Annotated in this window: 53 protein-coding genes and 1 pseudogene (2 of these 54 only partly in view); 27 read left to right on the forward strand and 27 right to left on the reverse strand. The window is 73.7% G+C overall.

Features of this window, described 5'->3' with window-relative positions; translation table 11 throughout:
* Positions 1–527 carry the 5' end (the start) of a bifunctional 3'-5' exonuclease/DNA polymerase gene (locus EAO77_RS08785; protein WP_147987468.1) on the reverse strand. Its footprint begins 1,150 nt before the window's first position, so 527 of the gene's 1,677 nt are visible here — the first part of the coding sequence; it begins with the start codon at positions 525–527; its stop codon lies beyond the left edge, outside the window.
* A 242-nt stretch (positions 528–769) separates the two neighbouring features.
* Positions 770–1,330, reverse strand: a complete 561-nt coding sequence (locus EAO77_RS08790) for a sugar O-acetyltransferase (RefSeq protein WP_147987469.1) — start codon at positions 1,328–1,330, stop codon at positions 770–772.
* 95 nt (positions 1,331–1,425) lie between these two features.
* Here EAO77_RS08790 and EAO77_RS08795 point away from each other — a divergent pair, with 95 nt between their 5' ends.
* The 3 genes from EAO77_RS08795 (at position 1,426) to EAO77_RS08805 (ending at position 5,169) form a co-directional block, all read left to right on the forward strand.
* Positions 1,426–2,109, forward strand: coding sequence for a lipoprotein (locus EAO77_RS08795; protein ID WP_147987470.1), 684 nt, complete (start codon positions 1,426–1,428; stop codon positions 2,107–2,109).
* 436 nt (positions 2,110–2,545) lie between these two features.
* The gene (locus EAO77_RS08800; protein ID WP_410088345.1) at positions 2,546–4,288 is read left to right on the forward strand and encodes a SpoIIE family protein phosphatase; all 1,743 of its coding nucleotides are present in this window, start codon (positions 2,546–2,548) and stop codon (positions 4,286–4,288) included.
* A 62-nt stretch (positions 4,289–4,350) separates the two neighbouring features.
* Entirely contained in the window at positions 4,351–5,169 is an 819-nt protein-coding gene (locus EAO77_RS08805) for a DUF1963 domain-containing protein (protein WP_147987472.1), read from the forward strand.
* A gap of 53 nt (positions 5,170–5,222) precedes the next feature.
* Here EAO77_RS08805 and EAO77_RS08810 read toward each other — a convergent pair whose 3' ends face one another.
* Entirely contained in the window at positions 5,223–7,352 is a 2,130-nt protein-coding gene (locus EAO77_RS08810) for an ABC transporter permease (RefSeq protein ID WP_187283163.1), read from the reverse strand.
* Positions 7,346–8,071: an ABC transporter ATP-binding protein gene (locus EAO77_RS08815; RefSeq protein WP_147987473.1), complete on the reverse strand. Its 726-nt coding sequence runs from the start codon at positions 8,069–8,071 to the stop codon at positions 7,346–7,348. The genes EAO77_RS08810 and EAO77_RS08815 overlap by 7 nt, the downstream gene beginning before the upstream one ends.
* 115 nt (positions 8,072–8,186) lie before the next feature.
* On the opposite strand from EAO77_RS08815, the gene EAO77_RS08820 reads away from it, so the two are divergent.
* Positions 8,187–9,320, forward strand: coding sequence for a DUF2786 domain-containing protein (locus tag EAO77_RS08820; RefSeq protein ID WP_410088346.1), 1,134 nt, complete (start codon positions 8,187–8,189; stop codon positions 9,318–9,320).
* A 25-nt stretch (positions 9,321–9,345) separates the two neighbouring features.
* On the opposite strand, the gene EAO77_RS08825 is transcribed toward EAO77_RS08820, so the two are convergent.
* From EAO77_RS08825 to EAO77_RS08845, 5 genes are all read right to left on the reverse strand, one after another.
* Complete coding sequence (locus tag EAO77_RS08825) at positions 9,346–9,987, reverse strand: lactate utilization protein C (protein WP_147987475.1); 642 nt, start codon at positions 9,985–9,987, stop codon at positions 9,346–9,348.
* Complete coding sequence (locus EAO77_RS08830; RefSeq protein ID WP_147987476.1) at positions 9,984–11,570, reverse strand: lactate utilization protein B; 1,587 nt, start codon at positions 11,568–11,570, stop codon at positions 9,984–9,986. Before EAO77_RS08830 ends, EAO77_RS08825 begins: the two co-directional genes overlap by 4 nt.
* Positions 11,567–12,334 carry a (Fe-S)-binding protein gene (locus tag EAO77_RS08835; protein WP_147987477.1) on the reverse strand — a complete coding sequence of 256 codons (768 nt, stop codon included), beginning with the start codon at positions 12,332–12,334 and terminating at the stop codon, positions 11,567–11,569. Before EAO77_RS08835 ends, EAO77_RS08830 begins: the two co-directional genes overlap by 4 nt.
* 154 nt (positions 12,335–12,488) lie before the next feature.
* Positions 12,489–13,223 (reverse strand): FadR/GntR family transcriptional regulator, encoded by a 735-nt coding sequence (locus EAO77_RS08840; RefSeq protein WP_147987478.1) that lies wholly within the window; start codon positions 13,221–13,223, stop codon positions 12,489–12,491.
* A gap of 245 nt (positions 13,224–13,468) precedes the next feature.
* Positions 13,469–13,933, reverse strand: coding sequence for a hypothetical protein (locus tag EAO77_RS08845; RefSeq protein WP_147987479.1), 465 nt, complete (start codon positions 13,931–13,933; stop codon positions 13,469–13,471).
* 365 nt (positions 13,934–14,298) lie between these two features.
* On the opposite strand from EAO77_RS08845, the gene EAO77_RS08855 reads away from it, so the two are divergent.
* Positions 14,299–14,535 (forward strand): DUF397 domain-containing protein, encoded by a 237-nt coding sequence (locus EAO77_RS08855; RefSeq protein WP_018850445.1) that lies wholly within the window; start codon positions 14,299–14,301, stop codon positions 14,533–14,535.
* A gap of 70 nt (positions 14,536–14,605) precedes the next feature.
* Here EAO77_RS08855 and EAO77_RS08860 read toward each other — a convergent pair whose 3' ends face one another.
* Positions 14,606–15,106, reverse strand: a complete 501-nt coding sequence (locus EAO77_RS08860) for an ATP-binding protein (RefSeq protein WP_147987481.1) — start codon at positions 15,104–15,106, stop codon at positions 14,606–14,608.
* Between the two features lie 317 nt (positions 15,107–15,423).
* On the opposite strand from EAO77_RS08860, the gene EAO77_RS08865 reads away from it, so the two are divergent.
* The 3 genes from EAO77_RS08865 (at position 15,424) to EAO77_RS08875 (ending at position 18,616) form a co-directional block, all read left to right on the forward strand.
* Positions 15,424–16,353 (forward strand): helix-turn-helix domain-containing protein, encoded by a 930-nt coding sequence (locus EAO77_RS08865; protein ID WP_147987482.1) that lies wholly within the window; start codon positions 15,424–15,426, stop codon positions 16,351–16,353.
* Between the two features lie 109 nt (positions 16,354–16,462).
* Complete coding sequence (locus EAO77_RS08870; RefSeq protein WP_147987483.1) at positions 16,463–17,920, forward strand: aldehyde dehydrogenase family protein; 1,458 nt, start codon at positions 16,463–16,465, stop codon at positions 17,918–17,920.
* A 150-nt stretch (positions 17,921–18,070) separates the two neighbouring features.
* Positions 18,071–18,616, forward strand: coding sequence for a DinB family protein (locus EAO77_RS08875; RefSeq protein ID WP_147987484.1), 546 nt, complete (start codon positions 18,071–18,073; stop codon positions 18,614–18,616).
* A 45-nt stretch (positions 18,617–18,661) separates the two neighbouring features.
* Here the strand turns inward: EAO77_RS08875 and EAO77_RS08880 are convergent, their stop codons facing one another.
* Positions 18,662–19,363, reverse strand: a complete 702-nt coding sequence (locus EAO77_RS08880; RefSeq protein ID WP_147987485.1) for a bleomycin resistance protein — start codon at positions 19,361–19,363, stop codon at positions 18,662–18,664.
* A gap of 39 nt (positions 19,364–19,402) precedes the next feature.
* On the opposite strand from EAO77_RS08880, the gene EAO77_RS08885 reads away from it, so the two are divergent.
* A complete protein-coding gene (locus EAO77_RS08885; RefSeq protein WP_147987486.1) occupies positions 19,403–20,044 on the forward strand; it encodes a PadR family transcriptional regulator in 642 nt (213 codons plus the stop codon).
* Positions 20,045–20,061: 17 nt separating this feature from the next.
* On the opposite strand, the gene EAO77_RS08890 is transcribed toward EAO77_RS08885, so the two are convergent.
* Both EAO77_RS08890 and EAO77_RS08895 read right to left on the reverse strand, forming a co-directional pair.
* Entirely contained in the window at positions 20,062–21,486 is a 1,425-nt protein-coding gene (locus tag EAO77_RS08890) for a glutamate decarboxylase (protein WP_147987487.1), read from the reverse strand.
* A gap of 151 nt (positions 21,487–21,637) precedes the next feature.
* Positions 21,638–22,003 carry a YbjQ family protein gene (locus EAO77_RS08895; protein WP_147987488.1) on the reverse strand — a complete coding sequence of 122 codons (366 nt, stop codon included), beginning with the start codon at positions 22,001–22,003 and terminating at the stop codon, positions 21,638–21,640.
* Between the two features lie 137 nt (positions 22,004–22,140).
* Here EAO77_RS08895 and EAO77_RS08900 point away from each other — a divergent pair, with 137 nt between their 5' ends.
* The gene (locus tag EAO77_RS08900; RefSeq protein ID WP_147987489.1) at positions 22,141–22,833 is read left to right on the forward strand and encodes a DedA family protein; all 693 of its coding nucleotides are present in this window, start codon (positions 22,141–22,143) and stop codon (positions 22,831–22,833) included.
* A gap of 94 nt (positions 22,834–22,927) precedes the next feature.
* Here the strand turns inward: EAO77_RS08900 and EAO77_RS08905 are convergent, their stop codons facing one another.
* Positions 22,928–24,598, reverse strand: coding sequence for a threonine/serine exporter ThrE family protein (locus EAO77_RS08905; RefSeq protein ID WP_147987490.1), 1,671 nt, complete (start codon positions 24,596–24,598; stop codon positions 22,928–22,930).
* 136 nt (positions 24,599–24,734) lie between these two features.
* Positions 24,735–25,229 carry an inorganic diphosphatase gene (locus EAO77_RS08910; protein WP_108151010.1) on the reverse strand — a complete coding sequence of 165 codons (495 nt, stop codon included), beginning with the start codon at positions 25,227–25,229 and terminating at the stop codon, positions 24,735–24,737.
* A gap of 97 nt (positions 25,230–25,326) precedes the next feature.
* Between EAO77_RS08910 and dacB the strand changes: the two genes are divergently transcribed.
* From dacB to folE, 6 genes are all read left to right on the forward strand, one after another.
* Complete coding sequence (gene dacB, locus EAO77_RS08915) at positions 25,327–26,730, forward strand: D-alanyl-D-alanine carboxypeptidase/D-alanyl-D-alanine-endopeptidase (protein WP_147987491.1); 1,404 nt, start codon at positions 25,327–25,329, stop codon at positions 26,728–26,730.
* 85 nt (positions 26,731–26,815) lie between these two features.
* A complete protein-coding gene (locus tag EAO77_RS08920; RefSeq protein ID WP_147987492.1) occupies positions 26,816–27,961 on the forward strand; it encodes a zinc-dependent metalloprotease in 1,146 nt (381 codons plus the stop codon).
* A 232-nt stretch (positions 27,962–28,193) separates the two neighbouring features.
* Positions 28,194–29,258 carry a tRNA lysidine(34) synthetase TilS gene (gene tilS, locus EAO77_RS08925; RefSeq protein WP_147987493.1) on the forward strand — a complete coding sequence of 355 codons (1,065 nt, stop codon included), beginning with the start codon at positions 28,194–28,196 and terminating at the stop codon, positions 29,256–29,258.
* A gap of 40 nt (positions 29,259–29,298) precedes the next feature.
* The gene (gene hpt / locus EAO77_RS08930) at positions 29,299–29,838 is read left to right on the forward strand and encodes a hypoxanthine phosphoribosyltransferase (protein WP_147989038.1); all 540 of its coding nucleotides are present in this window, start codon (positions 29,299–29,301) and stop codon (positions 29,836–29,838) included.
* Between the two features lie 187 nt (positions 29,839–30,025).
* Positions 30,026–32,050, forward strand: coding sequence for an ATP-dependent zinc metalloprotease FtsH (gene ftsH / locus EAO77_RS08935; RefSeq protein ID WP_147987494.1), 2,025 nt, complete (start codon positions 30,026–30,028; stop codon positions 32,048–32,050).
* A gap of 111 nt (positions 32,051–32,161) precedes the next feature.
* A complete protein-coding gene (gene folE / locus EAO77_RS08940; protein ID WP_147987495.1) occupies positions 32,162–32,767 on the forward strand; it encodes a GTP cyclohydrolase I FolE in 606 nt (201 codons plus the stop codon).
* Positions 32,768–32,899: 132 nt separating this feature from the next.
* On the opposite strand, the gene EAO77_RS08945 is transcribed toward folE, so the two are convergent.
* The 7 genes and pseudogenes from EAO77_RS08945 to EAO77_RS08975 all read right to left on the reverse strand — a co-directional run bounded on the left by EAO77_RS08945 (position 32,900) and on the right by EAO77_RS08975 (position 38,401).
* Positions 32,900–33,388 carry a DUF3180 domain-containing protein gene (locus tag EAO77_RS08945; protein WP_147987496.1) on the reverse strand — a complete coding sequence of 163 codons (489 nt, stop codon included), beginning with the start codon at positions 33,386–33,388 and terminating at the stop codon, positions 32,900–32,902.
* Positions 33,389–33,455: 67 nt separating this feature from the next.
* Positions 33,456–34,055 carry a 2-amino-4-hydroxy-6-hydroxymethyldihydropteridine diphosphokinase gene (folK, locus tag EAO77_RS08950; protein ID WP_147987497.1) on the reverse strand — a complete coding sequence of 200 codons (600 nt, stop codon included), beginning with the start codon at positions 34,053–34,055 and terminating at the stop codon, positions 33,456–33,458.
* Complete coding sequence (gene folB, locus EAO77_RS08955) at positions 34,052–34,411, reverse strand: dihydroneopterin aldolase (RefSeq protein WP_018850464.1); 360 nt, start codon at positions 34,409–34,411, stop codon at positions 34,052–34,054. Before folB ends, folK begins: the two co-directional genes overlap by 4 nt.
* Before the next feature lie 193 nt (positions 34,412–34,604).
* Positions 34,605–35,051, reverse strand: coding sequence for a nuclear transport factor 2 family protein (locus EAO77_RS08960; protein WP_147987498.1), 447 nt, complete (start codon positions 35,049–35,051; stop codon positions 34,605–34,607).
* Positions 35,048–35,905: a dihydropteroate synthase gene (gene folP / locus EAO77_RS08965; protein ID WP_147987499.1), complete on the reverse strand. Its 858-nt coding sequence runs from the start codon at positions 35,903–35,905 to the stop codon at positions 35,048–35,050. Before folP ends, EAO77_RS08960 begins: the two co-directional genes overlap by 4 nt.
* Positions 35,905–37,056, reverse strand: a pseudogene (locus tag EAO77_RS08970) (phosphatidylglycerol lysyltransferase domain-containing protein); the annotation flags it as partial. The pseudogene EAO77_RS08970 and the gene folP, both read right to left, overlap by 1 nt.
* A 172-nt stretch (positions 37,057–37,228) precedes the next feature.
* Positions 37,229–38,401 carry an ABC transporter ATP-binding protein gene (locus EAO77_RS08975; RefSeq protein WP_147987501.1) on the reverse strand — a complete coding sequence of 391 codons (1,173 nt, stop codon included), beginning with the start codon at positions 38,399–38,401 and terminating at the stop codon, positions 37,229–37,231.
* A 139-nt stretch (positions 38,402–38,540) separates the two neighbouring features.
* On the opposite strand from EAO77_RS08975, the gene EAO77_RS08980 reads away from it, so the two are divergent.
* From EAO77_RS08980 to EAO77_RS08995, 4 genes are all read left to right on the forward strand, one after another.
* Entirely contained in the window at positions 38,541–39,239 is a 699-nt protein-coding gene (locus tag EAO77_RS08980; protein WP_147987502.1) for an ABC transporter permease, read from the forward strand.
* Positions 39,239–39,931, forward strand: coding sequence for an ABC transporter permease (locus EAO77_RS08985; RefSeq protein WP_147987503.1), 693 nt, complete (start codon positions 39,239–39,241; stop codon positions 39,929–39,931). Before EAO77_RS08980 ends, EAO77_RS08985 begins: the two co-directional genes overlap by 1 nt.
* Positions 39,932–40,073: 142 nt before the next feature.
* Positions 40,074–41,051 (forward strand): ABC transporter substrate-binding protein, encoded by a 978-nt coding sequence (locus tag EAO77_RS08990; protein WP_147987504.1) that lies wholly within the window; start codon positions 40,074–40,076, stop codon positions 41,049–41,051.
* A gap of 169 nt (positions 41,052–41,220) precedes the next feature.
* A complete protein-coding gene (locus tag EAO77_RS08995) occupies positions 41,221–42,255 on the forward strand; it encodes a hypothetical protein (protein ID WP_187283165.1) in 1,035 nt (344 codons plus the stop codon).
* Positions 42,256–42,438: 183 nt separating this feature from the next.
* Here the strand turns inward: EAO77_RS08995 and EAO77_RS09000 are convergent, their stop codons facing one another.
* Both EAO77_RS09000 and EAO77_RS09005 read right to left on the reverse strand, forming a co-directional pair.
* Positions 42,439–43,581: an NADH-quinone oxidoreductase subunit D gene (locus EAO77_RS09000; RefSeq protein ID WP_147987505.1), complete on the reverse strand. Its 1,143-nt coding sequence runs from the start codon at positions 43,579–43,581 to the stop codon at positions 42,439–42,441.
* 100 nt (positions 43,582–43,681) lie between these two features.
* Positions 43,682–44,680 carry an SAM-dependent methyltransferase gene (locus EAO77_RS09005; protein ID WP_187283166.1) on the reverse strand — a complete coding sequence of 333 codons (999 nt, stop codon included), beginning with the start codon at positions 44,678–44,680 and terminating at the stop codon, positions 43,682–43,684.
* A 95-nt stretch (positions 44,681–44,775) separates the two neighbouring features.
* Between EAO77_RS09005 and EAO77_RS09010 the strand changes: the two genes are divergently transcribed.
* The 3 genes from EAO77_RS09010 to EAO77_RS09020 all read left to right on the forward strand — a co-directional run bounded on the left by EAO77_RS09010 (position 44,776) and on the right by EAO77_RS09020 (position 47,423).
* Complete coding sequence (locus EAO77_RS09010; RefSeq protein WP_147987507.1) at positions 44,776–45,975, forward strand: sensor histidine kinase; 1,200 nt, start codon at positions 44,776–44,778, stop codon at positions 45,973–45,975.
* Positions 45,976–46,129: 154 nt separating this feature from the next.
* A complete protein-coding gene (locus EAO77_RS09015) occupies positions 46,130–46,804 on the forward strand; it encodes a response regulator transcription factor (RefSeq protein ID WP_147987508.1) in 675 nt (224 codons plus the stop codon).
* A 13-nt stretch (positions 46,805–46,817) separates the two neighbouring features.
* Positions 46,818–47,423 (forward strand): AAA family ATPase, encoded by a 606-nt coding sequence (locus tag EAO77_RS09020; RefSeq protein ID WP_147987509.1) that lies wholly within the window; start codon positions 46,818–46,820, stop codon positions 47,421–47,423.
* Positions 47,424–47,451: 28 nt separating this feature from the next.
* Here EAO77_RS09020 and EAO77_RS09025 read toward each other — a convergent pair whose 3' ends face one another.
* The 3 genes from EAO77_RS09025 to EAO77_RS09035 all read right to left on the reverse strand — a co-directional run bounded on the left by EAO77_RS09025 (position 47,452) and on the right by EAO77_RS09035 (position 51,719).
* Positions 47,452–48,564, reverse strand: a complete 1,113-nt coding sequence (locus tag EAO77_RS09025) for a DUF5937 family protein (protein WP_147989040.1) — start codon at positions 48,562–48,564, stop codon at positions 47,452–47,454.
* A gap of 80 nt (positions 48,565–48,644) precedes the next feature.
* On the reverse strand, positions 48,645–49,874 hold the full coding sequence (locus tag EAO77_RS09030; RefSeq protein WP_147987510.1) for a PP2C family protein-serine/threonine phosphatase: 1,230 nt from the start codon (positions 49,872–49,874) through the stop codon (positions 48,645–48,647).
* A 540-nt stretch (positions 49,875–50,414) separates the two neighbouring features.
* The gene (locus tag EAO77_RS09035) at positions 50,415–51,719 is read right to left on the reverse strand and encodes a threonine aldolase family protein (RefSeq protein ID WP_410088347.1); all 1,305 of its coding nucleotides are present in this window, start codon (positions 51,717–51,719) and stop codon (positions 50,415–50,417) included.
* A gap of 118 nt (positions 51,720–51,837) precedes the next feature.
* On the opposite strand from EAO77_RS09035, the gene EAO77_RS09040 reads away from it, so the two are divergent.
* The 4 genes in view from EAO77_RS09040 to nadC are tightly spaced (each overlapping or abutting the next) and all read left to right on the forward strand, a layout consistent with a single transcriptional unit that may run on beyond the window.
* Positions 51,838–52,758, forward strand: coding sequence for a Rossmann-like and DUF2520 domain-containing protein (locus EAO77_RS09040; protein WP_147987511.1), 921 nt, complete (start codon positions 51,838–51,840; stop codon positions 52,756–52,758).
* The gene (panC, locus tag EAO77_RS09045; protein WP_147987512.1) at positions 52,755–53,789 is read left to right on the forward strand and encodes a pantoate--beta-alanine ligase; all 1,035 of its coding nucleotides are present in this window, start codon (positions 52,755–52,757) and stop codon (positions 53,787–53,789) included. Before EAO77_RS09040 ends, panC begins: the two co-directional genes overlap by 4 nt.
* Positions 53,786–55,501 (forward strand): L-aspartate oxidase, encoded by a 1,716-nt coding sequence (locus tag EAO77_RS09050; RefSeq protein WP_261993849.1) that lies wholly within the window; start codon positions 53,786–53,788, stop codon positions 55,499–55,501. The genes panC and EAO77_RS09050 overlap by 4 nt, the downstream gene beginning before the upstream one ends.
* Positions 55,498–56,352, forward strand: partial view of a carboxylating nicotinate-nucleotide diphosphorylase gene (gene nadC / locus EAO77_RS09055; protein ID WP_147987513.1) — the 5' portion only. The gene runs 156 nt beyond the window's last position; the window shows 855 of its 1,011 coding nt (coding positions 1–855); it begins with the start codon at positions 55,498–55,500; the stop codon falls past the right edge of the window. Before EAO77_RS09050 ends, nadC begins: the two co-directional genes overlap by 4 nt.

Below are 56,352 nucleotides of genomic sequence, written 5' to 3' on the forward strand. Positions count from 1 at the left end.
GCCCGGTGCATCTCCGCCGCCACCAGCATCCCCGCCGACTCGGCCGCCGTGAGCAGCCGCATGCGCCCGGGGTGCGCGGTCGCGTCATGGCGCCGCTGCTGCTCGGCGTACACCTCCAGCAGTGCCTCCAGGGGCACGTCGGGCCGGCGCGGCTCGAAGAGCGGCGACTGGGCGCCGGGGACGGCCGCGCGGGCGGGCGGGTCCGGCGGCACGGGGGCGTGGCGCAGCCGGGCCCAGGCGGCCGCCGCCGATCGGGGCTCGCCGAGCCGGCCCTCGTGGCCGAGCAGCAGCAGCTCGGCGTCCTCGATGTCGTAGCACCGTTCGACCCGCACCCCGGCGGCGAGCAGCCGCGGGTAGACGGCGGCCGTGGCGCACCACACCCAGCGGCCGACCTGCGGCCGGGAACGGACGGCCGCGACGAGGTCCGGCTCGTCGACGACCGGCCCCGCGGGCAGGCCGTCGGGGCCGAGGGGGACGAGGCGGGCCCCGTCCCCCTCGGCCGCCGCCACGGCCCACCGCTCGTCCATGGGTTCGAGTGTGACAGCCGGGTCGGACATCGGCGGGGCGCCGCACGGAGCCCGGGGCGGGTCGGGCAGGTCAGGCCCCCCGGCACCCCGGGCCGGCCCGGTCATGGGCGGCGCACGGCGGCCCCGCGCGGTCCGGTCGGGAACTCCGTCCGGCGCATCACCCGCGCCCGGTGTGCCACGCCGCGGCGCGCCGCGCAGGGGGCCTGTCAGGGGGCGCCACGGCGCCCGCCCGTCCGGACCGCTCAGGGCTCCAGCCGGCGTATCACCCGCGCCGGGTTCCCCACGGCGAGCACCCCGGCCGGCAGGTCCTTGGTGACCACGGACCCCGCCCCGACGACCGTGTTCTCGCCGATCGTCACCCCGGGGCAGACGATCACCCCCGCCCCGAGCCACACGTTGTCCCCGACGGTCACCGGCTCGGCCCGCTCCCAGCCCGCCCGGCGCCGCTCGGTGTCCAGTTCGTGCGTGGGGGTCAGCAGCTGCACGCCCGGCCCGATCTGGACGTCCGAACCGACGGTGATGGGCGCCGCGTCCAGGAACACCGCGTTGAAGTTGACGAACGTCCGGTCCCCGACGCTGATGTGGTAGCCGAAGTCGCACTGGAACGGCGGCCGGATCCGCACCTGCCGGCCGAGCGACCCGAACAGCTCGGCCAGGATCCCCTCCCGGTCGGCGGGGGCGGCGCCGCCGCCCGCGTTGTACGCGGCGCACAGGGCGAACCGCCGTTCGGTGTCGGCGGCCAGTTCGGCGTCGTCCGGCAGGTACCACTCGCCGGCCAGCATCCGGTCCTTGTTCACTCCCATGTGCGCGTTCCTCTCCGGTCACGGGTGTCCGTAGGATCGATCCTTCTATGCGGGCGTCCGCCGGACGGCCGTTTCACACGGGTGGGGACCTCGACATGGGTGAAGTGACGCGGCGGCGCGCGCGGGGAACGGCCACGGCGGCGGCCCTCGTGCTGGCGCTCTGGGCGGCGTCGGCCGGGTGCGGGGCGCCGGCCGAGCCGGACCGCAAGGCGGCGGGAAGCGGCGACCCGGCGGCCGCGAGCAGCGGGCCGCCGGCGGGGGACGGCACGCGGGGCGAGGCGAGGAAGGCGGCGTCCGTGGGCGCGGAGACGTCCGCCTGCGCGCTGCCGGTCACCTTCGATCTCGCCGAGGGCTGGTCGCCGGAGGCCGTCGAGCACGACCCGGACGGCGAGTTCGCCGCCCTGCTGGAGCAGGGCACGGTCTCGCTCCGGTGCGAGATCGACGCCAAGCCGGCGGGCCACATCGGCTTCCTGCGCGTATGGGTCGGCGGCGCGGCGGGCGACGATCCCCGTGCCGCCCTCGAGGCGTTCGTCGCCGACGCGGCCGCGGACCGCGAGGAGGAGGTGTACGCGGCGACGCGGGCCGGGACGTACGAGGCGGTCGAGGTCCGCTACCTCAACACCGGCGAACTCCTCGACGCGCCCAAGCGGGAGCGGGCGTTCGCGCTGACGACACCGGACGGGGTGGTGGTCGTGGATCTCGGCGGGCTCGACTCCGGGGAGCACGAGCAGATGCTGCCGGCCTACGAATTGGCCAGAAAGAGCCTGCGAGACTCCTGACCCGCCCGCCCCGTACCCCCGCTCGCCCCGTACCCGCGTCCGCCCGGCACGCCCCGTACCCCCGCACACCCGTACGACCCGAGGCCGGTGGCCCGCGGGCACGCCCCGCGGAGCACCGGCCCCGGCCCGCGGGCACGCCCCGCGGAGCACCGGCCCCGGCCCGCGGGCACGCCCCGCGGAGCACCGTCCCCGGCCCGCGGGCACGCCCCGCGGAGCACGTCCGCGCACTTCGTGGCCGCAGACTCCTGCCGCTAAAGCCCCTCTCCCCGTACGCTCTGATGCCAAACGGACGGCCGTGCCGTCCGGGAAGCGTGCCCACCGTCCACGGGGCACACTGGGACCGAGGCGCGGATGCACGTGACGGGGAGGCCGTACGGTGAACGGGGGCAGTCGCAGACGACGCCTGACGAGTCGGCTCTCGGCCAGCAGCGCGTCGGTGGCGCCCTCCGGAAGCCGCGGGCTGCGCGACCGCCGCGGCCGCGGCCGGCCCGCGCCCGACCGGACCACCACCAGCGGCCGGCTCGCCTGGCTGAACTCCGCGAGCACCCGCATCGGCACCACCCTGGACCTGGAGCGGACGGCGCAGGAGCTGGCCGAGTTCACCGTGCCCCGCTTCGCCGACGCGGCCGCCGTCGACATCCTGGAGGACGTGCTGCGCGGCGAGGAGGGGTCCCGCTGGACGGGCTCCGGCATCCCCGCGAGCCGGGCCGTGGCGGTCTGCGCGGTCGACTCGCTCTCCTCGCTGGAACCGACCCCGGTGGGCGTGACCATCAGGCGGCCCGAGACCGCGCACGAGACCCTGCTGCACCGCTACTGCCTCCGCCAGGGCAAGCCGGTGCTGGTCAGCCGTATGGAGGACGCCGACTTCGAACGGGTCGCCCCCACTCCGAGCGCCGCGGACAAGATGCGGGTCACCGGGGTGCACAGCTATCTGGCCGTGCCCCTGATCGCCCGCGGGGTCCTGCTGGGCACGGCCGACTTCGTCCGGGGCGCCGGCAGCAGGCCGTTCTCCACCACCGATCTGGCGCTCGCCGAGCAACTGGCTTCCCGGGCCGCGGTCTTCATCGACAACGCGCGCCTCTACGGCCGTGAGCGCGAACATGTGATCACCCTGCAGCGCAGTCTGCTGCCCCGCGCCACGCCCCTGACGCCGGGCCTTGACGTGCACGCGGAGTACGCGCCCGCGGTCGCCGCCCGGGGCGTCGGCGGCGACTGGTACGACGTCATGGCCCTGCCCGGCGGCCGGACCGCCCTCATGGTCGGGGACGTGATGGGCCACGGGCTGCCGGCGGCCGCCACCATGGGGCGGCTGCGTGCCGTCGGCCGGACGCTGATGACCCTGGACACCGCGCCGGAGCGGATCCTCGCCCGGCTCGACCTCGCCACCCGCGACCTGGAGGACGAGCAGGTCGCCACCTGTCTGTGCGCCGTCTACGACCCCGCCGACAAGAGCTTCACCTTCGCCAGCGCCGGTCACCTCCCGCCGCTGCTGCTCGACGGCCGGGGAGGCGCGGCCTTCCTGGAGGTGCCCATCGGGGCGCCGCTGGGCGCCGGCGTCATCCCGTACGACCCGCTGCGGGTGACCGCCGCCGAGGGCAGCCACCTCGCGCTCTACACCGACGGGCTGGTGAAGAACCGCGCGGACGACGTGGACGTCCAGCTCGACCGGCTGCGGGCCAAGGCGATGGCGCTGGGGCCCGGCAGGCTGGAGGAGGGGGAGCTGCTCGCCGAGGCGCCCAACGCGTTCCGGATCGACGAGGCGGTGCTGCTCGTCGCCCGTACGACCCCGGAACCGGGCGACGACCTGAAGGTCTGGACGCTGCCCCGGGAGGGGAACGTGGCGTCCGCGGCCCGCCGCCTGGTCACCGAACAGCTCGGCGTCTGGGGCCTGTCGGATCTGACCGACGTCAGCGAACTGGTCGTCAGCGAACTGGTCGGCAACGCCCTGCGCTACGGCAACGGCCCCGGCCAGCTGCGCCTGCTGCGCGGCGAACGCCTCACCGTCGAGGTCTCCGACACCGGCCCCGACCTGCCCCAGATCCAGCACGCCGACGTCAGCGACGAGGGCGGGCGCGGGCTCCAGCTCATCAACATGCTCTGCCGGCGCTGGGGTTCCTGCCGCACGGTGACCGGCAAGGTGGTGTGGGCGGAGCAGAACATCGCCCCGCAGGCGTACTGACACCCGCCGCCGGCGCCGTCCCGCTCCGGGGGGTGTCGGTCCCGCCCTCTAGCGTGTCGGCCATGACCGATCATCCGAAGGAGACCGGAGCGGCCGGCGTTCTCGGCCGCTTCCGCGCGGAGGCGGCCTCGCGGGGTCTGCCGTCCGCCGAGGTGGCGGAGTGGATACGGACCGTGCTGCCGATGGCAGGGCTGGCGGACCGCGGTGAGGGGGTGGCCGCCGGCCGGTTCGGCGGCGATCCGCCGCTGCCGCCCGATGCGCCGGATCCCTCCAGCCCCTTCGTCGCCTCCGTCGACTGCGCCGCCCTCCCGCCCGGAGCAGCCGGGCTGCCCCTTCCGTCCGACGGCCACCTGCTGTTCTTCGTCCACCCCGACCTCGACGCCGACGGGCCCGACGCCGGGGCGGTGCGGTACGTGCCGGCCGGGACGCCGACGGTGCCCCGGCGCTGGGACGGGGACCGGGAACCGTTCGAGGAGCGCGCACTGTTCGCGGTGCCCGGCACGCTCTCCCCGCAGCGGCCCGAGGACTTCGTTCAGGGGCGGTGGAGCGTACCGGAGCTGTCGCACTACGCCCTCGCGCGCCGTCTCGACGACGCCTGGCAGGACGCGATCGGCGGCGAGGACGCGGACGGCGGACCCCGCGAGGACGCCTGGTTCCGGCTCGGCGGCAATCCGCTGACCCGGAACACCCATCCGGTGCGGTACGCGGCCGCCCGGAGCGGGCCGCCGGGCGAGGGCGTGGACGACTGGGTGCTGCTGGCCGCCTGGCTGTGCGGCTCCGACGTCGAGGATCTGGACGACGGCGTCGTCCACTGGGTGATCCCCCGCCGGGACCTGGCCGCACTGCGCTTCGACCGGGTCCAGGTCCACGTGGAGATCTGAGCACGGTCACCGGGCCGGGCCCACCGCGCCTCCCGTGAGGCGGCCCGGCCCCCTCACCGGCTGCCGCCCCGCGGGCAGGCCGCCGTGGCGCAGACCACCGCGATCACCGCGCACACGCCCGCCGCCGACGCGGCCTCGCCCCACGGCACGGCAATCGCCACCGGGGCGCCGAGCGCCCACAGAGCGGCCGCCATGCCGCCGAGGTCGACGGCCGCGACCAGCGCGCCGAGCACGGTGCCCACGGCCACCGCGAGCAGGGCCTCGCCCGCCACCGTCCGCAGCACCTGCGCGCGGGTGGCGCCGGCCAGCCGGAGTGCGGCCGTCTCGTCCCGCCGGGCGGCCGTCGCCATCAGCAGGGTGCCCGCCAGGGAGATCGCCGTGTAGAGGAGGGCGACCCCGAGGACGACGAGCAGCCCGAGCCGTGTCTGCGGGCTCGTCCGCGGATGGACCGCCGCGGCCCAGGCGTCGGCGGTGCGGACCGTGCCCCCGGTGGCCGCCCGCAGGGCGTCCGCCGCGCCGGCCCGGTCCGTGCCGGGGGCGAGTCCCACGTCGATCCGGTCGACGGCGGTGCCCGGAGCGTTGGCGGCGGTGACGAAGACGGAGTCGCCGCCCGCGCCCGCGGCGATGACGGCGGCGATCCGCAGGCGGGCGGGACGCCCGTCGCCGAGCCGGACGGCGACGTGTTCGCCCACCGTCCGCCGCTGCCACTCCTCGCTGACCACGATCGAGCCGTCGTCGAGGTCCCGCACGTCACCGGCGACGACCGGGAGCCGGGCGAGGCCCGCGAAGGCGGCCGCGTCCGTGACCCCGCGTGCCCCGTACCTGATCAGCGCGGTGTCCTCCTCGCGCACGAAGACGCTCGTCGGCGCGGACGGGGAGACCTCGGCCCCGGGCAGCCGGGGGACCGTCAGGTCCTCACCGGTGACGACCAGCTGGGCCGCGGTGCGCGCACGGGCCTCGGCCGCGCGGGACGACGTCACCGTCCCGGCGGAGCCGAGCAGCGAGCCGGTGAGCGCGACGATCACCAGGACGGGGGCCGCGACGGCCGAGGTACGGCGCACCGCGGCGGCCGTGTTCTCGCGGACGAGGAGGCCCACTCCGCCCCGGGTCATCGGCAGCAGCCGGACGACCCGGCGCACCAGCAGCGGACAGAGCAGTGCGACCGCGGTGATCAGGAGCATCGGCCGGGTGATCCAGGTCTTGCGCCCCAGCAGGTCCGCCGGGTCGGTGGCGAGCCCCCACAGCAGCAGACCGACGCCGGCGAGCGCGAGGACGGCGCCGGTGACGAGCCGCCCGCGCGGCAGGACGCCGGTGTCCACGTCGGCGTCGCGCAGCGCCTCGGCGGGCCGGACCCGGCCCGCCCGCCGCGAGGCGGCCCACACGCCGGCCACGGCGACCAGCAGCCCGGTCCAGAAGGCGGCGTGGAACGGCCAGTGCACGTCCGCCCGCACGGCGAACCAGTCGGGCGCCACCGCGCCGTCGACCAGCAGCCGGGCCAGTGACGGCGCGCCCAGGGCGCCGAGCACGCACCCGGCGGCCGAGGCGGCCGTCCCCGTCACCAGGGCTTCGGTGAGCAGCACCCGGCGCACCTGGCCGGGTGTGGCGCCGGCGGTGCGCAGCAGCCCGAACTCGCGCCGGCGCAGGGCCACCGCGAAGGCGAACGTGGAGGCGACGACGAAGACGGAGACGAAGGCGGCCACGCCGCCGGCGGTGCCGAGCAGGGCGTTCACGGCGACCAGCGCCTGTGCGTCCCGCTGCGTCCGGGCGTCGGCGCGCGCACGGTCGTCGCCGGTGAGCACCCGGGCCCGGTCGTCCACGAGGGCGCGGACCGCGGAGGCCGGTGCGTCGACGCCGACGGCGTCGGGTCCGCCGGCGCGGACCACGGTCCCCAGGGCACCCAGTTCGCGGACGAGATCCTTGTCCACAGGGTGTGGACGGTCGAGCCGCTTCGACACCTCGGCGGTGCCGGGGCCGCGCCGCACCTCGACGGTGAGCGTGTCATGACCCATCACCACCACCGGCGACGACGCGAAACGTTCCGGTGCCCGGCGGGGGGCGTCGAGGGTGGAGGCGAGGCCGAGGCCCATGGTGGTGAGCAGGGCGACCCCGAGCGTCAGCGCGACGAAGCTCGCGGCGAACGTGGCCCAGTGGGAGCGGAGCCGGGCGAGGGCGACGGTCAGCACGCGACGGCCTCCAGTCCCGCGAGACGGGCGGCGACGACGTCGGCGGCCGGGGCCGCCATGTCCCCCGCGACCCGCCCGTCGACGAGGAACACCACCCGGTCGGCGAAGGACGCGGCCACGGGGTCGTGGGTGACCATCACGACGGTTTGGCCCTCGGTGTCCACCAGGTCCCTGAGCATGCCGAGCACCTCGCGGCTGGTGACCGTGTCCAGCGCACCGGTCGGCTCGTCGCCGAACAGCACGGCGGGCCGGGTGATCAGCGCGCGGGCGAGCGCCACGCGCTGCTGCTGGCCGCCGGACAGCTGCGCGGGCCGGTGTCCCGCGCGCTGCCGCAGGCCGACCCGGTCCAGCGCGTCGAGCACGGCGGTCCGGGCGGGCCGCCGGCCGGCGAGGCGCAGCGGCAGCGCGACGTTCTGCGCGGCGGTCAGGGAGGGGATCAGGTTGTACGCCTGGAACACGAAGCCGACGCGCTCCCGGCGCAGCAGGGTGAGCCGCCGTTCGCTCAGCCCGTCGATCGCTGTGCCGTCGATCTCGACGCGCCCGGAGGTGGGGCGGTCGATCCCGGCCGCGCAGTTCAGCAGCGTGGTCTTGCCGGAGCCCGAGGGCCCCATCACGGCGGTGAAGGTCCCGCGGGCGAAGTCGAGGCGGACCCCGTCGAGCGCGGTGACACCGCGGTGGACGCGGCGGACATCGGTGAGCCGTACGGCGGGTGGGTTCATGCCCCAAGGCTTCCGTCCGGGCCCGCGCCGGTCACGACCACGAAGGGGCGTCCCGGGGGTAGTGCCTGCCCTACCCCCGGGATGCTGCCACCGGCCCCGTGACACCATCGCCTGTGTGAGCACGGTCGAGAAGGCGCTGGCCGCGGCGCTGTACGCGGAGGGCGACGACGCCCTGGACACGGCGGCGTCCCTCCTCGCCGCCGACCCCGCGGCGGACGCGGAACTGGACCGGCGGGGGGAGCTGCTCCTGCGCGGGGCCTGGGAGCGCGGATGGCAGCCGGAGGACGTCGCCCGGCTGGTCCGGCGCGAACTGGACGACGCGCACGGCCGGCTCTTCGCCGGCCTGGCCGTCGCCGAGTCCGCGGCCTACGGCGAGCGGCTCCCGCCGCGCTGGCGGGCCCAGCTCGCGGGCCTGGCCGGCGGTGAGCCGTACCGGGCGGACCGCTTCACCCGCGCCACCGCGGTGCTGGAGCTGTACCGGCTGCTGGCACGTCTGCCGCGCATCGAGCCGGTCGCCCCGCCGCCCGGCGGCAGCACGCTCGCCGCGCCTCCCCCGGCCCACGAGCCCCGGATGCTGACCCGGGTGCGGGCCCTGCTCGCCAAGGCGGAGGCGACGGGCTTCCCGCAGGAGGCCGAGGCCCTGACGGCGAAGGCCCAGGAGCTGATGGCCCGGCACAGCATCGACGAGGCCGTCCTCGCCCACGGCGCCCCCTCGGACCACTCGCCGTCCGCCTGCCGCATCGGCGTGGACGCCCCCTACGAGACGGCCAAGGCGGTCCTCCTCGACGCCGTCGCCACGGCCAACCGCTGCCGGGCCGTGTGGAACGGCGCGTACGGCTTCTCCACGGTCGTCGGCTTCGAGGGGGACCTCGAAGCCGTGGAGCTGCTGTACACCTCTCTCCTGGTGCAGGGCACGACGGCGATGACGGTGGCCGAGTCGGCGCAGCGCGCCGGCGGCCGCAAGCGCACCAAGACCTTCCGGCAGTCGTTCTGGACGGCCTACGCGGCCCGTCTGGGCGACCATCTCGCCGCGGTCGCGGAGGAGGTGGTGACCGGTGACCTGCTGCCGGTGCTCGCGACCCGCGAGCTGGCCGTCACCGACCGGACCGACAAGATGTTCCCGCGGACGACCACGACCCGGGTGCGCGGCGCGACGGACCCCGAGGGCTGGCGCGACGGCACGTCGGCCGCGGACCGCGCCCGCCCCGCGGGGCCGCACCGGCCCCGGCTGCGGGGCCGCGACGGCTGAACCGGCGGGCGGGCGCGGCGCGTCGTCACACGTCGGTGCGGACGACGACGACCAGCGTGCGGGGGCCGTGGACGCCCTCCACCCGTTCCAGCTCGATGTCGGAGGTCGCGGAGGGGCCGCTGATCAGCGTCGTGGGCCGCCCGGGGACGAGACGGGCGAGAGCCTCCGGCACCCCGGCCTCCACCGTGGAGAGGTCCACCACGCACACGTGGAGGTCCGGCACGAGCGACAGGGCCCGCCGCCCCTGGTCCGGCGAGGCGTCCAGGAACACCGTCCCGGTCTCGGCGCAGCCCGCGGCCGACGCGGTGACCACTCCGTCGAGCGCTTCGAGGTCCCGCGGGGGCACCCCGGCGGAGTCCTCGTGCACCTCCCCGTCCCAGTCGGCGAGCCAGCCCCGGTCGAGCCCGGCCGGCACACCGACCCGGCGGGCGCCGCGGTCGGCGAGTGCCCGGGCGACGGCCGCCGCCGTGCCGTCGGCCGTGCAGGTGAGGACCGTGGCCCGGTAGTCGGTGAGCCGGTCCGTGAAGAGGGCGAGACGCTCGTCGTCGGGCAGGCTGCGCCCGGTGCGGTACGCCCGGGGGACCGCGGTCTCCCGGGGCGGTGCGAGGGCGAGCGCGTCGCGGACGCGGCCGAGCACGGTGTCCCGCGCGCTGGTGCCGGTGGTCACTGGTCCTCCTGGTCGTCGCCGTGCGTCTGCCCGTCGGCGCGCCGCCGGTCGCCCTCGCGGGCCGCCTCGCGCAGCGCCGCCGCGCCCTCGTCGGAGGCGAACCAGGCGCGGAAGGTCTGCTTCGGGGGCGCGGGGGTGTCCCTGGTGTCGCTCCAGCCGGAGAAGGGAGGCGGCAGCCGGCCGATGGTGCCGTCCCGTCCCGCGACCGCGCGGCCCAGCCGCGCGGTGCGCTGCGCGGCCGTCCACAGCCGGGGGCGTCCCATGACGGCGGCGGCCGCCCGCATGGCGAGCCGCTCCGCCGAGCGGCCGGACTCCTCGGTCTTCTGGTGCCGCAGTTCGACCAGCAGCGCGGGGATGTCGATCTTCACCGGGCAGGCGTCGTAGCAGGCGCCGCACAGTGTCGAGGCGTACGGCAGCGAGCTGTTGGGGTCGTCGTCGGCGGCGTGCATCCCGGCGAGCTGGGGCGTGAGCACCGCGCCGATGGGGCCCGGGTAGGTGGAGCCGTAGGCGTGGCCGCCGACCCTCTCGTACACGGGGCAGACGTTGAGGCAGGCCGAGCAGCGGATGCAGTTGAGCGCCTGGCGCCCCACCGCGTCGGCGAGCGCGGCGGTCCGCCCGTTGTCGAGGAGGACCAGATGGAAGTCCTGGGGGCCGTCCCCCTCGGTGACGCCCGTCCACAGGGAGGTGTACGGGTTCATCCGCTCGCCGGTGGAGGAGCGGGGCAGCAACTGGAGGAAGACCTCCAGGTCCTGGTGGAGCGGCAGGACCTTCTCGATGCCCATCACCGTGATGAGCGTCTCGGGCAGGGTCAGGCACATCCGGCCGTTGCCCTCGGACTCGACCACGCCCAGCGTGCCGGTCTCGGCGATGCCGAAGTTCGCCCCCGAGACGGCGACCCGGGTGCTCATGAACTTCTCGCGCAGATAGGCGCGGGCGGCGGCCGCCAGGTGCTCCGGGACCGAGTCGAGCTCCGGGTCGACGCCCGGGATCTCCTTCAGGAAGATCTCGCGGATCTCGTCGCGGTTGCGGTGGATCGCGGGCACCAGGATGTGCGACGGCCGGTCGTGGCCGAGCTGCACGATCAGTTCGGCGAGGTCCGTCTCCCAGGGGGTGATCCCTGCTTCCTCCAGGTGCTCGTTGAGCCCGATCTCCTGGGTGGCCATCGACTTGACCTTGATGACCTCGTCGCTGCCGGTCGCTCTGACCAGGCGGGTGACGATCTCGTTGGCCTCCGCGCCGTCACGGGCCCAGTGCACGGTGCCGCCGCGTTCGGTGACCTTGCGCTCCAGTTCCTCCAGGAGCCCGGGCAGCCGGTTCAGGGCGTCGGTCTTGATCGCGGCGCCCGCGTCGCGCAGCTCCTCCCAGTCCGGCAGTTCACCGGTCACGGCGAGCCGCTTGCCGCGGATCGTGTGGGTGGCGCGTCCGAGGTTGCGGCGCAGTTGCTCGTTGCGCAGCTCGCCCGCGGCGGCGCGGGGGAACGCCTCCTCGCCGCGGAGGTTGCCGTCGCCGTACGGGACGCGCGGCGGGCGGGCGGGCATGCCGAGGAAGGTGCTCCCGGGCTGCCGGGGCTTCGGGCGGCTCATCGGACGGCCTCCGTCGGGGCGTACGGCGCGGTGCGGGTGGCGGCGAGGATCTGGGCGAGGTGGAGCGTGCGGGTGCCGGCCTTGATGCGGGACAGGCCGCCGCCGATGTGCATCAGGCAGGAGGAGTCGCCCGCGGTGCAGACATCGGCGCCGGTGGCGGTCACGTGGCGCATCTTGTCCCGCAGCATCGCGGCCGAGGTGCCGGCGTTCTTGAGCGCGAACGTCCCGCCGAAGCCGCAGCAGGAGTCGGCCTGTCCCAGCTCGACCAGGTCGATCCCCTCCACGGCCCGCAGCAGCCGCAGCGGCTTGTCGCCGACCCGCAGCATCCGCAGGGAGTGGCAGGTGGGGTGGTAGGTGACCCGGTGCGGGAAGTACGCGCCGACGTCCGTCACGCCGAGGACGTCCACGAGCAGCTCGGAGAGCTCGTACGTCTTGGCCTTGACCCCGGCGACCGCGCTGCGCAGCGCCGGGTCGCCGTAGCGTTCGGCGACGATCTCGTGCTGGTGGCGCACGGACCCGGCGCAGGAGCCCGAGGGCATGACGACCGCGTCGAGCGAGCCGTCGCCGAACGTGTCGGCGAAGTTGCGCACCAGGGGGACCGGTTCGCGCTGGTAGCCGGTGTTGACGTGCATCTGGCCGCAGCAGGTCTGCTCCGGCGGGAACACCACCTCGTGGCCGAGCCGGGCCAGGAGGAGAGCGGTCGCCCGCACCGCGTCGGGGAAGAGGGTGTCCCCGAGGCAGGTGGCGAAGAGTCCGATACGCATGGCGGGTCTCCACGAGAAAGTATGGTCCGACCATACTAGTGACGGGCCAGTGAATCGCAAGGACATTCCGCTTTGTGGTCGGACCTTTCACTGCCGTGGGGTGCTGTTCCGGCCCCCGAAGAGGGGGCCGGGGACGCCGAGGGTCCGGGCGGGGTCAGTCCGCGGCCGGCGGGTCCGCCACCAGCCCGCCGTGGAAGCCGCGGATGTGGCGTTCCGCGAGGGCCGCGGCCCCGGCGCCCTCGCCGGCGCGCACCAGGCGCAGCAGCTCCGCGTGCTCGGCGGCGAGCGCCGACGCGGCGGCGGGCCAGTCCTCCGCCGCCTCCAGGGCGCGCAGGATCAGCGGCCGCACGGACTCCCGCACCGCTGACGTGAGCGTGGAGGTGAGCTGGTTGCCGGAGGCACGGGCGACCAGCACATGGAAGCGGGTGTCCAGGTCGTTGAACTGCTCGACGTCGATCCCCGGGCGCTCCATGGCCGTCACCAGGGCCCCGAGCTCCTCCCACTGCTCCTCGGAGGCGTTGCCCGCGGCCGCCTCGAAGCTGGAGCGCTCCAGGACGACGCGGGCCTCCAGCATGTCCTGGAGCGTGTAGCTGCCGAGCGCGAAGTGCAGACGCAGCAGCCTGCCGAGGGCGTCGTCCGGGTTGCGGACCATCCGGGCCCCGGAGTCGGGCCCGCGGCCCGCCTGCGCCGACAGCACGCCGATGGTCTCCAGCACCCGCAGGGCCTCGCGCAGCGCGGAGCGGCTGACGCCGAGGACGGGGGCCAGCTCCCGCTCCGGGGGGAGGCGGTCGCCGGCCTTGAGCTCACCGGAGAGCACCCGCTCCTCGATGCTCTCCAGGACCAGTTCGTGCGTGCGGGGCTGCCGCACGGGGTGCCATTCGGCGGCCATCCGTAACTCCCGGCTCGGTCGGTGGGCGGCGCCCGGAGGTGTGCCCGGAACGGGCAGAACTATGTCACACACCCCTAATGGTCCGACCGCAGACGGAACGGCGCAGGACCGCGGTCTCCGAGGAGTCGGCGGCCCTGCATCGTGGGTGTCCCGGTGCGGGCGGTGCGGCGCCGGGTGTCCCGGTGCGGGCGCGCGCCGCCGGCCCTTCGGCCGGGGCTGCCGCCACCCGTCGTACGCGTCCGGCGTCAGGAGGTCGGCAGGGCCGTGGGCAGGCCCTCCGGCAGGCTCGCGCCGTCGTTCTTCTTCAGGGTGTCCTTCTTTCCGGCGTCCCAGGAGATGACCAGGGTCGTGCCGTCGTTGGACTCGATCGCGCCCATGGTGCGGTCGGTGTTCCCGTCCGCGCACTTCAGGGCCAGCATCGGGCTGCCGTGGTCCTCGACCTCGCCGGTGCAGGCATGGCCGTCGGCCAGCAGCGCCGCCTTGCCGTCCTTCACGGACAGCACGACCGGCTTGGCGTCGGTGAGCCCGGCCCAGGTGCCTTCGACGTCGAGGGGCTTCTGCGTCTCGCCGCCCGTTCCGTCGCCGGAGGCGGTGGGGCTCGCCGACGCTTTGCCCTTGTCGCCTCCGTCGTCGCCGCCGGCGCATCCGGTCAGCGCGAGCACGGCGACGAGTCCGGCGGTCACGGCCGAGGTGCGTACGGGCTTGAGCACGTTTCTGTCCCCCTGATCGGTGTCACGACGGCGTCAAGCTACCAGGGCGCCGTGCGACGGCCCGGGGCGGAAGCCGTCGGGGACCCGCCGCCGGGTGCGCACCCCCGACTCCCGCCGGAGCCCCCGGGGTTGTCGCCGGTCGCCGCTGCTGCCGTCCGTGCCGGTCCGTACCCGGTTCGCTGAACAGACGGTCAGTTGCAGCCCGTACCCTGCGAGGAGCGCACACCATGCGGCGCGTGCCTGTAATCGTGGGGACACCGCCCGTGCACGTGCATCTGCAGGTGCATCCGCTCATGCATCGGTATATGAACACAGCTATGATCCGAGCCAGTTGACACCTGCACCTTGCACCCCGGGAGCGACTTGTGCACCACGTGTACAACGGCATGACGGCCACGGAGCTTCAGGGAGTTGTCTGGCAGAAGAGCCGGCACAGCAACTCCCAGGGCTCCTGCGTGGAGTTCGCCAAGCTGCCCGGTGGTGATGTGGCGATGCGCAACTCGCGGCATCCCGAAGGCCCCGCTCTGGTGTACACGCCCGCGGAGATAGAAGCGTTGCTTCTCGGCGTCAAGGACGGGGAGTTCGACCACCTGGTGGCATGACGCACCGAAGGCCGCGCCGGCCGGCGCGGCCTGTCCCGTGACGTGTTTCCGGAGCGTGGGCCCGGGGGTCTCAGCCCAGCCGGAACAGTGCCCAGACCACCTTGCCGCGCAGCGACCCGGCGAGCGGGTGCCAGCCCCACCCGTCGCTGAAGGAGTCGACGAGGAAGAGGCCGCGCCCCGACTCGGCCGCGAAGTCCTCCTCGGACTCGCGCTCGGCGGGTCCGTCGTGACTGGGGTCGCGGACCGCGCACACCAGCCGGCTCTTCCAGCGCATCAGATGCAGCCGCACCGGCGGTTCGTGGACGGGCGGGTGCGCGGTGACGGGTGTCTCGTCGGGGAGCGCGTGGCGCAGCGCGTTGGTGACGAGCTCCGAGACCACGAGGGAGACGTCGTCGAAGCGGTGGCCGAGTTCCCACTGGCCGAGCGTGCTCCGGGTGAACTGCCGTGCCCCGCGCACCGCTTCGAAGCGGGCGGGCAGGGCGCAGGAGGCGGAGCTGGAGACGGCGGCGGGATCGATCGGCGGAAGGCCCTGCCTTAACGGCTCGAGCATGGTCGATCCATTCGTCCCCATGCGAGGCACTCCCGGGAATCGCGGCTGTGAAGCTACAACACGAACGAGCACGCAGGTGCGCGGGGCCCATGCTTCCCAATGCCTACGGCAGATGCAAGGGCAGATGCACGTGCACGCGCCTGACCTGTCCCTGCCCGTGCCGTTTCTTGCTCATTTCTTCCGCGATTCTCTTTCGTGCCGCGTTCAACTTCTGGCCAAGAAGCTCTCGTTTCTGTAATCGGATGAGTACGGGGTGAAGCGTTTGGTGGCAGAATCCGGCTCTTGGGGTTCGGGGGGACCTCGGGGACGATCGGTGCACGACTGCATGGCGCAGAGAGATGGGGAGGGTTCGGGTCGTGGCGGCAGGAGAGACGGCTGAGTCAGCCGGGTCATGGGGGTACCCCCGCCCGGACGGTCCGGGCGGAGGCTCGGTGGTGCGGCGCATCCTGCTGGGCTCGCAGCTGAGAAGGCTGAGGGAGTCCCGCGGCATCACCCGCGAGGCGGCCGGGTACTCCATCCGCGCGTCCGAATCCAAGATCAGCCGTATGGAGTTGGGCCGGGTGAGCTTCAAGGCGCGTGATGTCGAGGATCTGCTCACCCTCTACGGAGTGGCCGACGACGCCGAGCGCGGCTCGCTGCTCGGTCTCGCCAAGGAGGCGAACGTCGCCGGGTGGTGGCACAGCTTCGGCGATGTGCTGCCCGGCTGGTTCCAGACGTACATCGGCCTCGAAGGCGCCGCCTCCCTGATCCGCATCTACGAGGTGCAGTTCGTGCACGGGCTGCTCCAGACCGAGTCGTACGCCCACGCCGTCGTCGTCCGCGGCATGCCCGACGCGCCGGCCGCCGAGATCGACAAGCGGGTCGCCCTGCGCCTCGAACGCCAGAAGGCCCTCGTCTCCGAGAACGCGCCGCGGCTCCATGTCGTCCTCGACGAGGCCGCGCTGCGCAGGCCCTACGGCGACCGGTCCGTGATGCAGGACCAGCTCCGGCACCTCATCGAGGTCTCCGAGCACCCGAACATCACCCTGCAGGTGATGCCGTTCAGCTTCGGCGGCCACGCGGGCGAGAGCGGCGCCTTCACGATGCTGCGCTTCCCCGAGTCCGACCTCTCGGACATCGTCTACCTGGAGCAGCTCACCAGCGCCCTCTACCTCGACAAGCGCGAGGAGGTGGCCCTGTACGAGAGGGTGATGGGGCGGCTCTGCGAGGACAGTCCCGACCCGGCCGGGACCAGGGACCTGCTGCGCGGCCTCCTCCAGCTCATCTGACACCTCCAACTCGGCTGAAACGTCAGTACGATGACGCCACATCAGATACGCGTCAGCCAGCTGTGCCCGCGCCGGCCACCGCCGCATTCGCCCATGGAGCAGTGATCGCATGTCCTTCTTCACCGAACTGGCACTTCAGTACATAGACGGCGAGTGGAAGCCCGGCAGCGGCTCCTGGGACATCATCGACTTCAACCCGTACGACGGGGAGAAGCTCGCGTCCATCACCGTCGCCACCGCGGCCGAGGTCGACCAGGCGTACCGCGCCGCGGAGCGCGCCCAGGAGCCGTGGGCCGAGACCAACCCGTACACCCGCCGGCTGGTGTTCGAGAAAGCCCTGCGCATCATCGAGGACCGCGAGCAGGAGATCGCCGGGGCGATCGTCGCGGAGCTCGGCGGCACGCATCTGAAGGCCGCCTTCGAGCTGCATCTGGCCAAGGAGTTCCTGCGCGAGGCGATCCAGCTGGCGCTCCGGCCCGAGGGGCGCATCCTGCCCTCGCCCGTCGACGGCAAGGAGAACCGGGTCTACCGGGTCCCGGTCGGCGTGGTGGGCGTGATCAGCCCGTTCAACTTCCCCTTCCTGCTGTCGATCAAGTCCGTCGCCCCGGCCCTCGCGCTCGGCAACGCGGTGGTGCTGAAGCCGCACCAGAACACGCCCGTCTGCGGCGGCTCCCTCGTCGCCAAGGTCTTCGAGGACGCGGGGCTCCCGCCCGGCCTGCTGAACGTGGTCGTCACCGACATCGCCGAGATAGGCGACGCCCTCCTGGAGCACCCGGTCCCGAAGGCGATCTCCTTCACCGGGTCCGACAAGGTGGGCCGCCATGTCGCGACCGTCTGCGCGGCCAACTTCAAGCACGCCATCCTCGAACTCGGCGGCAACAGCGCCCTGATCGTGCTCGACGACGCCGACGTCGACTACGCCGTCGACGCGGCCGTCTTCAGCCGCTTCGTGCACCAGGGGCAGGTCTGCATGGCCGCCAACCGCATCCTCGTCGACCGCTCGGTGGAGGCGCAGTTCACCGAGAAGTTCGTCGCCAAGGTGCGGACGCTGAAGGTCGGCGACCCCTCGGACCCGGCCACCCACATCGGTCCGCTGATCAACTCCTCCCAGGCCGAGGCGGTCTCCTCGCTGGTGGAGCAGACGGTCCAAGCGGGCGCGACCGCCCTGGTGCACGGCACGACCGAGGGCAACCTGGTGGCTCCCTCGGTGCTCACCGGGATCCCGGCCGGCTCGCCCGTGCTCACCCAGGAGATCTTCGGCCCGGTGGCGCTGGTCATCCCGTTCGACGGCGAGGACGAGGCCGTGCGGATCGCCAACGACACCCCCTACGGCCTCAGCGGGGCCGTGCACACGGCGGACGTCGAGCGCGGCGTCCGGATCGCCAAGCGGGTCCGCACCGGCATGATCCACATCAACGACGGCACGGTCCACGACGAGCCGATCGTCCCCTTCGGCGGGGAGAAGCAGTCCGGTGTGGGCCGCCTGAACGGCGACGCGATGCTGGACGCCTTCACCACCCAGAAGTGGATCTCGGTCCAGCACGGCCGCTCGCGCTTCCCGTTCTGACCGCCGGGCCGTCCGCGGGGCCGCGTGCCGTGGCCCTTCGCCGACACGTGGGGCGCCCAGGGACCCTTGAGGACAGAAGTCGTCCTCAAGGGTCCGTAGCGTGTGGGGTGTGGGAAGGGAGGCCCTTCCCCCGACCGGAAGGCGGACATCATGGTCACTCACGTTCCCTCGGAGGCGCACGGTGACGAGCGCGGCGCGCTGATCTCCTTCGTCGAGGCGCAGCGCGGTGCCCTCCGGCGTTCGGTGCTCGGCCTGACCGAGGAGCAGGCCGCGAGCCGTCCGAGCGCCAGCGAGCTCTCCCTCTCCGGTCTGCTCAAGCACGTCGCGGAGACGGAGCTGAACTGGCTGCGGATGGCGCAGCGGAAGCCGAACGAGAGGGCGCGGACCCAGGAGACCTGGGGCGACAGCTTCCGTCTCGTGGACGGCGAGTCGATCCCGGACGTGCTGGCGTTCTGGGAATCCGTCGCCCGGGAGACCGAGGAGTTCGTCCGCTCGGTGCCGAGCCTGGACGACACCTTCCCGCTGCCCGAGGCGCCGTGGTTCCCGAAGGACGGCGAGGTGTCGATGCGCTGGCTGATGCTGCACCTGGTCGAGGAGATCGGGCGGCACGCGGGCCACGCGGACATCATCCGGGAATCGCTCGACGGCAAGGGCGCGTTCGACCTGGTCGCCATGGAGGGCGCCGCCGGCCGGTGAGGCGACGGCGTGGGCCCGGCGGTGTGCCGGGCCCACGCCCGCGGTTCAGCCCCGCAGGTCGCGCAGGCGTGCCAGCGCGTCCGCCGCCGCCTCCCGCTCCGGCCCGCTCAGCTCCACCTCGGCGGCCCGGTCCAGGGTGGCGGCGGCCAGCGCGTCGTCGCCGAGCCGCCCGGCGATGTCGCCCCGCAGCACCAGCAGCCGCAGCAGCTGCTCGGGGGTCGGCCGCGCGTCGTCGCGGGCGAGCGCCCGGTCGACGATCCTGGCGGCTCCCGGCAGATCCTCCTTGGAGTCCGCGAAGAGGTCGGCCATGTGCAGCGCCTTCGCGAAGGTCTCCCGGGGGACGGGCGCGAGGCTCTTGTCCTCGGCGATCTCCTGTCCGACCCGCACGGAGTTCCCGCCGGGGTCGGACATCAGGAACTGGCGCATCCCGTAGGACATGTCCTTCAGCGGGCCGATGCGCGGCAGGCCGCGCCGGGGGATCCGCCCGTACGCCTCCTTCAGGCCGCCGCGGAACGTCTCGTAGAGGGCGTCCACGTCGTCCGTGACGATGTAGACGCCGGAGTAGGAGCCGGCCGGCTCGTAGTCCTTCATGCCGAAGAACTGGAGTTCGACGGAGCCGCGCCGGACGGCCGCGTACGGGTAGGGGCTCTTCTGGAGGTAGGTCGTCTCGAAACCCAGGGCGGTGTAGAAATCGACGACCGGCTGGATGGCCCGGCAGGGGAGGAGCGGGATGGTCTTCTCGGTCATACCGCTACCCTAGTCAAAGTTGAATAGAAGGGAACCGCGATGTCGGCGATCCGGCTTCTGGTCCTCGGCGCCGTGCGCCAGCACGGCCGGGCCCACGGCTACCAGGTCCGCAACGACCTGGAGTTCTGGGGCGCCCACGAGTGGTCGAACGCCAAACCGGGCTCGATCTACCACGCCCTCAAGCAGATGGCGAAGCAGGGACTGCTGCACGCCCACGAGACCGCGCCCTCCACCGCGGGCGGTCCGCCGCGCACCGAGTACGAGATCACCGACGCGGGCACCGAGGAGTACTTCGCCCTGCTGCGGGCGTCCCTGACCGCGCACGACCAGAGGACGGACGTGCTGTCGGCGGCGATCGGGTTCATCGTCGACCTCCCGCGCGACGAGGCCGTCGCCCTGCTGACCGAGCGCGTGCGCGGCATCGAGGAGTGGCGGGCCTCGGTGACCGGCTACTACACGCCGGAGGAGGGCCCCGAGGTCCTCGGCCACATCGGAGAGATCATGCAGCTGTGGGTCGCGTCCGCGGACTTCGGCGCGGAATGGACCCGCGGACTCGTCGCGCGCATCGAGGCGGGCGCGTACACCTTCGCCGGCGAGGGCGAGCCCTTCGTCGGCGTCCTCGCCGAGGGCGAGGACAACCCGTACGCGACGGGCGAGTACCACGCCGGCGACGACGGCTGAGTCCGGGGCGGGCCCGCTCAGTGGTGGAAGGCCGTGGCCGCCGCCGCGTCCCTGCTCAGCGGATGCGGCTGGTCGCGCAGCTCCGGCAGCAGCTGCCGCAGGTCCTCCATCAGCAGCTCCGCCAGATCGGCCGAGAAGCCGTTGCGGCACACCACCCGCAGCACCGAGAGGTCCTCCCGGTGGGGCGGGAAGGTGTACGCGGGCACCAGCCAGCCCCGCTCGCGCAGCCTGCGCGACACGTCGAACACGTCGAAGCGGGTGACGTCGTCAGCCGTCGTGAAGGCGAACACCGGCAGCTCGTCGCCGTGCGTGAGCAGCCGGAAGTCCTCCAGCTCACCGATCCGCCGGGCCAGCCCCCGCGCGATGTCCCGGGCGGCCTGCTGCACGGCCCGGTAGCCCGCGCGCCCCAGCCTGAGGAACGTGTAGTACTGGGCGACCACCTGAGCGCCCGGCCGGGAGAAGTTGAGGGCGAACGTCGGCATGTCGCCGCCCAGGTAGTTCACCCGGAACACCAGCTCCTCGGGCAGCTCGGCGGGAGAGCGCCACAGCGCCCAGCCGACGCCCGGGTAGACCAGGCCGTACTTGTGCCCGGACGTGTTGATCGAGGACACCCGGGGCAGCCGGAAGTCCCACACCAGGTCCTCGTCGAGGAACGGGGCCACCATCGCCCCGGAGGCGCCGTCCACATGGACCGGGACGTCGAGCCCGGTGCGCTCCCGGAGCGCGTCGAGCGCCGCGCACACCTCGGCCACCGGTTCGTAGGACCCGTCGAAGGTCGAACCGAGCACGGCGACGACACCGATGGTGTTCTCGTCGCAGAGGGCGGCGGCGGCCCCCGGGTCCAGATGGAAGCGCTCGCCCTCCATCGGCACCAGCCGGGCCTCCACCTCCCAGAAGGTGCAGAACTTCTCCCAGCAGACCTGCACGTTGACGCCCATCACCAGGTTGGGCCGGGCCGATCCGGGATAGCGGTCCGCGTTCCGCCGCGCCCAGCGCCGCTTCAGCGCCATCCCGGCGAGCATGCACGCCTCGCTGGACCCGGTCGTCGAGCAGCCCACCGCCGTGGACGGGTCCGGGGCGTGCCACAGATCGGCGAGCATCGACACGCACCGGCGCTCCAGCTCGGCGGTACGCGGGTACTCGTCCTTGTCGATCATGTTCTTGTCGCGGCACTCGCCCATCAGGACGTCCGCCTGGGGTTCCATCCAGGTGGTCACGAAGGTCGCCAGGTTCAGCCGTGAGTTCCCGTCGAGCATCAGCTCGTCGTGGACCAGCTGATAGGCGGTGGCCGGCGCCAGCGGTCCGTCGGGGAGGCGGTGCGTGGGCGGTGCCGACGCCATCCCGGCGACGGGGTCGGCCTCGCCGAAGAAGGGGTTGAGGGAGAGCCGGTCCCGCTCCTGTGTGCCCTCGCCCGGGTCCGCCGCGCCTTGGTGCAGTGCCATACGTCTCAGGCTCGTACGGGGTCGTACCGCACGCAACGGGAGATGCCGGCAGGGACCGGGCCGGGCCGGGCCGGCGCCGTCGTGGCGCGCGGCGCGTGATCCGGGGCCGGGGCCGGGCCTGGGACACCCTCCCGGTCCCGCCCCCGCCGCGTCACACCCGCGTGATCACGACCGCGGTTCCGTAGGCACACACCTCGGTGCCCACGTCCGCCGCCTCGCTGACGTCGAAGCGGAACGCCAGCACCGCGTTGGCGCCCCGGCTCCGTGCCTGCTCGACCAGGCGCTCCATGGCCTGGTTGCGGGTCTCGACCAGGGTCTTGGTCAGACCCCTCAGCTCACCGCCGATCATCGATTTGAGCCCCGCCCCGATCTGGCTGCCCAGATGCCGTGAGCGGACGGTCAGTCCGAAGACCTCACCGACCACCTGCTCCACCCGGTGACCCGGCACGTCGTTGGTCGTGACGACCAGTACGTCGCTGCCCGGGCCCTGTCCGCCGCCGTAGTCCTCGATACCCATGGATCCAGCTTCCCGGCCCCTCGCCCCGGGCGCATCCGCGAAGCGCCGGTGGAACGCGGGCACCTTCCTGTGCGTTGATAGCTTTGGGCGGCCGACCATTGCCGACCGACCTACACCACAACAGGAGTCCGGACCTCGTGAACACCCTTGCGCTCGGGCCGAGCTGGCTCGACCCGGACTATCTGATCACCACATTCGGGCTGATCGGCGTCCTGGTCATCGTCTTCGCCGAATCCGGACTGCTCATCGGCTTCTTCCTCCCCGGTGACTCGCTGCTGTTCACCACCGGTCTGCTGGTGACCACGGGCAAGATCGACATGCCGCTCTGGCTGGTGTGCCTGCTGATCGTGCTGGCCGCCGTCATCGGCGACCAGGTCGGCTATCTCTTCGGCCGCAAGGTGGGTCCCGCCCTCTTCAAGCGTCCGGACTCCAAGCTGTTCAAGCAGGAGAACGTCGAGAAGGCCCACGAGTTCTTCGAGAAGTACGGCCCGAAGTCCCTCGTCCTGGCGCGCTTCGTCCCCATCGTGCGCACGTTCACGCCGATCATCGCCGGTGTGAGCCGGATGAACTACCGCTCCTTCGTCACCTTCAACGTCATCGGCGGCGTGCTGTGGGGCGCCGGTGTCACGCTGCTGGGCGCCGCCCTCGGCAAGGTGGACTTCGTCCACGAGAACATCGAGGCGATCCTGATCCTGATCGTCCTGATCTCGGTCGTCCCGATCGCGATCGAGTTCCTGCGGGCCCGCTCCAAGGCCAAGAAGGCGGCCGCCGCCGGAGAGGGCCCCGACACCACGCCGCCGTCCTCGCGCGGCCGGCACGCCAAGCGCTGACCCCGTACACCCGGAGCGCTCCCGGCCCGCCGCCCGCGGCCGCCGGGAGCGCTTCGCCGTTCCCGGCCCCGGCGCGGGGATCGCGTGCGCAGTCTCAGAAGCCGCGGGTCCGCTTGGCCGCGCGGCGTCCGCCCGGCTGCTGCTCGCCCGGGACGCCCGCGACACCCGGGACCCGCAGGAAGAGCCGGGTGGTCTCCGCGCCGAGGTTCACCCCGATCGCGATGGCCAGCGCCAGCGCCGCCGCCTTGCTGAGCGAGGCGAGGCCCGGGTTGAGGTCGCCCCGGGCGATGGAGAGCAGCCCGAAGTACGTCGCGCTGCCGGGCAGCAGCGGGCCGATCGCGGCCGTGACGTACGGCAGGGCGGAGGCGAAGCGGTAGCGGGCCAGCATCTGCCCGAAGATGCCCACCAGGCCCGCCGCGGCGGCCGTCGCCGCGACCGGCGACACCTGCGCGGTGTCCGCCAGCGCCCCGTAGACGACCCAGGCGACTCCGCCGTTGAGCGTGACCAGCCACACCGTCGCGCGTTCCTGCTGGAGCATCACGGCGAAGCACAGCGACAGGGTCATCGCGGCGAGGGTCTGCACCACCGGCCGCTCCACGCTGTGGATCGCGGTCTCGGGCTGGAGACCGGCGTCGAGCGCGAAGCCGAGATAGAGCACGCCCAGCACACCGACGACGATGCCGACGACGAGATAGCCCACCTCCAGCAGCCGGGCCGCCGCCGTGATGTAGAAGCCGGTGAGCCCGTCCTGGACGCCGGCCACCAGCGCCCGTCCCGGGATCAGCGCGAACAGGCCACCGGTGATGACCGCCGACGCCCGTACCTCCAGCGGGGACAGCGAGAGCGCCACGCCGACCGCGGCCGGCGGCATCGCGGCGGCCACGAACTGGTAGAACTCCGGCAGCCCGCGCCCGGCGGCCAGCCAGGCCAGCCGGTCGCCGAGCATGGCGCTCACCGCCGCCGCCAGGAACACCACCAGGTCACCGCCGACCAGCACCGACGCCGCGCCCGCGAGCAGGCCCCCGGCGAGCGTCAGCGCCCAGCCGGGGAAGGGGTGCCGGTTGCGCCGGATCTCCGCGAGCCGCCGGTACGCCTCCTCCAGCGTGACCTCGGACTCCTCCACGCTGATGTCGTGGACGAGCTTGTACACCGCGGCGAGCCGGGTGTAGTCGGTGCCGCGCCGCCTCACGGTGCGGTTGGCCGTCACCGGGTCGTCCACCAGGGACGGCTGGTAGGTGATCGACAGCAGCGTGAAGGTGACGGTCGGCTCGCAGCGGTCCAGGCCGTACGAGCGCGAGATGGCGAACATGGCCGCCTCGACGTCCTCGGCACCCTCGCCGCCCGCGAGCAGCAGCTCACCGATGCGCAGCGTCAGGTCGAGCACGCGCGGCACCGCGGGGCCGGATTCGTCCTGCCGGTGCGCCGTCTCCGGCACCGGCCGTTCGCCCACCGGCATCCGCAGCATGGCCCGCATCCGGTCCTGCCACGGGGCGTCCTTGGTCAGCCGGACGACGGGGATGCCGTGCGCGGGGGTGAAGGCGGGCGGCGAGTTCCTGGCGCTGTACGTGGACGGCGGCGCGAAGGCCGAGCCCTCCGGTTCGGGTGGCGGTTCGGGGACGAGCCCCTGCGGAACGGCGAACTCCGAACTGGGGTGGTCTTCTTCGGGCGGCTCCGGCTGCTCCACCCCCGCCGGAGCGGTGAAGGCACTGTGGGCCTCGTCGGACTGAGGTTTCCGGTCTTCCGGACCCTCGGGCTCCGCCACCACTCGTCGTCCTCGCTCCCTCTCGTTCCAGCCCCCGTCCGGCGCTTCTGCCCAGTATGGGCACGGACATGGGGTGACACGCGACGCGGGCGGGACACCCAGGGTGTCCCGCCCGCGCCGGAGCATCTGCCGACTGGCGTCAGTGAGCGCCGCCCTGCGCCTCCAGGCGCTTGTAGGAGGCCTCGATCTCGGCCTCGGCCTCGGTGCGGCCGACCCAGTTGGCACCCTCGACGGACTTGCCGGGCTCCAGGTCCTTGTAGACCTCGAAGAAGTGCTGGATCTCCAGGCGGTCGAACTCCGACACGTGGTGGATGTCGCGCAGGTGCTCGACACGCGGGTCGGAGGCGGGGACGCACAGCAGCTTGTCGTCGCCGCCGGCCTCGTCCGTCATCCGGAACATGCCGATGGCGCGGCACTTGATCAGGCAGCCGGGGAAGGTCGGCTCGTCGAGGATGACCAGCGCGTCCAGCGGGTCGCCGTCCTCGCCGAGGGTGTTCTCCACGAAGCCGTAGTCGGCCGGGTAGCTGGTCGAGGTGAAGAGTCGACGGTCCAGGCGGATCCGACCGGTCTCGTGGTCCACCTCGTACTTGTTCCGCGACCCCTTCGGGATCTCGATGGTGACGTCGAACTCCACGGGTGGCTCCTCCATGATCAAGACATAGCAAGACGCGATTGACGGTGGTTAAGTGTCCCTCACGCACGGGTGTGATCGCGAAAGGGGCTGGTGCGGGGTGCCGAAGGTCAGGACGTGGCAGCTCGCGGCGGGTGCGGCCGTGGTCGGCCTCGCCCTCTCCGCCGGGGCGGTTGCCGCGGCGGGGCCCTGGGACACGGGTCAGCGTAAGGCCGAGCGGCAGTGGGCGGCCGCCCCCGGGCGCACGGGTGGCACACATCACGAGGTCCCGGCCGCGAAGCGGCCCGCCCCGGCGCCCAGCGCCCCCGCCGTGCTGTCCGCGCTGGGCGGGAGCACGACGCGGGCCGCCGAGGCGCCCGCGACGCCGCCCGCGGCCCTGGCGAAGACGCTCGGCCCCCTGCTCGCCGACCCCGGCCTCGGCCCGTCGCCCGCCGCCTGCGTGATCGACCTCACGACGGGCGAGCGGCTCTGGGGCAGCCGCGCGGCCGAGCCGATGACCCCCGCCTCGACCGTCAAGATCGCCACGGCGGTCGCGGCCCTCGCCGCGCCGGGTCCCGGCCACCGCATCCCCACCACGGTGGTCGCCGCGCCCGGGGCGCGGCAGATCACCCTGGTCGGCGGCGGCGACGCCTCCCTCGACCGGGCACGCCTGGCGACCCTCGCCGACCGCACCGCCGAGGCGCTGCGCGAGAACGGGACCGCCGGCGTCCGCCTCGGGTACGACACCTCGCTCTACCGCGGCCCGCTGCTGCACCCCATCGGGCCCAACGACAACATCGCCCCCGTCAGCGCGCTCATGGTCGACCAGGGCCGCAACGACCCCCGGAGCACCGGCCCCGCCACGCGTTCCGCCGACCCCGCGCGGGAGGCCGCCCGGGTCTTCGCCGACCTGCTGCGCGAACGCGGCGTACGGGTCTCCGGGGCCCCCGCACCGGGCCGCGCCGCGACCGAGGCGGTGCCCCTGGCACAGGTGCTCTCGGTGCCGGTGTCCGCGCTCGTCGAGCGCATGCTGACCACCAGCGACAACGACATCGCCGAGTCGCTCGCCCGTCAGACCGCGCTCGCCTCCGGCGGCAGGGCGGACTTCGCCGGCGCGTCCGAGGCCGTCACCGCGCAGCTGCGCAGGCTCCAGCTGCCGGTCACCGGGGCCCGTTTCGCCGACGGCAGCGGCCTGGACCGCCGGGACAGGGTCTCCGCCGAACTCCTCACCGCGCTGCTCGCCCGCTCGGCCGACCCCGCCCACCCCGAGCTGCGGCACGTGCTGACCGGCCTGCCCGTCGCCGGCTTCACCGGCACGCTCGACGACCGGTACGGCCCCGCATCCGCCGCCTCCGGACTCGTCCGCGCCAAGACCGGCACGCTCACCGGCGTCAACGCCCTGGCGGGGACGGTGGCCGGTGCGGACGGACGGTTGCTCGGCTTCTCGTTCCTCGCGCGGGACACCCCTTCGCCGTACGAGGCGCAGGCGGCCCTGGACCGCCTCGCCGCGGCCCTCACGGGCTGACGGCGGCCCCCGCACGGCCTTCGCCGGGTATCCGTCGGCCGCCGACACCTCTCCGTCCCCCGGGTCGAGAACGTACGGTTGACGCATGACGAGCATCGGTGGTGCCGAGATGGTCGACTGGAACCTCGCCGTGGCGACCGCGACCCGCTTCGTGCGGCCGGGGCCCGACGTGAGCCGGGACGAGGCGCGTGCCGTCGTCGCCGAGCTCCGCCGGCACGCCAAGGCGTCCGAGGAACATGTGCGCGCCTTCACGGGGATGATCCCGGAGGGCTCCCGTCCGCAGGACACCCCGGTCCTCGTGGTGGACCGGGCGGGATGGGTCAAGGCCAACGTGGCGGGCTTCCGCGAACTGCTGAGGCCCCTTCTGGACAAGATGCAGGAACGCAGGTCGGGCTCGGCCGGCGGCGCCGTGCTGGGCGCGGTCGGCGGCAAGGTGACCGGCGTGGAGCTGGGGATGCTGCTGTCCTTCCTCGCCTCCCGGGTCCTCGGCCAGTACGAGACGTTCGCCCCCGCCTCCCGCGACCTGCCCGCCGGCGACCCGGCGGACCCGGGCGGGAACGGCGGCGGCCGCCTCCTGCTCGTGGCGCCCAACATCGTCCACGTCGAGCGCGAACTGGGCGTGGACCCGCACGACTTCCGGCTGTGGGTCTGTCTCCACGAGGAGACCCACCGCACCCAGTTCACCGGCGTCCCCTGGCTGCGCGCCCACCTGGAGGGCGAGATCCAGTCATTCCTCGGTGAGACGGACGTCGATCCGATGACCTTCCTCGAACGGCTCCGGGAGGCCGCCCAGTCCCTCGCCGGCGCCCGCCCCGAGGGCGAGGAGGACGAGGGCCGCTCGATCGTCGAACTGGTGCAGACGCCCGCCCAGCGCGAGATCCTCGCCCGGCTGACCGCCGTGATGTCCCTCCTGGAGGGCCACGCGGACTACGTGATGGACGGGGTCGGCCCCGACGTCGTCCCGTCGGTGGCGGAGATCCGGGAGAAGTTCCAGCAGCGCAGGGCCCGCGGCGCCAGCCGCCTCGACCTCGCGCTGCGCAAGCTCCTCGGCCTGGATGCCAAACTGCGCCAGTACCGCGACGGGGAGCGCTTCGTGCGGGCCGTGGTCGACGAGGTGGGGATGGACGGCTTCAACCGGGTCTGGACGTCCCCCAACACCCTCCCGACCAAGGCCGAGATCGCCAAACCGGCGGACTGGGTCGCGCGGGTGCACCGCAGAGCGGAGTCGTGAACGGGCGGAGCGGAGTCGTGAACGGCAGGACGCGCGTGGCACAGGCGCGCCCCTCCAATCACCCGTCCGAGGGACCGTAGGCCGTGGATAGGCGTGCAATGCTCGGGTATTGGCTCGGTTCTGTCACCATCGACGCACTCTGAGTGACCGGCTCGGGGTGGCCGGCCCCTGGGGCCGCCCCCGGTCGGCACCCGAGCCACCCCCTCCCGAATCTTCACGAAGGGAACCGGACATGGGTCCCCATCCTGCGGTCGCGGCGATACGCCTGGCGGTCCGCCGCGTCCTCCACGAAGTCCTCACCCAGCACGCCGTGCACTCCGGCGGTGCCGCGCTCGCGGCCTCCTCCCCGGCCCGCGCCCCCGGCGGCGTCGCGACGCACCGGCGGCAGCCGCTCGTGCTCGTCGCCTGCTCCGGCGGCGCCGATTCCATGGCGCTCGCCTCCGCCCTCGCCTTCGAGGCCCCCAGACTCTCCGTCCGTGCCGGCGGCATCACCGTCGACCACGGCCTCCAGGACGGCTCCGCCGAGCGCGCCGCGGAGGTCGCCGGACGTCTCGCCGCCATGGACTTCGACCCGGTCGAGGCCGTCACCGTGCGCGTCGGCCGTGCGGGCGGGCCCGAGGCCGCCGCGCGGGACGCCCGTTACGCGGCCCTCGACGAGGCCGCCGAGCGGCTCGGCGCGGCTGCCGTCCTGCTCGGGCACACCCGCGACGACCAGGCCGAGACCGTGCTCCTCGGCCTCGCCCGCGGATCCGGCATCCGCTCGCTGTCCGGCATGGCGGCCGTCTCGGGGGCGGCCGGCCGTTACCGCCGTCCCTTCCTCCAGCTCGACCGGCAGACGGCCCGCAAGGCGTGCCTGGTCCAGTCGCTGCCCGTCTGGGACGACCCGCACAACGTGGACCCGGCCTACACCCGTTCCCGGCTGCGCCACGAGGGTCTGCCCGCCCTGGAGAAGGCGCTCGGCAAGGGCGTCGTCGAAGCGCTCGCCCGCACCGCCCAGCTCTCCCGCGACGACGCCGACGCCCTCGACAGCTGGGCCGCCGACGCGGCCGCCGACGTGCGCGACGACACCGGCGAGCTGGAGTGCGCGAAGCTCTTCTCGCTGCCGCCCGCCGTGCGGCGCCGGGTGCTGCGCAGGGCCGCCATCGAGGCCGGTTCGCCGGCCGGTTCGCTCTTCGCCCGCCATGTCGAGGAGATGGACCGGCTGATCACCGGATGGCGCGGCCAGGGGGCCATCAATCTGCCCGGCCGGGTTCAGGCGCGTCGGCAGGGTGGCAGACTGGTCATTCGGCAAGGCTGAACCGCCGAGACAGAAAGCGACGCGGGTGAACGAGAAGGACATGGGCAGCGACCTCCAGTCGGTGCTCATCACCAAGGAAGAGATCGACGCGAAGCTCGCCGAACTGGCGGCCAAGATCGATGCGGAGTACGCGGGCAAGGACCTGCTCATCGTCGGGGTCCTCAAGGGCGCCGTGATGGTGATGGCTGACCTGGCGCGCGCGCTCGCCACCCCCGTCACCATGGACTGGATGGCGGTGTCCTCGTACGGCGCGGGCACCCAGTCGTCCGGTGTCGTGCGGATCCTCAAGGACCTGGACACCGACATCAAGGGCCGGCACGTCCTGATCGTCGAGGACATCATCGACTCGGGTCTGACCCTGTCGTGGCTGCTCACCAACCTCGGCTCGCGCGAGCCGGCCTCCCTGGAGGTCTGCACGCTGCTGCGCAAGCCGGACGCGGCGAAGGTCGCGATCGACGTGAAGTGGATCGGCTTCGACATCCCCAACGAGTTCGTCGTCGGCTACGGCCTCGACTACGCCGAGAAGTACCGCAACCTCCCGTTCGTCGGCACGCTCGCGCCGCACGTCTACGGGGGCTGAGTCCACGGGCACGCTGGGGAACCCAGCCCGCCTTTCCGCCGTTGGAGCAAGGGAAGGCGGTCGCCCGTGACAATGCTGGGGTACCGTCCCAAGAACAGTTGTCTTTTCCCATAGCAGTCTCATAGCAACTCCCAACAGCGGCATTTACCTACGGGCAGGAGGGACGGGGCGTTCTCGCCCCGTATGGATGGACGTGAAGCGATACTTCCGTGGGCCGGTCATGTGGATCGTGCTGGCCGTCCTCGCCGTGGTCGTGCTGATGCAGGTCGTCGGCTCGTCCGGTGGCTACAAGACGGTGGACACCGGCCAGGTCGTCCAGGCGATCGACAGGAACCAGGTCAAGCAGGCCAAGCTGACCACCGGCGACGAGCAGATCATCAAGATCGAGCTCAAGGAGGGCCAGAAGGTAGACGGCGGCACCAAGGTGCAGGCCAGCTACATCGGCTCCCAGGGTGTCGATCTCGCCGACAAGCTGCAGGAGAAGTTCGAGGCGGGTGAGATCGAGAAGGGCTACACGGTCTCGCCGTCGAAGCAGAGCCCGTTCGTCTCGGTGCTGCTCTCTCTCCTGCCCTTCGTCCTCATCGTCGTGGTGTTCCTGTTCCTGATGAACCAGATGCAGGGCGGCGGCTCCCGGGTCATGAACTTCGGGAAGTCCAAGGCCAAGCTCATCACCAAGGACACCCCCAAGACGACCTTCGCCGACGTGGCGGGGTCCGACGAGGCCGTCGAGGAACTCCACGAGATCAAGGAGTTCCTCCAGGAACCGGCCAAGTTCCAGGCCGTCGGTGCCAAGATCCCGAAGGGCGTGCTGCTGTACGGCCCGCCCGGCACCGGCAAGACCCTGCTGGCCCGCGCCGTCGCGGGTGAGGCCGGCGTCCCGTTCTACTCGATCTCCGGTTCCGACTTCGTCGAGATGTTCGTCGGCGTCGGCGCCTCCCGGGTCCGGGACCTCTTCGAGCAGGCCAAGGCGAACGCGCCGGCCATCGTCTTCGTCGACGAGATCGACGCCGTCGGCCGGCACCGCGGTGCGGGCCTCGGCGGCGGTCACGACGAGCGCGAGCAGACGCTCAACCAGCTGCTCGTCGAGATGGACGGCTTCGACGTCAAGGGCGGCGTCATCCTGATCGCCGCCACCAACCGGCCCGACATCCTCGACCCGGCGCTGCTGCGTCCCGGCCGTTTCGACCGGCAGATCGCGGTCGACCGTCCGGACATGCAGGGCCGTCTCGAGATCCTCAAGGTCCACCAGAAGGGCAAGCCGGTCGCCCCGGACGTCGACCTCGGCGCAGTGGCCCGGCGGACCCCCGGCTTCACCGGCGCCGACCTGTCGAACGTGCTGAACGAAGCGGCGCTCCTGACGGCGCGCAGCGACAAGAAGCTCATCGACAACCACTCGCTGGACGAGGCGATCGACCGCGTGGTGGCGGGCCCGCAGAAGCGGACCCGGATCATGTCGGACAAGGAGAAGAAGATCACCGCGTACCACGAGGGCGGACACGCCCTGGTGGCCGCGGCGTCGCCCAACTCCGACCCCGTCCACAAGATCACGATCCTGTCCCGCGGCCGCGCGCTCGGGTACACGATGGTGCTCCCGGACGAGGACAAGTACTCGACCACGCGCAACGAGATGCTCGACCAGCTCGCCTACATGCTGGGCGGCCGGGCCGCGGAGGAGCTCGTCTTCCACGACCCGACCACCGGCGCCGCGAACGACATCGAGAAGGCGACGGCCACGGCCCGCGCGATGGTCACCCAGTACGGCATGACGGAGCGTCTGGGCGCGATCAAGTTCGGCGGCGACAACTCCGAGCCGTTCCTGGGCCGCGAGATGGCGCACCAGCGCGACTACTCGGAAGAGGTCGCCGCGCTCGTCGACGAAGAGGTCAAGAAGCTGATCGAGACCGCGCACAACGAGGCGTGGGAGATTCTCGTCGAGAACCGGGACGTCCTGGACAACCTGGTCCTCCAGCTCCTGGAGAGGGAGACGCTGGGCAAGGAGGAGATCGCCGAGATCTTCGCGCCGATCGTGAAGCGTCCGGCCCGCCCGGCGTGGACCGGCTCCTCCCGCCGTACCCCCTCCACCCGCCCGCCGGTGCTCTCCCCCAAGGAGCTCGCACTCACCAACGGCGCGGCGAACGGCACGGCACCCACGGTGGCCGACATCACCAAGGCCCCCGCCGAGCCCGTCACCGAGGAACGCCCCGAGGCCTGAGGTACCGCCTCGGCACGGCCCCGGAATGGATGCCGCGTCCCCCAGGTTTTAGCCTGGGGGACGCGGCATTTTCTTATGTCCGTGGTCAGAGCACACAGGAACGAGGCACAGATGACCGACCCGGTGACGCTGAGCGGCGAAGGCAGGATCGCCGAGTTCGACGAGAAGCGGGCGGAGAACGCCGTGCGCGAGCTGCTGCTGGCCGTGGGCGAGGACCCGGACCGCGAGGGCCTGCGGGAGACCCCGGCCCGGGTGGCGCGCGCGTACAAGGAGATCTTCGCCGGTCTCCGGCAGCAGCCCGAGGACGTGCTGACCACCACCTTCGACCTCGGCCACGACGAGATGGTGCTGGTGAAGGACATCGAGGTGTACAGCACCTGCGAGCACCACCTGGTGCCGTTCCGCGGGGTGGCGCACGTCGGCTACATCCCCTCGGTGACCGGCAAGATCACCGGTCTGTCCAAGCTGGCCCGCCTGGTCGACGTCTACGCCCGCCGCCCGCAGGTCCAGGAGCGCATGACCACGCAGATAGCGGACTCCCTGATGAAGATCCTCGAGCCGCGCGGGGTGATCGTCGTCGTCGAGTGCGAGCACATGTGCATGTCGATGCGCGGGATCCGCAAGCCCGGCGCCAAGACGATCACCTCGGCGGTGCGCGGCCAGCTGCGCGACGTGGCCACGCGCAACGAGGCGATGAGCCTGATCATGGCGCGCTGAGCGCCCGCCCTGACGGCCGGCCGTGCGGCCGGCACCGAGGTCGCCGGGAGCGCCCTGCTGTGACATGGGCCGGCCGGGCGCCGCGGCCGCGGCGCCCGGCCGGCACGTCCTGCGGCCCCGGGTCCGGTCGCGTCAGGCCGCGCGGGCCGTCGTGTCGGTGTCCTCGTCGCCGTCCTCGGGCAGCCGGCACACCCGCTCCAGCCAGAGGGCGGCCGCGATCACGGCGATGCCCGCGACGACCGCGAAACCCGCGTAGATCGCCTGGTCGCGGCGGGCGGGGACGTCCAGCTGGCCGAGCAGGAAGACGCCCGTGCCGCCGTACATGCCGCTCACCAGAGCCGCGACGAGTGCGCTGGCCTGACCGAAGACCACCGCGCGGGCCGCCATCAGCGGCTCCACGCCCTTGGCGCCGGGGCGGCGCTCACGCTGGGCCCGCAGCCGGTTGCGCAGCGACAGCGCCGTCGCGGCGAGCACGGCGGCGATCACCCCCAGCACGATCGGCGCCGCGAGCGGCACGCTCGGCAGTGTCCCGAGCGAGTCCCACAGACGGGCACCGCCCCAGGAGAGCACTCCGGCCGCGGCGAAGATACCGGCCAGTACACCGAGCCGTAGTTGCTTCACCGAGTGAGCCGCCCTTCGCAGTCCTGCCGTGCGACGCCGCACGGATCCTCCCGTACGAGCCTAACGACTACTCGGGCAGGCGCAGTTCCAGGTCGGAGCGGGGCTGTACGCCCTCGGCCCCGACGCCGGCCAGCAGCTCGGCGACCGCGCCCCGGCCGGGCAGCTGCGCCTCGGGCTGGACGTCGTGCCAGGGGGCGAGCACGAAGGCGCGCTGGTGCGCCCGCGGGTGAGGGAGCGTGAGGGCCGGGTCGTCCGAGACGACGTCCGCGTACGTGACGATGTCGACGTCGATCGTGCGCGGTCCCCAGCGCTCCTCGCGGACGCGCTCGAACGCCTCCTCGATGGCCTGGCCGCGCTCCAGCAGGGACGACGGCGGCAGCGTCGTCCTGATCACGACGACCGCGTTGAAGTACGAGGGCTGGCTGCCGGGCTCGACGCCCCAGGGCTCCGTCTCGTAGACCGGGGAGACCGCCTTGACCCGCAGACCGGGGGTGTCCTCCAGGGCGTCGACGGCACCCTGGAGGGTCTCCAGGCGGTTGCCCAGGTTGGAGCCGAGGGAGATCACGGCGTGCTTGGGGTTGGACAGGGTGATGTCGGCCGCGTCCACCTGCTCCACCACGGACGTGGGCACCGGCTGCACGGTCGGGTCGCTGGCTGCCTGCTTCATACTCGGCTCCGGGTGATCGTGATGGTCACGTCGTCGAAGGGCACCGTGATCGGTGCGTCGGGCTTGTGCACGACCACTTCCACCTCCTCGACACCGTCGTGTTTCAGACACTGCCGGGCGATGCGCTCGGCCAGCGTCTCGATCAGGTCGACCGGTTCGCCCTCGACGACCGCGACGACTTCCTCCGCCACCACGCCGTAGTGCACGGTCTTCGCCAGGTCGTCGTCGGCCGCCGCGGGGCGGGTGTCCAGGCCCAGCACCAGATCGACGATGAACGTCTGGCCCTCCTCCCGCTCCCGGGGGAAGACGCCATGGTGCCCGCGGGCCTTGAGGCCGCGCAGCGCGACACGATCCACGCGAATCACTCCTGCTTTCTTTACTGGCGGAAACGGGCTCCGCCACGTGCGGGTGGCGCGGTACCCGCTCCCGAATCTACCTGCGGGCACCGACGGCCTTCGCCCACGGGGGCCTTGGCAGGTCCTCGCGGGCCGGGTAGCCGCGTATACCCGGGAGGGTTCCGGGCGAACCCCATGACAGGCGCATACCCACTTACGAGGGGCTGTCCTCGTCGTCCTCGTCGTCCGTTTCCGTCAGAACGGGCGAACCGTGGTGCGACCAGATCTTCCAGCCGTCCGACGTGCGGCGGAACACGTTGGTGGCCACGACCAGCTGGCCGACGAGTGGCCCGAGCTCGCCCGACTCCTCCGCCGGCCCGCCGCTGAGGATGTTCTCGGTGCACGTCACGAGGGCGGTGTCACCGGCCACGCCGACCTTCACATCGGTGAGGAAGAACTGGATGTACTCCGTGTTCGCCATGATCAGCGCGTACGAGCGGAGCACCTCGCCGCGCCCGGAGAGCACCGGCCAGCCCGGGTGGACGCACGAGATGTCCTCCTCCAGCCACAGCTCGGAGAGGCCCTCGAAGTCCCCCTGCTCCATCGCCTCGTAGAACGCCGTGTTCGCCTTCTCGACCTCTTCGGCGTCCGCGGCGCTCACCTGGCGCCCTCGACGGCGCGTGCGACCCGGACGGCGTCCGCGGTGGCCCGTACCTCGTGCACCCGCACGGCCCAGGCGCCGTCGTGGGCGGCGATGGCCGAGACGGCCGCCGTCGCCGCGTCCCGTTCCCTGGCCGGGGGCGGGGTGCCCTCCCTGGCCAGTACATGCCCGAGGAACCGCTTGCGGGAGGCTGCCACGAGGACGGGGCGGCCGAGGGCGCGCAGCCGGTCGAGTCCCGCGAGGAGCGCGAGGTCGTGCTCGGCGGCCTTCGCGAAGCCGAGGCCCGGGTCGACGACGAGTCGCTCCGGGGCGATGCCGCCGTCGACGACGGCCTCCATCCGCGCGCGGAGCTCGTCGACGACCTCGGTGACGACGTCGCCGTAGACCGCCCTGCTGTTCATGTCCTCGCTGAAGCCGCGCCAGTGCATGACGACGAACGGGGCCCCGGTGCCCGCGACCGCCGGGACCATCCGGGGGTCGGCCAGGCCACCGCTGACATCGTTGACCAGGACGGCCCCGGCGGCCACGGCCTGCTCGGCGACGGAGGCGCGCATGGTGTCGACCGAGACGACGACGCCCTCGGACGCGAGCTCGCGCACCACGGGGACGACCCGGCGCAGCTCCTCGTCCTCGTCGACCCTGCTGGCGCCGGGCCGGGTGGACTCGCCGCCGACGTCGACGAGGTCGGCGCCCTGCGCCACGAGGTCCAGGCCGCGCTTGACCGCGGCGGTAGTGTCGAACCAGCGGCCGCCGTCGGAGAAGGAGTCGGGCGTCACGTTGACCACGCCCATGACCGCGCAGCGGTCCCACTCCGGCAGGCCGTCGGCGCCGCCCCGTCCGCTCAAGCTGTTCATGTCTCCAGCCTAGGGCGTGCCGGCCGGCGGCTCCGCGGTCGGACCGGTACGGGAAGCCGGCCGGAGGGCAGGCGGGCGGCCCGCGTCACCGGCCCCGCCTCGAGCCGTGTCCCGTCGCCCGGCTCCAGCGCGTCCAGACCGGTCTCCCGGGTCCAGACCTCGCCGCCCGTCTCGGAGCAGCCCGTCACCGCCGGTGTCCAGGAACGGGCCCGGGCCTCGTCCATGAAGCGCTCGATGGCGCCCGGCCACGCCTCCACGTCCCCGATCGGGTCGCCGCCGGCGAGCATCACTCCGGAGACGACCCGGTAGCGGACGGCGGCCCTGCCGCTGGGCGAGAAGACGACGCCGTCGTCGCGGCGCAGGGCGAGGGGAGCGGGGGAGCCGGGGCGGCCGTGGGCCAGCAGAAGGGAGCGCAGCCGCTCCTCGTCGCCGCGCGAGCGGCGGGCGGCGGGATGTGCGGGACACAGGGCAAGGCCGAGGGTGGTGACGGCGGTCAGCAGCCCGAGCGTGCCGAGCGAGTACGCCACGGTGCCGGCAGCGCCACCGGTGTACGCGACGGGCCCCTCGACGCCGAACAGCCCGTACATCACGTGTTCGAGGCGGTCGGTCAGACCCGGGCCGCCCACGATCCCGCCCGGGTGGGCGCTGACGATCACCAGCCCCAGCGCGATCGAACCGGCTCCCATGAGGACGAAGTGGGCCAGGGCACGCCAGCGGCTGCGCGGGCCGGGCGGTGCGGCGAACTCGCCGCGGTGGCGCACCAGCAGCCACAGCAGCGCCAGTGACAGCAGGACTCCCGCCGCGGACGGACGGCACAGGCACGAGGCCACCGCGCCGGCGGGCAGCAGGACGACCGCCGCCCGCCAGGCCCGCCGCCTGCGGCGCCTGACGCCGTGGGCGAGCAGGAGCAGCAGCACGCCCGCACCGAGCGAGAGCGCCGCGGCGAGGGGACCGGGCAGCGGGGCGCCGAGGCCGTGAGGGGTGCGGGGGAGGACACCGGCGGCGATGTCGAGCAGGCCGACGGCCGTGCAGGCGGCGCCGGCCGAGCCGGGCACCGCCGCGGGGTTCGGGCCGCACCGGATCCGGCGGGCCGGCCGTACCGCCCGCACCGGGCCCGGTGGTGACGTGTCCCCGTCCACCGTTGCAGACATCGCTTCTCGTGACTCCGGATCGGATTCTGCGCCCGGACCTCGGATCGGTCGGTTCCGGGCGGCTGGCGCCCTCTAGGACGGCGCCCGGCCGGGGCCGGTTCATCCCGCACGGCGGAATTCTCGGTGCGGGCCGCCCGGTCGGCGTCCTTCCGGTGACGCGGGGCGCGGGCGGTCAGCCCTTGTCCGCAGGGGCCGGGCGGGCCGCCGTCGCGATGGACTCCAGATCCACGTCCGCGCGCGCCACGTCCTGGGCGTCCGCGTCGATCGAGCGGCGCAGCGCCTCGTGGAGCCTGCCCGGCGTGAGCACACCGAGGAAGTCGCCGCGGCCCGCCTCGTCGATCACCGCGATCCACCCGGCGTCGTGCTGGAGCATGGTGGCGAACGCCTGCTTGAGCGAGGCGCCGACCGGCAGCCGTGCCTCCATCCGCCGGGCGTGGTCGCGGACCGTGCCGCCGCGCCCCGCGTGCTCGGCCGAGATCCAGCCGTGCAGCCGCTCCTGTGCGTCGAGGACCACCGCCCAGCGGGCGTCGAGCGCCCGGGGCAGCGGGTCGTCGAGGTGGACGACGGGCGGCTGTTCGAGGTCGCCCGCTTCGATGGGGGTGACCCCGAGCCGCTTCAGGCCGCGGTCGGCCCCGACGAAGTCGGCCACGTAGTCGCTCGCCGGGGCGCCGAGCACGGCGGCCGGCGCGTCGAACTGCTCGATCCTGCCCTGGCCGTAGACCGCGATGCGGTCACCGAGCCGTACCGCCTCCTCGATGTCGTGGGTGACGAACAGGATCGTCTTGCGCACCTGCGACTGGAGCTTGAGGAACTCGTTCTGGAGGTGCTCGCGGACGACCGGGTCGACCGCGCCGAACGGCTCGTCCATCAGCAGCACGGGCGGATCGGCGGCGAGCGCCCGGGCGACGCCGACGCGCTGCCGCTGGCCGCCGGAGAGCTGGTCGGGGTAGCGGCCGCCGTGCACGGCCGGGTCGAGGCCGACGAGTTCGAGGAGTTCGGCGGCGCGGGCGCGGGCCTTCGCGCGTCCGGTGCCGAGCAGGTGCGGCACGGTCGCGGTGTTGTCGAGAACGGTCTTGTGCGGGAAGAGGCCGACCTGCTGGATCACGTAGCCGATGCGACGGCGGAGCCGGACGGGGTCGACCTCCGAGATGTCCGAGCCGTCCACGCGTATGCGGCCGGAGGTCGGTTCTATCAGGCGGTTGACCATCTTCATGGTGGTCGTCTTGCCGCAGCCCGACGGGCCGACCAGGGTGACCAGTTCGCCTTCCGCGACCTCGAAGGTGAGGTCGTCCACAGCGACCGTGCCGTCCGCGTACCGCTTGGTGACGTTCTCGAAACGGATCATGGCTCCCCATTGTGACCGCCGGTGTGTGAAGGCCATGTTGCTGCACTGTGGCGGTCCTCGGCGATTGTCGGTGGCCGGGGTTAGGGTCGTCACCGATCGTCAGACATGTGTTCGGCGTCCACGGGGGAGGTGAGAAGCGATGACAGGGGAGCGTGCCGCGAGCGGCTGTCTCGTGGCGAACGACTGGATATGCGGCGAGTACCTGCGCAGCCGCAGCGGGGAACTGACCGACGCGACGGTCCAGCACGTCTGGATCACGGTGGCGTCGGTCCTGATAGGGCTGGCCGTGGCGTTGCCGCTGGCCCTGCTGGTGCGCGCCCGGCCGAGGTTCGCGGGACCGGTGCTCGGGCTGACGACGCTGCTCTACACGATCCCGTCGCTCGCCATGTTCTCGCTGCTGCTGCCGGTCTTCGGGCTGTCCGCGGCGCTCGTCGTCACGGGTCTGGTGCTCTACTCCCTCACCATCCTCGTGCGGAACATCCTCGCCGGGCTCCAGGCCGTGCCCGCCGAGGTCCGCGAGGCCGCCCGCGGCATGGGATACGGGCCCTTCCGCCTGCTGGTCGAGGTGGAACTGCCGCTGGCGCTGCCCGCGCTGATGGCCGGGCTGCGCATCGCCACCGTCTCCACGGTCGCGCTCACGACCGTGGGGGCACTCGTCGGCCAGGGCGGCCTGGGCAATCTCATCGACGACGGGGTGCAGACGACGTTCAAGGCGCAGGTGCTCACCGCATCGGTGCTGTGCGTGCTGCTGGCCGCGGTGGCCGATCTGCTGCTGCTGGGCGTCCAGCGGCTGCTCACCCCCTGGGCGCGGCACCGTGCGGCGGAGGCGGGGAACTGATGGGCGGCGTACCGGCGGAGGTGTGGACCTGGCTCACGACCGGGTCCAACTGGTCCGGCCCGAGCGGCGCCTGGCACCGGCTGGCCGAGCACGTGTACGTCAGCGGGGTCTCGCTTCTCCTCGCGTGTGCGATCGCCCTGCCGGTGGCCCTGTGGCTCGGGCACATCGGCCGGGGCGGGGCGCTGGCCGTCAACATCTCCAACGCGGGCCGGGCGATACCGGTCTTCGCCGTGCTCGCGCTGTTCATGCTCACGCCCCTGCGCAGCGCCGGGTACCTGCCCACGGTGATCGCGCTGGTGCTGTTCGCGATACCGCCGCTGCTGACCAACGCCTACACCGGGATGCGGGAGGTGGACCGGTCGGTGGTGGAGGCCGCGCGGGGGATGGGGATGTCGGGCGGCCAGATCTTCGCCCGGGTCGAACTGCCCCTCGCGTACCCGCTGCTGATGACCGGGCTCAGGTCCGCCGCCGTGCAGGTGGTGGCCACGGCCACGATCGCCTCCATGGTGGGGCAGGGGGGTCTCGGGAGGATCATCACGGCCGGCTTCAACACCTACGACACGCCCCAGGTGGTGGCCGGCGCGCTGCTGGCGGCGCTGCTGGCGCTGCTGGTCGAGGCGGTGCTGATAGCCGCCGACCGGCTGTTCAGCCCGCTGCGCCGGACGGCGGGCCGCCGCCCGGCCACCCCGTGACACGGCGCCCGGATCCGGCAGGTCCGCACCGGCGCGCCGGCGGCGCGACCACTCGACCTCGCACGACGGACACGCACGACGACGACACGGCGGACCGGCGGCCCAGGAGGGCCGGCGGGACCGCCGCGGGACGGAGAACCTGATGGGAAAGACCTCGCGCCTCGCGGGCGCGGTACTCGGTGTGGTGGCCCTCGCGGGTTCTCTCGCCGCGTGCGGCGGCGACAGCCTGGAGAAGGAGAAGGGCGGCACCGGTGCGGCCGGCGGCTCGGGCGACAAGGGCTCGCTGGTGATCGGGGCCGCCGCCTTCACCGAGTCCAAGGTGCTCGCCGAGCTCTACTCGCAGCTCCTCGCCGACGCCGGGTACACGACCTCGGTCACCACGGTGAAGAACCGGGAACTGTACGAACCGGCCCTGGAAAAGGGCGAGATAGACATCATCCCGGAATACGCCGCCACCCTCGCCGAATTCCTCAACGCGAAGGTGAACGGCGCGAAGGCGCCGGAGGAGAAGCCGGTCGCCTCCAGCGACGTCGAGGCCACCGTCGGCGCGCTCACCCAGCTCGCCGAACCGCTCGGGCTGAAGGTCCTCCCCGCGGGCAAGGCCGTCGACCAGAACGCCTTCGCGGTATCCGCCGAATTCGCCGAGAAGAACAAGCTCACCACGCTTTCCGATCTCGGCAGGGCGAAGATCAAGGTGAAGATCGCCGCCGGTGACGAGTGCGAGGTGCGGCCGTTCTGCGCACCCGGCCTGAAGAAGACGTACGGCATCGACGTCGCGGGCATCGACCCCAAGGGCGTCGGCACACCGCAGTCCAAGCAGGCCGTGAAGGACGGCGAGGACCAGCTGGTGCTGACGACCACCACCGACGCGACGCTGGAGAGCTTCGGCCTGGTGCTCCTGGAGGACGACAAGAAGCTCCAGAACGCCGACAACATCCTGCCGGTCGTCAATGCGAAGGACGCCGGGGACAAGGCGGTGGCCGATGTCCTGGCGAAGCTGACCGAGGTGCTGAGCACCGAGGATCTCACCGAGCTGAACCGCAAGGTCGACGCCGAGCGCGCCAAGCCGCAGGACGCCGCGCGCGACTATCTCCGCTCCAAGGGGCTGATCGGCGCGTAGGGCTTTCCTTCGGATCGGGGCCCACGGGCCCGCCGGGATCCGCACGCGAGGCGGGGCGGCCGCGCCGGGAAGTACGGGAAGACCCGGCCCGGCCGCTCCCCGCGTTTCTTCGCAGAGATTTGCCGGGCCGACACCCCATGCGGCGCCTACGCACGGTAAATTTCGGGCCATGCCACGTGGACGTCACCGCCATTCCCCGCCCCTGCACAAGCTGCTGCCGCCGTCGGCAGTCGCCGGAGCGTCGGTTCTGTGCGCCGCCGGCGCGTGGTTCGTCGGTGATGCCCTGGTACTGCGCTCCCTGGTGGCCGCCGCCGCCGCGGCCGCCGTCACCGGCGCGGTGCTGATGCGCAGCTGGGACCGGAGCGCCGGCCGCCGCGTCGCGGAGCTGACGCGCGGGCGCGCGAGCGACCAGTGGAAGACCGAGGAGCGCATCGCGGAACTGGAGGCGGACGTCGAGGAGTCACGTGAACTGCGCGTGAAGCTCGACGCCAAGCTCCGTGCCAAGCGGGTCGAACTCGCCGGCCTGCGCGGCGAGCACGCGGCGCTCCTGCGCCGGTACGCCACCGCCGAGACCGAGCGGGCCAGCGCCCTGGAGGGCCGCAGGCAGCTCGCCATCGAGGCGTCCGAGCCGGCCAGGGCGCTGCCCTCGGCCGGATCGTCCCCGACCCCGGAGCTGTTCGCGCGGGCCGCACGGGCGCTCGGCGACCTGTCGCGCAACGCCGCGGCCCAGGAGGCCAGACGCACGGTGGAGGAGGCCAGGGCACGCGATCTCGCCGAGCGCGCCCGGGAGGCGGACGAACCTCAGGGGAAGCACGCGGCGGGCACCGGGGCAGGACAGCACGTCCGTCCGGCGTCCGCCCTCCCCGCCCGCCGGCCCGTCCCCACGGCGTCGGCCATCGTCCCCTACGGAGCCCAGCGCGCCCGGGTGAAGCGCCCGGAGGGCGGCTTCGACTTCTTCGGCACCGGCGCGGGTGCCGCCGCTGACGGGACGGGCGCCGCCCCGGCCGAGCTGCCTTCCGCCCCGCCCGCCCGCAGGGCGATCGAGGCGGTGCAGCACGAGGACCTGGCCGACGYCGTGGGCGAGGAGGCCCTCGCGGCCGCCCGCGCCAAGGACTCCCGGGCCGTCGGCAAGGTCATCGACCTGACCGCGCACGACGAGACGGAGCAGCTGGACGTGGCGAGGCTGCGCGACGCGGTCTCCTGAGGAACACCTCCCCGGACCCCGGTACCCGCCCGCGCGGGGCCGGGGTTCCGTGCGTCCGCGCCCCGCTCAGCGCCGCCCRCGCGGGGCCGGGGTTCCGGGCGGTGCGGGGGTCGGTACAGCGCCGCCCGCGCGGGGCCGGGGTTCCGGGCGGTGCGGGGGTGGCCGGATCGCGCCCTTGCGGTGCTACTTGTCGATGTCGCCGACGACGAAGAACAGCGAGCCCAGGATCGCGACCATGTCGGCGACCAGCGTGCCCGGCAGCAGCACCGCGAGCGCCTGGATGTTGTTGAAGGACGCCGAGCGCAGCTTGAGCCGGTACGGCGTCTTCTCGCCCTTGGAGACCAGGTAGTAGCCGTTGACGCCCAGCGGGTTCTCGGTCCAGGCGTAGGTGTGTCCCTCGGGGGCCTTCAGCACCTTCGGCAGACGCTGGTTGACGGGCCCCGGCGGCAGCCCGGCGATGCGGTCGAGGCAGGCGTCGGCCAGGTCGAGCGCGTTGTGCGTCTGCTCCAGCAGCACCTCGAAGCGGGCCAGGCAGTCGCCGTCGGTCCGGGTGACGACCTTCAGGGTGTCCCGCAGCTCGCCGTACGCGAGGTACGGCTCGTCGCGGCGCAGGTCGAAGTCGACGCCGGAGGCCCGCGCGATGGGCCCGCTCACCCCGTACGCGTGGACCGCGTCGGCCGGCAGGACCCCGATGCCCCGGGTGCGGCCGCGGAAGATCTCGTTGCCGAGGACCAGGCGGTCGTACACGTCCATCCGGGACCGGACGTCGGCGACGGCGCGGCGGGTGCGGCCGAGCCACCCCGCCGGCAGGTCCTCCTTGAGGCCGCCGACGCGGTTGAACATGTAGTGCATCCGGCCGCCGGAGATCTCCTCCATGACGTGCTGGAGTTCCTCGCGCTCGCGGAAGGCGTGGAACACCGGCGTGATGCCGCCCAGTTCGAGCGGGTACGAGCCGAGGAACATCAGATGGTTCAGCACCCGGTTCAGCTCGGCCAGCAGCGTACGGGTCCACACCGCGCGCTCGGGGACCTCCATGCCGAGCATCCGCTCGACGGCCATCACCACGCCGAGCTCGTTCGAGAAGGCGGAGAGCCAGTCGTGGCGGTTGGCGAGCATGACGATCTGGCGGTAGTCGCGCGCCTCGAAGAGCTTCTCGGCGCCGCGGTGCATGTAGCCGACGACCGGCTCGGCCTCGCGGATGCGCTCGCCGTCCAGCACCAGCCGCAGCCGCAGCACGCCGTGCGTGGAGGGGTGCTGCGGACCGATGTTGAGCACCATGTCGGTGCTCTCCGCCGCGCCGCCGATGCCGACCGTGGTCTCCGTCATGCGGTCCAGTCTGTCAGAGCGGTGCACGCCCCCGGCCGGTCAGGCGGCCACCGGGCGGGACCCGCGGGCCGGGCGCCCACGTGTGCCGCCCGGTCACCGGTCACCGGCCGACCGCCGCACCGGGGCGGGCCGGCGCCGCATCCGCCGGGACCGGCTGCATCAGCCAGGTGAAGTCCCCCAGGCCGCCCCGCGCCGTCAGCTCGGCCGCCTCGCCCGCCCGCGAGAGGGCGCGGACGTAGCCCGCCGGGTCACGGGACGCCAGGGACAGCGGCGGCCGGGCCGCGCCGACCCCCAGGTCGTGCAGCGCCTCCCGCTGCGACCGCAGCCGGGCGGTGGGCGACGCGCACGCGTCCAGCGCGACATGGGCCGTGATGTCGCAGCTCCCGTCCGGCACCGGGCGCACCTCGCGTCCGTCCCGGAAGCCCGTCAGGGTCCCGAACACCGGCCGCGCGTCCGCGGTGTGGGCGTAGTCGACCGCCACGGCCAGACCCGCGGCCAGCGCCCCGGCCGCCGATGCCCACGCCTCGTCGCGCGGGCGGCCGATCTCCGCCCGGGAGCCCGGTCCCGCGGACGGCCACCAGCGCTCCAGCCAGCGGGCGTCGTCGCCGCCGACCTCGTCGCCGAGCCGCTCCTCGCCGTCGTCGTCCACCAGCACCAGCCGGCGCACACCGTTCCCGTCGGTCTCGGCGACGTCGACGGGCACGTTGTCGAGCCACTCGTTGGCGAAGAGCAGTCCGCTCTCGCCCTGCGGGATGCTGCCGTGCCACAGGATCCGCGGGTCCAGCCCGCCCGGGCGCGGCGCGCGTTCGACGGCGTGCGCCCGCACCGGGAATCCGGACGGCAGCGCCGCGAGCACTCCGCTCAGCAGCTCCCCCCGTCCGGCGCCCACGTCGATGAGGGCGGGCTCGGTGATGCCGTGCTCCTCGGCCGTGGCGAGCAGCAGCCGGGCGACGGCCGAGGCGTACAGCGGTGAGGCGTGGACGGACGTCCTGAAGTGCCGGGCCGGGCCGCCGGGCCGCAGGTAGAAGCCGCGGGGGCCGTACAGGGCGTCCTCGGCCGCGAGGCGCCAGCCGCGCGATGCGCTCGTCCGATGGGTCACGTGCTCAGTCTCCACCTTGGGGAGTACGCCCCAGGCCGCTGGATCGCTCCTCCGGTTGACTCCGGCACCTATCTCCTGTCCTTACGCTTGGTCACGTGCAGCGCCTCTACGACTTCATCCGCAGACACCCGACGGGCGTCGACAGCTTCTGGGCCGTCGTGCTCCTGGGCATGGCCCTGGCGGCCGCCGCGGGTGTCCCGGGTGACGCGGGAGACCGCTGGGGAGTCGTCGTCATCGGCGCCCTCCTGAGCGTCGTGGTCGCGCTGCGGCGGCGGATGCCGGAGTGGATGCTGCTGCTGACCGCGGCCCTCGGCGTGGCCCAGCTCGTCGCCGACATCGAGGTCTTCCCCGCCGACTTCGCCATGCTGGTGATCATCTACACGGTGGCGGCGCACGACGGGCCCCGCTGGGCCTCGCGCTTCGCCCTGGTGGGCGGGGCGTGCGCGGCGACGCTGGCGATGATCCGCTGGCCGCTGGAGGAGACCGGCGGCGCCGGGAAGATCTTCTTCACCGTGGTGATGACGGTGCCGTTCGTGCTCGCCTGGGTGCTCGGCGACTCCATACGCACCCGGCGCGCCTACTTCGCACAGCTGGAGGAGCGCGCCACCCGGCTGGAGAAGGAGCGCGAGGCGCAGGCGAAGGTGGCGGTGGCCGCCGAGCGCGCCCGGATCGCCAGGGAACTGCACGACGTCGTCGCCCACAACGTCTCCGTGATGGTCGTCCAGGCCGACGGCGCCGCCTACGTCATGGACACCGCGCCCGACCAGGCCCGGCAGGCGCTGGAGACGATCTCCGGCACGGGCCGCCAGGCGCTCGCGGAGATGCGCCGGCTGCTCGGCGTGCTGCGCACCTCGGACGCCCCGGAGAGCGGCGAGTACGTCCCGCAGCCCGACGTCGAGCAGATCGAGGAGCTCGTCGATCAGGTCCGCCGCGCCGGACTGACCGTCGACTTCAAGGTCGAGGGCACCCCCCGGCCGCTGCCCAGCGGGGTCGAGCTCACCGCGTACCGCATCGTGCAGGAAGCCCTCACCAACACCCGCAAGCACGGCGGACCCGAGGCGGGGGCCAGCGTGCGGCTCGTCTACTTCGACGACGGCCTCGGGCTGCTCGTCGAGGACGACGGCCGAGGCGCATCCCACGAGCTGTACGAGGACGGCGGCGCGGACGGCCGCGGCCACGGACTCATCGGCATGCGCGAACGCGTCGGCATGGTCGGCGGCACGCTCGACGCGGGGCCCCGCCCCGGCGGCGGCTTCCGGATCAGCGCGCTGCTGCCGCTCAAACCGGCTCACTAGGGTGCGCCGTCCGGCTCTCGGCGACTGCTGACCGGCCCGTACGGGACTGCCGTCGGGCCCCTCATCCATTGCTGAACCGCCCGTTAGGGTCTGCTGGGACCGCCCGCCGCGCGACCGTGCCCGCCCGCCCATCCGAGAGAACGAGGACCGGCCCATGTCCATCCGTGTGATGCTCGTCGACGACCAGGTGCTGCTGCGCACCGGCTTCCGCATGGTGCTCGCCGCCCAGCCGGACATGGAGGTCGTCGCCGAGGCAGGCGACGGCGCCGAGGCGATCGAGAACCTGCGCTCCACGGCCGTGGACGTGGTCCTGATGGACGTGCGCATGCCGAGGCTGGACGGTGTCGAGGCGACCCGGCGCATCTGCGCCGCCCCGAACCCGCCCAAGGTGCTGATCCTGACCACCTTCGACCTCGACGAGTACGCCTTCTCCGGTCTGAAGGCCGGGGCCAGCGGCTTCATGCTCAAGGACGTGCCGCCCGGCGAACTGCTCGGCGCCATCCGCTCCGTGCACAGCGGCGACGCGGTGGTCGCGCCGTCGACGACCCGCCGGCTGCTGGACCGCTTCTCGCCGATGCTCCCCAGCTCCGGCAAGGAGCCGCAGCACAAGGAGCTGGAGCGGCTCACCGAGCGGGAGCGCGAGGTGATGCTCCTCGTCGCCCAGGGGCTCTCCAACGGCGAGATCGCCGCCCGGCTGGTGCTGTCCGAGGCGACGGTGAAGACGCACGTGGGCCGCATCCTCACCAAGCTCGCCCTGCGCGACCGGGTGCAGGTCGTCGTCCTCGCCTACGAGTCCGGGCTGGTCCGCGCGGGCGGCGGCGGCCACTGAGGGGGCCGCCGCCGTGCTGCTGTGGATCAACGGCCCCTTCGGCGGGGGCAAGACGCAGACCGCCCATGAGCTGCTGCGGCGGCTGCCCGGCAGTGTCGTGTGCGACCCCGAGCACGTCGGCTTCGGGCTCCACCGGATGACCCCGGCGGCCCTGCGCGGCGACTTCCAGGACCTCCCCGCCTGGCGGCGGGGCGTCCACGACGTGCTCGACCTCACCCTGCGCCGGCACCGGGGCGTGGTGATCGCGCCGATGACGCTGGTCGAGCCGGCGTACTTCGAGGAGATCGTCGTGCGGCTGCGCGAGGAGGCCGGTCACGACGTCCGCCACTTCGCGCTGCTCGCCGGCCGGGAGACCGTGCTGCGGCGGCTGCGGGAACGGGGCCTCGGTCGGGGGCTCAGGCGCGAGAGCTTCGCCGTGGACCGGCTCGACCACTGCCTGGAGCGCCTCCGCGACCCGTTGTTCGCCGAGCACATCCGCACCGACCGGATCGAGATCCCCGAGGTGGCGGACCGGATCGCGCGCTCCGCCGGCCTGCGGCTGGAACCGAACACCGACGGGCCCCTCCGGCACCGGCTGCGCAAGGCGTGGACCGGCGTGCGGCACATCCGCTTCGACTGACCCCGGGCCGCGTCGGCCCCGGGGCCGCTCAGCGCAGCACGGTCTCCAGGAAGTCGCTGCCGAGCCGCGCGACCAGGGTCACGTCCAGCTGGTGGAGCACGTACCGGCCCCGCCGGCGGGTCGTCACCAGACCGGCCCGCTTCAGCACCGAGAGGTGGCGGGAGACCTCCGGGGCGGTGATCCCGTAGGTGTCGGCCAGCTCGCTGGTGGTGTGCGCGGCGCGGGCGAGATGACGGCACAGCCGCATGCGCATCGGATGCGCCAGCGCCTCCATCCGCAGCGTCAGCAGCTCCACCGGGGCGGGGCCCGGCAGCTCGGGGGACCCGACCGGGTAGTGGATCACCGGGCGCCAGCCCGGGGCGTGCAGGACCAGCAGATGGGGCCAGCCGAAGCTGGTCGGGATGAGGGTGAGGCCCGCGCCCACCGCCGGATCGACGGCGGTCGTCCTGCCCACCGCGAGCTTGTCGGCGCTGATCCGGGTGTGCGCCTCGTCCACGGTCAGGGCGGCGGACACCGCCCGCAGCGTCTCGGCGAGGCCCTTGTGGCGCAGCAGTTCCGTCTTGTGCCGGGCGTCGGCGGCGAGCGCCGGCGAGACACGGCGCCAGGTGTCGGCGAAGAACGCCTCGTCGCAGTCCTCGAAGAGGCGCCGTATCCAGGTCCGTACGGCCGCGGGATCGTCCAGGAGCCGCCGGGTGAAGTCGAGCTGGCGCGGGCCGCGGCCGGCGGCGAGTTCGAGGGAGCGCTCGCGCCGGGCCGGGTCGCTCAGCGGCGAGGGCCCGCCCGTCGAGTAGCAGCTGACACAGGTGAACTCCAGCGCGGCGGAGACGAAGCGCTCGTCGTCGAGGCGGTCGAGCAGGTCCAGCTCGTCGGCGAGGGTCGCGCCGGTGCTGCCCCCGCCGGTGGTGAGGCCGGCGAAGGGCATGAAGACGTCCGAGAACGTCGTGCGCCACAGGAACTCCGCCTCGTGGAGCCGGTCGGCGAGATCGGGCTTCAGACCCGCGGCCGTGGCCGTCGCCCAGCCGTGCAGGCCGGGGTGGTGCCCGGGCTCGGCCAGGGCGTGCAGGGCGACGCCCAGTTCGGCCAGGGGGGAGGTGCCGAAGACGACGCGCTCCGCGGGCAGCCCGGTGATGTCGATGCTCACGCTCACGCCCCCATGGTGCGCGACGGCGGGCGCGCCTCGCGGCGGACGTCCGGAACGTCACACCCCGTGGCCGGCGGCCTTCACAGCCGCAGGACGACCAGGGCGATGTCGTCCACGGCCCCGCTGTCCGGCACGAGGTCGGCCAGGAGCGCGTCGGCGAGGGGGCCGGGCTCGGCGGCGTGGTGGCGGCAGATGGAAGCGGCGAGCCGGTCGAGTCCGGTGTAGATGTCCTCTCCGCGCCGCTCGATCAGCCCGTCCGTGTAGAGGACCAGGGCGGACCCCTCGGCCCAGTCGCAGCTCGCCTGGGGCCTCGGCACGTGTTCGGGGCGGGCGCCGAGCGGGGGGTCGGTGGCCCCGTCGAGGAAGGTGACCGTGCCGTCGGGCCGGCACAGGACGGGCGGAGGATGACCGGCACTGCTGTACGTGAGCGTGTGCTCCTGCCAGTCGATGAAGACGGAGACGGCGGTGGTGGACTCCGCGCCGTCGACGGAGCGGGCGTACAGCCCGAGGACCTCCAGCGCCTGGGCCGGTCCGGCCGCGACCCGGGAGGCGGCGGACAGGGCGCTGCGCAGCTGGCCCATCACGCCGGCGGCGAGGAGGCCGTGGCCGACGACGTCGCCGACCGCGACGGCGGTGCGGTTCGGTTCCGGGAGGTCGACGAGGTCGTACCAGTCGCCGCACACGTTCAGCGCCCCGGTGGCGGGCCGGTAGGAGACGGCCCGCCGGTGCCGGTCCAGCGGCTGGGGCGGCAGCATCGACTCCTGGAGCCGGAGGGCGATCTCGTGGTCCCGGGCATGGGCGAGGCGCAGGCGCTCGTTGGCATCCTGGAGCTCGCGGGCGCGGGCGTAGAGATCGGCCTCCAGCACCCGGGTGCGGCCGCCCTCGGCCTCGCTGCGGGACCTGATCAGCGCGGTCACGTCCTCCACCCGGTGCAGCAGCAGGGCCGCGGAGCCGTCGGGTCCGCGGACGGCGACGTTGACGGGACTCCAGTAGCGCTCCTCCCAGGTCCCCGGGTGCTCCGGGTCCTGCACGTCGTAGCGCTGGAGGGCCATGCTGTCGCGTTCCCCCGTCTCCGCCACGCGCCGCAGCGAGGCCGAGAGGTAGCGCACGCCGTTCGCCGAGGGATCGTCGGGGTTGTCGGGGAAGACGTCGAACAGGTAGCGGCCGACGACCTGCTCACGGGTGCGCCGCGCCAGCGCGAGGAACGCCTCGTTGACGTCCACGTACACGAGGTCGGTGGTCAGCAGCGCGACCGCGCCGGGCAGCGCCTGGAACACGGCCCGGTAGTCGACCGGGGTTTCGTCCACCATCCACCTCCGCGCGCCGGCACGCCCTGCGCGACCGCCCGTCCGTCGCCGCCGTCCGGCCGCGCCCGGGCGCTCGGCGCCGCTTCCCGGCCGTGAGGCCCTGCGTCCAGTTTCACCCACCTCGCCCCACCGCGCGGTGCCGGCGCCGGCCAGGGACCGTGCGCGGCGGGGCGCGCGGGCCGGGTGCGGGGCGGCCACGGGGCCTGCGGGCCCCCGGGCATCAGCGGGGCCTGCACCGGGGACGGTGGCGGTCTTCGGGCCCGGCCGTCTCCGCGCCCCGCGCGCCGGCCCCGGGTGCGACCCTTCGCGCGGCAGCCCGACGGGGGCGTGACCGCGGGCCGTCCGCCCTGGTCCGGTGCTGCTGCCGGGGCCGCACTGTGCCGGGTGCAGCCCTTGCCCGCCGCCGCTCGCGGGCGTGGTCCGGTCGGCTGTGGGGCCGTGCGGGGCGCTCGTCCGCCGGGGCGCACCGGCGGACGGTCCGGTGCCGGTGGCCGCCCCGCGCGCGGGCCCGGCCACCCCTCGCGGCGTCCCCCGGACGCCCTCTCAGACCAGGCGGCGGACGAAGTCCGTCAGCGCGGACGAGACGTCCTCGGCAGACCAGGCGAGGCCCTCCGACGCCACCGTGACCTCGGTGACGGCCAGCCCCGGCGGGCAGCCCTCCGTGAACCAGCGGCGGAACAGGGTCGTCCGGGTCTCCTCGGACTGGGCCAGGGCCGCCTCGTTCAGCGCGTCGGCGGGGTACGGCAGCCACACCTGGAACTGGTGGGTCAGGGGCACCGGCGGGTTGATGCGGTGCCAGGGCACCCCGGCCCTCCGCAGACCCTCGTCGAGCGCCCCGGCCACGACCTTCGCGTGCGCCACGTACTCCGGCAGGCGCGGCAGCTCCCGCTCCAGGCCGATGAGGCCCGACAGCACCGCCGGGTACTGCTGGAACAGCTGCCCCCCGTAGCGGTGGCGCCAGGCGCGGGCCTCGTCGGCGAGGAAGCCGGGGCACGCCAGGACCGCGCCCGACAGACCGCCGAGCGACTTGTAGAAGGACACGTACACGCTGTCCGCGAGTCCGGCGATCTCGTCCAGGGGCCTGCCGAAGTGCGGGGTGCACTCCCACAGGCGCGCGCCGTCGAAGTGCACCACCGCATCCCGGTCGCGCGCCGCGTCCACCACGGACACCAGCTCGTCCCACTCCGGCAGGACGAATCCGGCGTCGCGCAGCGGCAGTTCCAGCATCAGCGTGCCGAACGGCTCGTCGCACTCGCGTACCTCGTCCGCGGTCGGCAGCCGCGGCTGCGTCGTCGGATGGATCGTGCGCAGCCCGCTCACCACGGAGAACGCGGCGCGTTCGTGCACCTCGGGGTGGGCCTGCGGATGCACCGCCACCGTGGCGTTGCCGGTGCGCCCCGCCCAGGCGCGCAGGGCGGCCTGCTGGGCCATGGTCCCGGTGGGGAACCAGACCGCGGCGGGGAAGCCGAGCAGCGCCGCGGTGCGCCGCTCCAGCTCCGCCACCACACCGTCGCCGTAGACGTCCACCGGCTCCCCGAGGTCGTACACGCCGGCGGCGCCGGCCGTCAGCGTCCCCAGTCCCCGGGCGAGGCTCTGCTCCGCGGAACCGCGCCACAGCACGCGCTCCGACGCCCGCCACGCGGCCAGCCGCCGGCGCCGGCCGTCGTCGTCCGCCCCGGCGGCCGGGGTGCCCCCGGTGACCGCGCCGGAGCCGTGCCCCGGCCCGCCCTCGTCGGCGGCGGGAGGCGCGCCGGCCCCGCCGGCGGCTCCCGCGGGGCCCCGGTCGCCGGTCGCCGCGCTCACATCCGTGCTCACATCCGTGCTCGTATCGGTGCTCGTATCCGTCACGGTCCGATCATCGCCCACAGCCTGTGGACAACTTCGGGGGCGTCGCGGGCGCTGGCGTAGCATCGTGACGAGAAATCGTCCGGTACCCCCCGCGGACTGGAACGGAAGGCACCGCCGCGTGAACGCCACACCACCACAGGAACCGCTCGACGCGCGGGACCGCCCTGCCCGACTGACCGTGGGCGTGGTCGGCGCCGGGCGGGTCGGCCCCGCCCTGGCCGCCTCGCTCCAGCTCGCCGGCCACCGCCCGGTGGCGGTCTCCGGCGTCTCGGACGCCTCCCGGCGCCGGGCCGCCGCCCTGCTGCCCTCGGTGCCGATCGTCCCGCCGGCCGAGGTCATGGCCAGGGCCGAGCTTGTCCTGCTCACCGTTCCCGACGACGCGCTGCCCGGACTGGTCGAGGGGCTCGTCGAGACGGGGGCCGTGCGCCCCGGCATGCTGCTGGTGCACACCTCCGGCCGGTTCGGCGCCGATGTGCTCGCCCCCGCGACCCGCGCCGGGGCGCTGCCCCTCGCCCTGCACCCGGCGATGACCTTCACCGGCACCGCGGTCGACGTGCAGCGGCTGGCCGGCTGCTCCTTCGGCGTGACCGCGCCCCAGGAGCTGCGCCTGGCGGCCGAGGCGCTGGTCATCGAGATGGGCGGCGAGCCGGAGTGGATCGAGGAGGCGGCCCGCCCGCTCTACCACGCCGCCCTCGCCCTCGGGGCGAACCACCTGGTCACGCTGGTCGCCCAGTCCCTGGAGCTGCTGCGCACCGCCGGAGTCGCCGCTCCGGACCGCATGCTCGGCCCGCTCCTCGGCGCCGCCCTCGACAACGCGCTGCGTTCCGGTGACGCGGCGCTGACCGGCCCCGTCGCCCGGGGCGACGCGGGCACGGTCGCCGCGCACGTCGCCGAACTGCGCAGGCACGCCCCGGGCGCGGTCGCCGGCTATCTGGCCATGGCGCGGACGACGGCCGACCGGGCACTCGCCAACGGCATGCTCAAGCCCGAGCTCGCCGAAGACCTGCTGGGCGTCCTCGCGGAGGGGGACCTGCGATGAGCCGTAGCCGCACCACCACGCGCACGCTGGAGCTCGTGCCGACCCGGGCGGACCTCCGCGCCCTGCTCGATGCCCGGCGCACCGGCACGGGCCGCACGGCGGTCGTGATGACCATGGGCGCGCTCCACGAGGGCCACGCCGAGCTGGTCCGGGCCGCCCGCCGGCACGTGGGCGACGACGGGTTCGTCGTCGTGACCGTCTTCGTCAACCCGCTCCAGTTCGGCGCGGGCGAGGACCTCGACCGCTATCCGCGCACCCTCGACGCCGACCTGGTGACGGCCACCGCGGCGGGCGCCGACGCCGTCTTCGCCCCGTCCGTCGACGAGGTGTACCCGGGCGGCGCCCCGCAGGTGCGGATCACGGCGGGCCCCATGGGCGAGGTGCTGGAGGGCAGGACCCGGCCGGGCCACTTCGACGGCATGCTGACCGTCGTCGCCAAGCTGCTCCACCTCACCTCGCCCGACGTGGCGCTGTTCGGGCAGAAGGACGCCCAGCAGCTCGCGCTCATCCGGCGCATGGTGCGCGACCTGAACTTCCCGGTGGAGATCGTCGGCGTGCCCACCGTCCGCGAGGAGAGCGGACTGGCCCGCTCCAGCCGCAACCAGTACCTCTCGCCCGCCGAACGGGGCACCGCCCTCGCCCTGTCCCGGGCGCTCTTCGCCGCCCGGGACCGGCTCGCCGCCCAGCAGGCGCTGCACGCCCGCGCCGAGGCCGTCCCCGCCGCCCCCACCCGCGCCGCGGCGCTGTCCGCGATGGGCGAGGCCCGGGCCGCGGCCGACGCCCACGCGGTCGCCCAGGCCGGCCCGCCGGTCGGCGCGGACGCCGTGCGGGCGGCCGCCGCCGCCGTGCTGGACGAGGCCGCGCGGTCCGCGCCGCCCCTGCTCCTGGACTACCTGGCGCTCGTCGACCCGGACCGCTTCACCGAGGTCGCCGACGACCACACCGGGGACGCGGTGCTCGCGGTCGCCGCGAAGGTCGGGACGACCCGCCTGATCGACAACATCCCCCTGACGTTCGGAGCCCCGCAGTGACCGGAATACGGGCCGAGGCCGGTACCCGGCTGGCCGCCCCCGCCCCCGGGTGGGCCATCGAGGCCGATGTGGCCGTGGTCGGCTCCGGCGTCGCCGGGCTCACCGCCGCGCTGCGCTGCGCGGCGGCCGGCCTGCGCACGGTCGTGGTCACCAAGGCCCGCCTGGACGACGGCTCCACCCGCTGGGCGCAGGGCGGCATCGCCGCCGCGCTCGGCGAGGGCGACACCCCGGGACAGCACCTCGACGACACCCTGGTGGCGGGCGCGGGCCTCTGCGACGAGGAGGCCGTGCGCACCCTGGTCACGGAGGGTCCCGACGCCGTGCGCCGCCTGATCGCCACCGGCGCGCGCTTCGACACGGACCCGCGGTCCGGCGCGATAGAGCTGACCCGGGAGGGCGGCCACCACCGCCGCCGCATCGCCCACGCCGGCGGTGACGCCACCGGCGCCGAGATCTCCCGGGCGCTGGTCGACGCGGTCCGGGACCAGGGCCTGCGCACCATCGAGAACGCCCTGGTCCTGGATCTGATCACGGACGGCGCGGGTCGCACGGCGGGGATCACCCTGCACGTGATGGACGAGGGCGAGCACGACGGCGTCGGAGCCGTCCACGCCCCCGCCGTGGTGCTCGCCACCGGCGGCATGGGCCAGGTCTACTCGGCCACCACCAACCCCGCCGTCTCCACCGGCGACGGCGTGGCGCTCGCGCTGCGCGCCGGTGCCGAGGTCTCGGACCTGGAGTTCGTGCAGTTCCACCCGACCGTGCTGTTCCTCGGCGCGGACAGCGAGGGCCAGCAGCCGCTGGTCTCCGAGGCCGTCCGCGGCGAGGGCGCCCATCTCGTCGACGCCGCCGGCGTCCGCTTCATGACCGGGCAGCACGAGCTGGCCGAGCTCGCCCCGCGCGACATCGTCGCCAAGGGCATCATGCGCCGGATGCAGGAGCAGGGCACCGAGCACATGTACCTGGACGCCCGCCACTTCGGCGCCCGGATGTGGGAGAGCCGGTTCCCCACGATCCTGGCCGCCTGCCGGGCCCACGGCATCGACCCGGTGACCGAGCCGGTCCCGGTGGCCCCCGCGGCGCACTACGCCTCCGGCGGCGTCCGCACCGACCTGCACGGCCGCACCACGGTCCCCGGCCTGTACGCCTGCGGCGAGGTCGCCTGCACCGGCGTCCACGGCGCCAACCGGCTGGCCTCCAACTCGCTGCTGGAGGGCCTGGTCTTCGCCGAGCGGATCGCCGAGGACATCGCCGCGCACGGCCCCCACCGCGAGGGCGTGCCGGCGGTGTCCACGACCGGTCCGCAGCCGCCCCGCCCGCTGGCCGCGCCGGGCACCCGCGCGGAGATCCAGCGGATCATGAGCACCCACGCGGGGGTGCTGCGCTCCGGGCCGAGCCTGCGCAAGGCGGCCGACGCCCTGGCGGCCCTGCACGCGGCCGCCGCGGCCGCCGGCACGGTCGCCGAGCCGGGCACCGGGTCCTGGGAGACGACGAACCTCCTCGACGTCGCCCGTGCTCTGGTGGCCGCGGCCCTGGAGCGCGAGGAGACCCGCGGCTGCCACTGGCGCGAGGACCGCCCCGACCGCGACGACGACCGCTGGCGGCGTCACCTCGTCGTCCGCCTCTCCGCGGGGGAGCCGGACGTCCGCCCCACCGCCGGTGAGGCATTTCCGCCCGTAACGCCCAACGCCCCCAGGGAGCCGCAACCGTGACCACGCCCGAAGAACGTCCGGAGCCCGTGGACGTACCGCTGATCCAGATCGGCGCACCCGCCGCAGACGGAGCGGGCTGCGGCGACGGCTGCGGCTGCGCCGACGAGACGTACGAGAGCGGCCTCGACCCCGCGCTCGCCGAACTGCTCGCCGCCGCGGGACTCGACCCGGTCCAGGTCGAGGACATCGCCCATCTCGCCATCGAGGAGGACCTCGACGGCGGTCTGGACGTCACCAGCGTGGCGACCGTTCCCCAGGACGCCGTCGCGACCGGCGACTTCACCGCCCGGGAGGCGGGCACGGTGGCCGGCCTGCGGGTCGCCGAGGCGATCCTGTCGATCGTGTGCACCACCGAGTTCGAGGTGGAGCGGCACGTCGAGGACGGCGACCGGGTGGAGGCGGGACAGAAGCTGCTCTCCGTCACCGCCGGCACCCGTGACCTGCTCACCGGCGAGCGCAGCGCGCTCAACCTGCTGTGCCGGCTGTCCGGCATCGCGACGGCGACCCGCGCCTGGGCCGACGCCCTGGAGGGCACGGGCGCGCGGGTTCGCGACACCCGCAAGACCACGCCCGGCCTGCGCGCCCTGGAGAAGTACGCGGTGCGCTGCGGCGGGGGCGTCAACCACCGGATGTCGCTGTCCGACGCGGCGCTGGTCAAGGACAACCACGTGGTGGCGGCCGGCGGTGTCGCCGAGGCGTTCAAGGCCGTCCGCGACCGCTTCCCCGGCCTGCCGGTCGAGGTCGAGGTGGACACCCTCCACCAGGTCCGCGAGGCCCTGGACGCGGGCGCCGACCTGATCCTGCTGGACAACTTCACCCCGGCGGAGACCGAGGAGGCCGTCGCCCTCACC

This window comes from Streptomyces sp. T39 (assembly GCF_008042045.1).
GTDB lineage: Bacteria > Actinomycetota > Actinomycetes > Streptomycetales > Streptomycetaceae > Streptomyces.

Excerpts from the sequence above, each read along its gene's own strand:
- EAO77_RS08815 (WP_147987473.1), bottom strand. The coding sequence starts at position 8,071 with ATGAACCCACCCGCCGTACGGCTCACCGATGTCCGCCGCGTCCACCGC.
- EAO77_RS08885 (WP_147987486.1), top strand. The coding sequence starts at position 19,403 with ATGTCGGCGATCCGGCTTCTGGTCCTCGGCGCCGTGCGCCAGCACGGC.
- EAO77_RS08840 (WP_147987478.1), bottom strand. The coding sequence starts at position 13,223 with ATGGCCGCCGAATGGCACCCCGTGCGGCAGCCCCGCACGCACGAACTG.
- EAO77_RS08835 (WP_147987477.1), bottom strand. The coding sequence starts at position 12,334 with ATGCGTATCGGACTCTTCGCCACCTGCCTCGGGGACACCCTCTTCCCC.
- folE (WP_147987495.1), top strand. The coding sequence starts at position 32,162 with ATGACCGACCCGGTGACGCTGAGCGGCGAAGGCAGGATCGCCGAGTTC.
- EAO77_RS08980 (WP_147987502.1), top strand. The coding sequence starts at position 38,541 with ATGACAGGGGAGCGTGCCGCGAGCGGCTGTCTCGTGGCGAACGACTGG.
- EAO77_RS08895 (WP_147987488.1), bottom strand. The coding sequence starts at position 22,003 with ATGGGTATCGAGGACTACGGCGGCGGACAGGGCCCGGGCAGCGACGTA.
- EAO77_RS08860 (WP_147987481.1), bottom strand. The coding sequence starts at position 15,106 with ATGGGGACGAATGGATCGACCATGCTCGAGCCGTTAAGGCAGGGCCTT.
- EAO77_RS08890 (WP_147987487.1), bottom strand. The coding sequence starts at position 21,486 with ATGGCACTGCACCAAGGCGCGGCGGACCCGGGCGAGGGCACACAGGAG.
- EAO77_RS08920 (WP_147987492.1), top strand. The coding sequence starts at position 26,816 with ATGACGAGCATCGGTGGTGCCGAGATGGTCGACTGGAACCTCGCCGTG.
- EAO77_RS08870 (WP_147987483.1), top strand. The coding sequence starts at position 16,463 with ATGTCCTTCTTCACCGAACTGGCACTTCAGTACATAGACGGCGAGTGG.
- EAO77_RS09000 (WP_147987505.1), bottom strand. The coding sequence starts at position 43,581 with ATGACGGAGACCACGGTCGGCATCGGCGGCGCGGCGGAGAGCACCGAC.
- folK (WP_147987497.1), bottom strand. The coding sequence starts at position 34,055 with ATGAAGCAGGCAGCCAGCGACCCGACCGTGCAGCCGGTGCCCACGTCC.
- EAO77_RS08805 (WP_147987472.1), top strand. The coding sequence starts at position 4,351 with ATGACCGATCATCCGAAGGAGACCGGAGCGGCCGGCGTTCTCGGCCGC.
- EAO77_RS08830 (WP_147987476.1), bottom strand. The coding sequence starts at position 11,570 with ATGAGCCGCCCGAAGCCCCGGCAGCCCGGGAGCACCTTCCTCGGCATG.
- EAO77_RS08990 (WP_147987504.1), top strand. The coding sequence starts at position 40,074 with ATGGGAAAGACCTCGCGCCTCGCGGGCGCGGTACTCGGTGTGGTGGCC.
- EAO77_RS08880 (WP_147987485.1), bottom strand. The coding sequence starts at position 19,363 with ATGACCGAGAAGACCATCCCGCTCCTCCCCTGCCGGGCCATCCAGCCG.
- EAO77_RS08985 (WP_147987503.1), top strand. The coding sequence starts at position 39,239 with ATGGGCGGCGTACCGGCGGAGGTGTGGACCTGGCTCACGACCGGGTCC.
- EAO77_RS08865 (WP_147987482.1), top strand. The coding sequence starts at position 15,424 with ATGGGGAGGGTTCGGGTCGTGGCGGCAGGAGAGACGGCTGAGTCAGCC.
- EAO77_RS09030 (WP_147987510.1), bottom strand. The coding sequence starts at position 49,874 with ATGGTGGACGAAACCCCGGTCGACTACCGGGCCGTGTTCCAGGCGCTG.
- hpt (WP_147989038.1), top strand. The coding sequence starts at position 29,299 with ATGGGCAGCGACCTCCAGTCGGTGCTCATCACCAAGGAAGAGATCGAC.
- tilS (WP_147987493.1), top strand. The coding sequence starts at position 28,194 with ATGGGTCCCCATCCTGCGGTCGCGGCGATACGCCTGGCGGTCCGCCGC.
- panC (WP_147987512.1), top strand. The coding sequence starts at position 52,755 with ATGAGCCGTAGCCGCACCACCACGCGCACGCTGGAGCTCGTGCCGACC.
- EAO77_RS09015 (WP_147987508.1), top strand. The coding sequence starts at position 46,130 with ATGTCCATCCGTGTGATGCTCGTCGACGACCAGGTGCTGCTGCGCACC.
- ftsH (WP_147987494.1), top strand. The coding sequence starts at position 30,026 with ATGGACGTGAAGCGATACTTCCGTGGGCCGGTCATGTGGATCGTGCTG.
- EAO77_RS08975 (WP_147987501.1), bottom strand. The coding sequence starts at position 38,401 with ATGATCCGTTTCGAGAACGTCACCAAGCGGTACGCGGACGGCACGGTC.
- folP (WP_147987499.1), bottom strand. The coding sequence starts at position 35,905 with ATGAACAGCTTGAGCGGACGGGGCGGCGCCGACGGCCTGCCGGAGTGG.
- EAO77_RS08875 (WP_147987484.1), top strand. The coding sequence starts at position 18,071 with ATGGTCACTCACGTTCCCTCGGAGGCGCACGGTGACGAGCGCGGCGCG.
- EAO77_RS08795 (WP_147987470.1), top strand. The coding sequence starts at position 1,426 with ATGGGTGAAGTGACGCGGCGGCGCGCGCGGGGAACGGCCACGGCGGCG.
- EAO77_RS08790 (WP_147987469.1), bottom strand. The coding sequence starts at position 1,330 with ATGGGAGTGAACAAGGACCGGATGCTGGCCGGCGAGTGGTACCTGCCG.